We start from the raw sequence: 55,622 nt of genomic DNA on the forward strand, positions 1-55,622 counted from the left end.
GTGCGGGTAAGAATGCGGTGTTACGCCAGGGAAAAGACCGGGGCACGGCAGTGGCCGACCCCGGGAGTGTACAGCGGACTCAGCGGTCGATCTGGCTGGTTTCGTCGAAGTTGCGTACGGCGTCCACAATGGCTTTGCGCGCCTCATCGGAGGTGCCCCAGCCGTCAATTTTCACCCATTTGCCCTGTTCCAGATCTTTGTAGTGTTCGAAGAAATGCTGGATTTGCTGGATCAGCAGCGGCGGCAGGTCGGTGGCTTCCTTGACGTCCTTGTAGGCCTTGCTCAGTTTGTCGGTCGGCACGGCGATCAGCTTGGCGTCGCCGCCGGCTTCATCCGACATGTGCAGGATACCCACTGGGCGGCAGGGTATGACGCAGCCGCTGATGACTGTGTGCGGCGTGTGCACCAGCACGTCCAGCGGGTCGCCGTCGTCGGCCAGCGTGTTGGGAATGTAGCCGTAGTTGCAGGGGTAGAACATCGCCGCCGTCATGAAGCGGTCGACCATGATCGCGCCGCTGTCGTGATCGACCTCGTACTTGACCGGGTCTGAGTGTGCGGGAACTTCGATAATGACATTGATTTCATCGGGAATGTTCTTCCCGGCGGGCACGAGGTGCAGGCTCATGGGCGTTCCTGTTGTGAGTGGTTGCTAAATGGGCAGCGGAGTATAACAGGCTGTGGCTAAACCTTGAACGCTGTCTTCAGTTTGCGCGGTACCGGGGTCAGGCGCAGGCGCACGTAGCGCGGCAGCCCCTTGCGATACTCGGGGTAGGCTTCGCCGGTAATCAGCGGTTCCAGATAGGCCCGCGCGTCATCGGTAATGCCGAAACCGTCGCGGCTGATATAGCTGCGGGGCATTTTCTTTTCCTGGTTGGCGACCGCCTCGAGTGGCGCCTCGCCGATGTGCCAGCTGTACTTCTTGCCCTTGCCGCGGACGATGGCGGGCATGATGGCGTTGCGGCCCTGCAGGGCAAATTCAACGGCAGCCCGGCCCACGGCGTAGGCCTGCTCGAGGTCGGTTTGCGAGGCAATGTGGCGCGCGGAGCGCTGCAGGTAGTCGGCAACGGCCCAGTGGTACTTGTAGCCGAATTCCTGCTTGATCATGTCTGCCAGCGTGGGGGCCAGGCCGCCCAGCTGACTGTGGCCAAAGGCGTCCGTGAGGCCCGACTCGGCCAGGAAGCGCCCCTCGCGGTCCTGCGTGCCCTCCGAGGCAACGATGACGCAGTGACCCCAGCGCTTCACTGTGCGCTTCACCCGGGCCAGGAACTTCTTGCGGTCAAACGCCACTTCCGGAAACAGGATGATATGGGGGGCATCGCCCTCCTGTTCCGCTGCGAGCCCGGCAGCGGCGGCGATCCAGCCCGCGTGGCGGCCCATGACCTCAAGAATGAAAACCTTGGTGGAGGTTTCGCACATCGAGGCCACGTCCAGCGCCGCCTCCCGCGTGGAAACGGCCACATATTTCGCGACCGAACCAAAGCCCGGGCAGGTATCCGTCAGGGGCAGGTCATTGTCGATGGTCTTGGGAATGTGAATTGCCTGCAGCGGGTAGCCCATGGCCTGGCTGAGCTGGGAAACCTTCAGGCAGGTGTCCGCCGAGTCGCCGCCACCGTTATAGAAGAAGTAGCCAATGTTGTGGGCGCGAAACACCTCGATGAGGCGTTCGTATTCGGCGCGGTTTTCCTCCAGGCTTTTCAGCTTGTGCCGACAGGAGCCGAAGGCGCCCGCGGGCGTGCTCAGCAGGCCGCGAATTGCCGCGGGCGTTTCCTTGCTGGTGTCGATCAGATCCTCGCGCAGGGCGCCGATAATGCCGTTGCGGCCCGCGTACACTTTGCCGATCTGTTTGCGGTTTTCCCGTGCGGTTTCAATAACACCGCAAGCCGAGGCATTGATGACGGCGGTGACGCCGCCCGACTGGGCATAGAAGGCATTCTTTACAGGCATAGTCAGTCCGTAGTGGGCCGGGCCTTGCGGCTCCGGGGAGATCATCTTTTAGTCAGGCCGCGATGATACGGGAAACTGAGGCGCTTGTAGACCGTGGGCGGGCCGGTTGTTGTGGATTGCTGCTGTGGTTGCCTGCTGCGTGCTAGACTGCGCGGCTTCACTGGAGGGCGCGGCGCTTGAGCGGACACATTCATATTCTGGGTATCTGCGGTACATTTATGGGCGGAGTTGCGTTGTTGGCGCGCGAACTCGGCTACCGCGTGACCGGCTCCGATGCCAACGTCTATCCCCCCATGAGTACGCAGCTGCAAGCCGCGGGCATTGAGTTGATGGAGGGCTACGCGCCGGAGCATTTGCAGCCAGCGCCGGATACCGTGGTGGTGGGCAACGCGATGCGCCGCGGCAATCCCGCGGTCGAGTACCTGTTGAACGCGGGCCTGCCCTACACCTCCGGGCCGCAATGGCTCGCCGAACACGTGCTGCAGGACAAATGGGTGCTGGCGGTATCGGGTACGCACGGCAAAACCACGACCAGCAGCCTGCTGGCCTGGATTCTGGAGTATGCCGGGCTGGCACCGGGTTTCCTGATTGGCGGTGTACCGGCAAACTTCGGCCAGTCCGCACGCGGCACCAGTGGCAACTTCTTTGTGGTGGAAGCCGACGAATACGACACGGCCTTTTTTGACAAGCGCTCGAAGTTTGTTCACTACCGGCCGCGCACGGTCACCATCAACAATCTTGAGTTTGACCACGCGGATATCTTCCCGGACCTCGCGGCCATTCAGCGGCAGTTTCACCATCTCGTGCGCTGCGTGCCGGGGGAAGGGTTGGTGATCCATCCGCAGGGACAGGCAGCGGTTGATGACGTGCTGGCCATGGGGTGCTGGACGCCGGCACAGTCGTTCACTCTGGACGGCGAGGCCGACTGGAGTGCCACCCTGCTGGCCCCGGATGCGTCGCGTTTTGCCGTGCGCGACCCCGCAGGGTCCACGGCAGAAGTGGCCTGGGGGTTCCTGGGGCGCCACAATGTGGAGAACGCACTGGCTGCGCTGGCAGCGGCGCGGCATGTGGGTGTGCCGTTGCAGCAGGGTGTGGCAGCGCTGGCCGGGTTCCGTGGGGTCAAACGCCGGCTGGAATTGTTGGGTGAGGTGGGAGGTGTAACCGTCTATGACGACTTTGCGCATCACCCCACTGCCATTGCGACAACCCTGCAGGGTTTGCGCGCCAGCGCCGCGGGCCGCGTGATTGCCGTAGTTGAACCGCGCTCCAACACTATGCGTATCGGTCAACATCGACGTGCGCTGCAGGATTGTACGCGCGACGCTGACGCTGTGTACTGGTTCCAGCCGCCGGGCATGGACTGGTCGCTCGATGCGGTAGCGGCGGCGAGTACTGTACCGGCCACTGTGGCCCACGACATCGACCAGTTGGCGCGGCGTGTGGCGCAAGAATCGCGACCCGGAGACCGGGTGGTCATAATGAGCAATGGCGGCTTTGGTGGCATTCACCAGCGTCTGCTGGATGAATTGAAGGCGGCAAATTCCTGATGCGTAACCACCCTCTGCTCCGCGCCTATGACACCCTGGTGCTGCGTCGCCCCTGGATCTCGCTGGCCCTCGTCGCCCTGGTGCTGGTACTCAGTGCCTCACAACTGGGCAAAATCAAGCTCGATGCGTCGGCTGACTCCCTGATGTTGCAGGGTGACCCCGCACTGGACTTCTTTCGCGACGTGTCCGCTGAATACGGGGCCGAGGATTTCCTGCTGCTGACCTGGCAGCCCGACGCGCCGCTGCTCAGTGACGCGTCGCTGGACCCGCTCAAGCGCATGGCAGACGAGCTGCGCACACTGCCGCGGGTATCCTCCGTGGTTACTGTGTGGGATGTGCCGCTGCTGGAGAGCCCGCCGGTCAGCCTGTCGGATATCACCTCCGGCGATCCGCTGCCCAGCCTGAACGACCCGCAGGTGGATCGCGCCATGGCGCTGGAAGAGTTCACCACCAGTCCCATTTATGCGGAATTGCTGGCCAGCCGCGAGGGCGATCTGACCGCCGTGCAGGTCAACCTGCAACGAGACACGCGCTACTTCGACCTGCTGCAGCAGCGTGATGCGCTGCGCGCCAAGGCGGAGGCGGGTGCCTTGAGCGCCGCGGAAGAGGCGGCCCTTGAGGCGGTCGAGGTGGCGTTCAAGGCGCACACGGCTCAAGCGCTGGAGCAGCAGAGTCAGCTGGTGCAGTCGGTGCGCACCATCGCCGATGGTTATCGCCAGCACGCGCGCATCTTTGTCGGCGGTGTGCCCATGATCACGGCGGATATGGTCAGTTTCGTGCGCAGCGATCTGGTGCTGTTTGGCACGGCGATACTCGGCGTCATGCTGGTCGTGCTCGCTCTCATTTTCCGCCGCGTGCGCTGGACGGTGATTCCCCTGGCCACGTGCATGGCCTCTGTGACGGTGATGCTGGGTCTGCTCGGCTGGCTGGACTGGCGCATGACCGTGATCTCGTCGAACTTTGTTGCAGTGTTGTTGATTATCAGCCTCGCCATTGCCATCCACCTGGTGGTGCGCTACCGGGAACTGCATGCCGAGGACCCGGAGGGCGACCTGCATGACCGTGTGTTGCAGACGGTGGCGTTGATGGCGGTGCCCTGCGTCTATACGGGCATTACCACCATCGTCGCGTTCATGTCACTGGTGGTGTCCGGCATCCAGCCGGTGATCGATTTCGGCTGGATGATGACGGTGGGTATCCTGGTGGCACTGGTGCTGGCGTTCATTATGGTGCCGTGCCTGATTGAGGTCTGGCCCAAAGGCCGCCCTTTCCGTTTCCGTCAGGAAGGCGAGCCGTTGACGCTGCATTTTGCGCGGGCGACTGAGCACTTTGGCAAAACCATCCTGGTGGCGACCGCGATTGTTGTGGGGCTCACGGTGCTGGGTATTTCGCGCCTGCAGGTGGAAAACCGCTTTATCGACTACTTCAAGGAGACCACGGAAATCTATCAGGGTATGGAGCTGCTGGATTCACGCCTCGGCGGCACCATTCCACTGGACATCATTTTCTCCGGCCCCGATGCCACAGCGCCGCTGCCCGGCCTGGAAGACATGCAACCGGCGGCGGACGCACCCGCGGAAGACGATCCGTTCCTCGACGGTGACACAGCGCAATTCGCCGCCGCCGATGAACCTGCTGCAGATGACTGGGGCGATGACTTCGATGGCGGATTTGACGAGTTCGGCGGCAGCGAAGACAGCTTTACTCCGAGCTATTGGTTCAGCCTGGAAGGCATGCGCCTGCTGGATGCGGCCCATGAGCACGTGGACAGTCAGGAAGAAACCGGCAAGGTGCTGTCGCTGTCGACCACTTTTTCGGTGGTGAAGGATCTGCTGGGCGACGACATCGGCAGCGTTGAGCTGGCGCTGGTGCAGAAGAGCCTCCCGGCGGACGTTGCCGAGCTGATGGTAGATCCCTATTTTTCCGAGGACAAAGAGCAGGCGCGCATTACCGTACGAGTGAAAGAAACCAGTGAGCAATTGCGCCGCGATGCATTCCTGTCCCGCCTGCACAATGAGCTTGTTGAGGTGACCGGGCTGGCGCCGGAGCGGATTCGTTTCACCGGCATGCTGGTGCTCTACAACAACGTGCTGCAAAGCCTGTTCCAGTCGCAGATTCTCACTCTGGGCGCTGTGTTCATCGCCATCATGCTGATGTTCCTGCTGCTGTTCCGCTCCCTGTCGCTTGCATTTATTGCGCTGGCGCCGAATATTGTGGCCGCCGGTTTGGTACTCGGCGTTATGGGTCTGGCGGGCATTCCGCTGGATATCATGACCATCACCATTGCCGCCATTGTGGTGGGCATCGGTGTGGATGACTGTATTCACTACGTACACCGGTTTCAGCGCGAGTTCCCGCGCGACCGCAATTACGTGGCGGCCATGTACCGCTGCCACGGGAGTATTGGCCGGGCCATGTACTACACGACAGTGACGGTAGTGATCGGCTTTTCGATGCTGACGCTGTCCAATTTCAATCCGAGTATTTATTTCGGCCTGCTCACGGTGCTGGCGATGGCCGTGGCAGTGATTGGTGCACTGCTGCTGTTGCCCAGATTGATTCTGCTGATGCGCCCCCTTGGCCCTGAGGCCGATGCGGCCTCCGAGGCGGAGGCGGGCTGATGGAGTGTCGCGCCGGGTGCGGTGCCTGCTGTGTGGCACCTTCCATCTCTACGCGCTTTTATGGCATGCCCGAGGGCAAGCCGGCGGGGGTGCGCTGTGTTCACCTGACGCCGGAGCGCCTCTGTGGCTTGTTTGGCGACCCCAGACGCCCCGCGGTGTGCAGTGCTTTTCAGGCGGATGTCGACGTGTGCGGTGACAACCGCAGGGCGGCATTGGCCAATCTGGAGCAGCTGGAAATTCTCAGCCGCCCCGACTGAACGGGAGTACCCGATGTCTACAACCGAATTACCCCTGTTTCCCCTGTCTGCGGTGCTCTTGCCCTACGGCAAGATGCCACTGCAGATTTTTGAACAGCGTTACCTGGACCTGGTGCGTGATTGCATGAAGAACGGCACCGACTTCGGTGTGGTCTGGATACGTCGCGGAGAGGAAGTGGCGGTGAAGGGCACGCGGCAACAACTTGGCGACATCGGAACGCGCGCACGCATTGTGGACTTTGACCAGTTGCCGAACGGTTTGCTGGGCGTGACCATTGAAGGCCGGGAACGGTTCCACCTCAGCGATACCCGGGTGGCCACGAATGGACTGGTATTGGGCAACGTTGCGTTCGAGCCCATGCCCGAGTCGGCCGCGCTCGACGATGCCTGGCTGTCGTTGCGGGAAATCCTCGAGAACCTGAAGCAGCATCCGCACGTCAGGCGCATGGGACTGGAGATCGACTTCGATGACGCCTGGCAGGTGGGTTACACGCTGGCGCAGTTGCTGCCGCTGGAGGAGTCACTGAAGTATGCGCTCCTCAACGCCGGTGACATTGAGGAGCTGATGGATCAACTGGACCTGATCCTGAGCGATATCAGTGGTGAGGGGTAGTTCCCGCCTGGAGCCAATAAGCTCGTCAGTTTGTTGAAAGCTTTGCCAGCAGTGCTTCGGCTTCGGCCTTGCGAGCCGCATCTGCGGCGTTGCGCCCGGGTCTAGGTGCCGCTCTCAGAACGCGTTCCAAGTGTTCTTTCGCTTTGTCCGTTTCGCCCTCACTCGCGAGAAACTCGGCAAGGAAAAAGTTGCTGTCGATACCCTCGGGGTTGGCCTGCAGGCCGGCTTCGAGATATTCGAGCGCTTTCTTGCTGTTTCCAAAGCCCACCGGCCAGCCTGGCACCCGCGCATACAGTGTGCCGAGGCTGACGAGGGCAGCGCCGTCGCTGACGGTTGGATCAATGGCCACTGCTCGCTCGAAATCGTCGCGAGCGGCTTTGGCGTAACCCAGCGCGTCAAGACCGCCGACAACACCCGCGAATGAGGAGCGGATGATGCCGCACCAGGTGAGTGCCTGGGCGTCATCCGGCTGCTTATCAAGCAGTTCGTCACAGCGCGCGAGCAGGCCGCCATAGGCCGCTTCCTGCTCCTGCGTGGGCAGCTCGAAGTTGACATGCTCCCACTGGGTGCGCAGTGCGCTCACCTCTGCGTTTACTGAAGCGAGTGCGGGTGTGATTGCGGCGAGGCCTGCAAGTACACCAAAAAGTGTGGAGCACAGTCGAGGGTAGGTTTGCATGGTGCGGTTTCTCCTGGAGCGTTCTCTGCACTATACGAAAAAAACCTTAAGGTGGCCTTATGCGCATCTCCGCCAGCATTCTAGCCTGCAACCTCGTAGCTCAGGCCCGAGTCGCTGTGACTCATCACCACGCTGCGAAGCATGCCGGTGTGGTAATCACGGCTGAGGATATTACTGACCTTGACAAAATCAGCCTGCAGTCGCGCCGGGGTGACCCGTACACGCAGGTAACCGTTGCTGATGCCGTCGGTCCAGAGCACCTCGGGGTTGCTGGATACCAGCCGCTCGTCCATCCTCCGCGCACCCTCAGTGCCGAACTCAAGGAAATCGCCGGGTGAGGTGATGCCGGTGGTACCCAGCTCTACCCCCATCGCACGGCCCCCGTTGTCGTACAGCGCATTCTGCCAGAAACTGTGGCTATCGCCGGTCAGCACCACGAGGTCGTTGACGTCGGCATTCTGGCAGCTCTGGTAGAACGCCTCCCGTGCCCTCGGGTAGCCGTCCCAAGGGTCGAGGTAGAGCGGAAGGCCCAGCTCACCGAGGCGCTGGAAGTACTGCGCGCGTTGCAGATTTTCACTACTCACCCGGCCCTTGAGGTAGTTCATGTCTGCAGCATCAAGCCGGGGGGCAGACATTCTCGCCATGGGTATCTGATTGCCCAGCATGCGCCAGGGCCGCGCAGCCGAAACCGATTCGGCCAGTGCGGCCGCCGCGAAGGCCTGCATATCCGCCGACAGCATTTCCCGCCCGGGTGCACCCACCACGTCTCGCAGGAACGTTTCGGCAGCGTCCGGTGTCATCTCCAGCAGCGCTGGTATGTCATAGTCAATTTGCTGTGCACGACCGGTATGACGTGTTTCCAGTGTCACCAGTGAGGCCAGGTCACCGAAGCGGAAATGGCGCCAGTAGGCCGCCGGGTCTTCGCCAATGTCCGGTTCACGCACCGGCATCCATTCATACCAGGCCTGCAGGGAAGCGCTGCGCCGCGTGCGCCAGCTGCCCTCCGTTGCGGGTTGGTGGTTCTCTGCGCCTTCCTGCCAGGGGTTGTTGGTAGATTCGTGATCGTCCCACAGGGGAATCAGCGGGTGAGCGGCATGCATTTCTCGCGATTGGGCGTCCGCTTTGTATTGGGCGTGTCGCAGCCGGCAGTCGGTGAGCGATACCATTTCCCGCGGTGGGTTGTGCTGCCGTCCCAGCTGCGCGCCAATACCGCCGCCATAACCATCGGGCCCGTACTCGTAGAGGTAGTCCCCCAGGTGCAATACGAATTCGACCGACTCATCCCGGGCAATGGCCTCGTAGGCATTGAAGTAACCAAAAGGAAAATTGGAGCACGACGCCACTGCCAGGCCGAGGTAATCCAGGGCTCCATTGGGGAGGGTGCGCGTACGGCCCACGGGCGATGTCTGCGCACCGGCACGAAAGCGGTAGTAGTAGGTGGCACCCGGTTTCAGGCCGTCGACCACAACCTTTACGGTGTGGTCGCGTTGTTGCCCGGTTGCGCTACGTCCGCGCTGCAGGGTGTGATCAAAGGTCGGGTTCTCAGCGATTTCCCACTCGCATTCGGCGACGCCGGCTGTGGTGGTCAACCGCGTCCACAGTACAACAGAGCTGTGATCCGGGTCGCCGCTTGCTACGCCGTGTTGGAAGACGCTATCCGGGTTCGCGGTAGCGCCCGGCACACGCAGCCCCACCGGTAGCAGCAGGCTGGCAGACAACCCGGACAGTATCTGACGGCGGGTAAGTGGAAGGCGTTTCATGTCATTTCCTCGCATAAAAAAGCCGGCCCGTGGGCCGGCAAGCACGCTTACAGGGTTCTAGAGATCTACTGTCAGTGAGGCGGAGACGGTGCGCGGTGCGCCGATCCAGGCGCCTTCCCCGGCGATACCCCCCAGATAATCTTCGTCGAAGGCGTTGTTCAGGAGCAGTGTGATGCTCCAGTTGCCAGCGCCGTTGGCCTCTCCACTACCGTTGAGCGTGATGTAGGCATCCACCGTGGTGTAGCTGTCCGCTACCCAGCTGTTGTCGAGCCGTATGGGGCGCTCACCGGTGTGTTTGCCGCTGATTCCGGCCGCCAGTCGGTCGCCGGTCCAATCCAGAGACAGAACCAGTTGCTGGTCGGGAATACCCACCACATCGTTGCCTGGTGCAATACCCAGGCCGGTGTCTACCGCGGGGTCCCCAGTGCCCACGTAGCTGGCGTCGTTCAGAGTGAATGCACCGTAGAGCGAGAGGTTGTCGCTGAGACGGTAGTCCGCTGTAAGCTCGACACCATCCGATTCGATGCCGCCGGCGTTGAAGTAGGTGCCGTTGGTGCCGATCAGATAATCGGGTCCCGCAGCACTTTCCGGGCTGAGGAAAATGATGCGGTTCTCAAAGTCGGTCTGGAAGGCGGTTGCGGTGAGGAACAGGTCGCCGTTGCGATAACGCAGGCCGGCCTCGAGGTTCTCGGCTGTTTCCGGCTCAAGAGCGTCCAGGTCTGACTCGGGGCGCTCCAGAATCTCGTCGTAGATGGCTTTGAAATTCTCCGCGTAGCCGGCGAAGAATTCGAGTCCTTCAAGCGGGGTCTCCCACAGGAGCCCACCGGAGAACAGAACGTCCGAGTCAGAATTGACTGTCACGTCGGTGGTCTCGGCAAAGTTGTCCTGGCGTTCAAGGTCCACCAGAAATTGCTTGATACCCAGCGTGAGCTGCACTGAAGCAAGCTGCAGGCTGTCTTCTGCGTACCATTTGAAAACTTCCTGCGGGTAGCTGCGATCGTACTGTGTCCAGTACGGTATGTTGTCGAACTCGATGCCCACGCGAGCATCGGTAAGCTTCTGCCAGGTGCGCGTCTCGTCGCGCTGCTGGTCTTCATACCATAGCCCGGCGCGCAGCGTGTTGGCCAGGCCGCCGAGGTCAGCGCTCCAATCGCCATCGACCATGAAGCCATAACGTTCTTTCTGGTAGTTGGTGTGGCGGTAGGACTGCACCGGTATCGCTCCGGGCGCGTAGCAGGCGGGGTCGTAGCTGGCACCGGCACCACCGTAGGGGAAGGTGATGGAGGAGGTGCAGCCTGCGCGTGGGCTCAGCGCATTACCGGCGCCATCGACGAAGTAGATTTGGCCCAGCGCACTGCCGCCGTTAACGCTGGCCGTGCCCAAAGCTTCCGACTGGGGGCCCGCGCCATCGTTCACCACGTCAACCAGGTAGGGCGGGATCCAGTCGCCGCGGCCTTCGTTGTCGTGATAGTAGCCACCCACGGTCAGGCGCAAATCACTGCTGAGCTCCATGCTGGCCTTCACGTACGCCAGCAGGTTTTCGCGCAGGGTAGACCAGCCGCGGCGATAAACCTGGTCCACATAGGGAATACCGGTCCAGATGTCTGTTAGCCTGTCCCACTCCGGGTTGCCGCGAAATTCCTCGGGGCTGAACAGGCGCTGGTAATTGTCCTCGTGTGTGTCGTCGTAGGAAGCGTACGCGGTGATTTCTGTATTGCCGATTTCAGAGATCATCTTGGCGGCCAGGTGGTCGCGTTCGTTTTCCGCTGCACCGTTAACCCAGTCGCTGGCACTCTGGTGTGAGGCTGAAAACCATGCGCGCGTGCCATTGGCAAGCCGACCTGTATCCACCCTCACGTAATAGCGTTCGGCATCGTACTCGCCGGCTGAGCCCTGAAAGCGGATGCGCGCTTCTTCCTCGGGGTCATCCGAGACGAAGTCGATGGTGCCGCCGAGCGCGTCGAGAGCCCGAGAGGCAATATCAGCCGTGCCCTGGGAGACCGTAACCGTGCGCAGGTTGGCGGTATCCAGGTAGCGGTTTGCCTTGGCACCGCCGCCGTAGCCGCTGCCGCCGTTGGGTATGCCGTCCAGTGTGGTGCCAATCTGTTGCTCATCGAGACTGTTCTGGAAGCCGCGCACCGCAATGGTCGTGGACCAGTCATCGAATCCGTAGGCATCGCCTTCCTGAATCGAAACACCGGGCAGGTTGTCGATCAGGGCATTCACACTGGTCATCGGCGACTGCTGCATTTTCATACTGTCGGTGACCACGTTGTTGCCATAGTGCTGACTGCGTGCCACCACGGTGATTTCTTCCAGTGCAGGGTCGCCATTCTGTGCACCCGCGGCAGCAGAAAGCGAGAGACCGCTGGCAATAGCCAGACGCACAAGGCGCGCGCACGGACGACGAGCGAAATTCGGTTGAAACATACCCTTCCCCATTCGAACAAAGCGTTGGTGTGAGGCTCGGCAACAGGTTGACGTGAATCGCAGCTGACCTGATTGCCGGCGAGCGCTACTTTAGGCAGCGCTTATGAACGCGCCATGAAGAAGGGATGATGATTTTGTGAAATTGAAGGCTAGTGCAGCAACTCAATGCCAGTATGTGCGAGCGCGGTGCTGACACAGACTTGCAGGACCCAGATGGCCGCAATCGCAGCCAGCAGGAATGGTAACTGTTGGGTGTTCTGGCCGCTCTCCCTGAGGGCCGCGATGCGCTGTTGCGCGCAGTCGCTGCTGGCCTGTGGGTCGATGTGCTGTGACGGGCTTGCCGCATTTCGGTCCAGGTGGGCAATAACGCTGGCCACCCGGTCGGCACTGCCAGTCGCTTTGAGGGCGGCCTGGTCGCAGGCTATCTCGGTGGCGGTCTTGAAGTCGCTGTGCAAATGTCGCCGGCGGGCGCGTGGCCAAAGACAGGTGACAACAGCCAACAGGGCCTTGCGCAGGTTATCCCGACGCCGAAGATGCGCATATTCGTGTTCCAGCACAATCTCCAGCTCGGCGGCAGGCAGGGTTTCAAGCATGCTGCGCGACACATACACCTCCGGGCGCAGCCAGCCAATACACCAGGCTGCCGGGGCTGCTCCTTCAACCACGTGGTAGTGATGGCTCCGGGTGCTGCGCGACAGCGCGAACAGCGTTCTGAGTTGCCCTTGCAGGCGCATGGCGAGCAGGATCATTGCGCCAAGCAACGCCAGGCCAATCCCACCGGCTGCTGCCGCCATGCCAATGCGCAGTGCTGCGTGGGCGTCCGAGACCGGCACATGCGGCGCACAGTTCAGCCCATGACAGTGGCCTGGAATAAGCGGGGCGGAAAGCGCCGGGGTCATCACCAGCAGTGTTGCCAGGCTTGCAGCAACAGGTGGAATGCCCCCCCACAGTAAGAGCAGGCTCGCTTTGTGTGCAGCACGGACACGGCCGCAACTGCGTTGCAGCAGCGGGTAGAGCAGCGCATGAAGCAGTGACGAGAACAGGAACACGGCACACCAGATCAGCACCGCGTCCGCGGCCTTCGATAACAGCTCAGTGTTCATCCGGAGCCTGAGAGCTTGCGCCGAGAAGTGCTTCAATCGCAGCGGCTGTTGCCTCGTCGTCTTCGGCGACATAGCGCGCAAAGCCGGAAATCACGGGGAGCAGGTCGCCGTCGGCGATGTCCCGTGTGATGTCGCGCAGCAGTGTCTTGATGAGCTCTTCCCGCGGCACGCGGTGGCGGTAGACGAAAGCTCGCGCCTCCTTTTCACGGCTTGCCATACCTTTGCGGTAAAGCCTTTCCAGGGTGCTCTGTACCGTGCTCAGCCGAATTCCTGCGGTTGGCATGGCTTCCAGCACCTGCACGGCGGACTGGGGCTGCCCACGCCACAATATGCTCATCACCGCGAGCTCGCGCTCGCCAAGCCGGGGCGCCCGGCGTGTGCGCAGGCCGAGCCGGTGCAGCAGGCTGCGTGTCTGTTCGGGCATAAAACCGACCTGTTATCGGTGTTGGCGGGTCGTGATACAACATCGTGATTGAACACAAGGAGTGTAGCGTGATCGGAGACGGGACGGAAACGGTAGTGCCAAAGGCGGCAGCAACTCCATGCGGGTTCCAGGGCCAGCGCATCTCTTGCCAGGTGGTGGCCGGGGTACTTCTGGGCGCGAGCCTCGCTGTACAGGGCCAAACCCTGGAAACGGTAGCTGTGGAAGGACGCCGCGTCAGCCTGCTGGGTGATGCGATAACGGCCTCGGAGGGTATTATCGGGCAGCAGGAGATCGCCCTCAGACCGTTGCTGCGCAGCGGCGAGGTGCTGGAGCTGGTGCCGGGCATGGTGGTGACACAGCACAGTGGCACAGGCAAGGCCAATCAGTATTTTCTGCGCGGCTTCAACCTGGACCACGGTACGGATTTCGCCACCTTTATAGACGGTATGCCGCTGAACATGCGTACCCACGGCCACGGCCAGGGCTATACCGACCTGAATCCCGTCATTCCCGAAACACTTGCCAACATCGCCTACAAAAAGGGACCGTATTACGCGGATGTGGGCGACTTCAGCGGCGCCGGCAGCGCGGAAATGCGCACCGTGGACCGGGTGGATGAGGGCCTGGCCGAGATCACCTGGGGTGAAGATGGTTACCAGCGCCTGGTTGTGGTTGATAGCCAGAATGCCGCCGGCGGTGACTGGCTCTATGCGCTGGAGGGCAATCGCTACGACGGGCCCTGGCGCGGTATCGAAGAAGATCTGTCGCGCATCAACCTGTTGCTGAAGCACACCCGCGACGTGGCCGCGGGCAGTCTCAGCCTGACCGCGATGGCCTACGACAACAGCTGGAACAGCGCCGACCAGATACCGGCCCGAGCCGTAACCCAGGGCATCATCGACGACCTGGGTGTGATCGACGACACCGTGGGGGGCGAGTCCAGCCGCTACAGCCTGAGCGCCGCGTGGCGCGGCGGTGCGTGGGAGGTGGATGCATGGCTGGCGCGCTATGACCTGAACCTGTGGTCCAATTTCACGTATTTCCTCGATGATCCCGAGGGCGGCGACCAGTTCGAGCAGGTAGACGAGAGGTTCCTCTATGGCGGGCGATTGCGCTACATCCATACCGGCACCCTGGCCGGCCTGCCGATGACGCAGGCCTTCGGCGCCGAACTGCGAGTCGATGATATCGAGGAAGTGGGCCTGTATCGCAGCCGTGCGCGGCAACGCACTGGTCCGGTACGCAGCGATGCGGTGGATGAGTCCAGTATTGGCCTGTTCTGGGAGCAGAAGCTGCAGTGGTCGCTACGGTTGCGCTCGGTGTTGGGTGTGCGTTATGACTATTTCGACTTCGATGTCGACAGTGCCATTGAGCGCAATATCAACGGCATCGACCTCGCGCCCAATGGTGGCACGGCTGATGATGACTTGTGGTCCCTCAAGGGCAGCCTGGTTTACACCCTGGGCAGCGACTGGGAAGCCTATGCATCCGCAGGGCAGGGGTATCATTCCAACGATGCCCGCGGCACAACCACTCGCATCGACCCTGCCGATGGCACCGCCATTGATGCGGTAGATCCACTGGTGCGCTCGCTGGGCTACGAGGCCGGTGTGCGTGGTTACTGGCGCGAGCGCCTGAATACCTCGCTCGCGGTCTGGTATCTGGAGCTGGATAGCGAACTGCTGTTTGTGGGTGACGCCGGCAACACCGAAGCGAGCGGTCGCTCTGAACGCGAAGGTGTCGAACTTACCGCCTATTACTCGCTTACGGAGGCGTGGACGCTGGACCTGGAATACTCATGGACTGACGCACGCTTCAGTGACGCGCCTGCGGGGGAACGCGAGATTCCCGGAGCCGTTGAGCATGTGGTGCAGGCGGGCATCAGCCTGGATGACGGGCAGGACTGGTTTGGCAGCCTGCGCCTGCGCTACTTCGGCGAGCGTCCGCTGGTCGAGGATGCCAGCGTGAAGTCAGACGCCACGTTCTCGGTCAATCTGGGTCTGGGTCGCCGACTGGGCCCCTGGACGCTGCGCGCAGATATCCTGAATTTGCTCGATAGCGATGACCACGACATCGATTACTTCTATGCGTCGCGCCTGCCCGGCGAAGCGGCGGCCGGTGTCGAGGACCTGCACTATCACGTACTTGAGCCACGTACCGTGCGCCTGACGGCGGGTTATCGCTTCTAACGGTGACGGTTCGACGGTTCGACGGTTCGACGGTTCGACGGTTCGACGGTTCGACGCTTCGACGCTTAGTCTTTGGATATAGACGGGTCGCTCGCGAGTGCCAGGCGCAGCGGCTCCAGCCACTGTGCATAGTGCTTCCAGCGCGCCTGTGCCGTGCGAAACAGGGGTTGCCGCACCTGTTCCGAACTGGGTGTCCGCACCGCGCGTTCGGTGTCGTAGTAGTGCAGGCAGCCGGCCTCGAACGGCAGGCCCAGGAAGTCGAGCATGCGCCGCACCTGTCCTTCGAGGTCGTCGAGCACGTCTTCGTGTTGTACGCGCAGGACTTTCCCGGGCAGTACGCGGTCCCAGTGGCCCATAAGCTCGACGTAATCCCGGTAGTAACGCCCCAGATCGGCGAGGTCGTAGGTGAATTCCTGGCCGGAGGCAAAGAGCTGGCGGTAGTTGCCGAAACAGCAGTCCATGGCGTCGCGCCGGGCGTCGATGATGCGTGCGTTGGGCAGGATCAGGTGAATGAGGCCGATGTGGCGAAAATTGTTCGGCATCTTGTCGATGAAAAAGGGTGCGCCCTGCCGGTGAACACGGGTGGCTTCGAGGAATTGTTCGCCGTAGGCGCGCAAAGTGTCCGCATCCAGCGTGGCAAGGCGCTCCGGGTAGCCATCCCCTTCCGCTCGTGTGCCGTGCCCGTCGAGGCGCTGGGCCAGTGCCGGGATATGGTTCAGTTCCATGGTGCCGTCAATCGCCGAGTGCGATGACAGTATCTGCTCCAGTAGCGTGGAGCCGGCACGCGGCATACCGACAATGAAAATGGGGTCGGCGGCGGGGTGGCCGGTGTTTGCGTGGCTGCCGAATAGCCCGGGAGTGAAAAACGACTGCTGACGTTGCAGGCGTCGGCTCATGCGTTGTGGCTGGTAGCCGAGGGTGCTGTGCCGCAGGCGGTTGCCGCGCTCGTAATAGTCCCAGGAGGCGCTGTAGTCGCTGTTGTCCTCGCAGGCTTTGCCGAGTGCAAAACAAAGGTGGATGCGGTCCTCCAGCGCCGTGTTCTCCGCCGCTTCCTGCGTCACCATGGTGGCAATATCCGTCGCATCGAAACGGAAGGTCTTCAGGTTTGCGAGGCTCCACCAGGCGTCGCCGAAATCGAGCCTCGCACGGTTTGCCGTGCGGTAGGCGGTCACCGCCTGCTCAGTATCGCCAATGGTTTTGAGCGCATGGCCCAGGGTCAGTTGCAGTGATGGTTGCTCCGGGTTTGCTTCCAGCAGGCCCCGCAACAGCGCGATGCCCTCTTCAAACCGGCCCACAGCAATGTACTGGTTGGCCAGAGTGGCTTCTATCGACAGATTTCCCGGAAGCTCCTGCTGCAGTGCTTCTGCCGTGGCGAGGGCCTCGGTGAACCGTTGTTGCCGGTACAGCACATTCACGTGGTCCAACCGCACCAGCAGGTTGTCGGGACTGAACTCTGTGGCGCTCTCCAGCAGAAAACCGGCTTCTTCCAGCTGGCCGTGCTGCACGGCGATGGCGGCGAGCAGGCGCATGCCTTCGATATGCTGCGGGTTGTGGCGCAGGTAGTGACGACACAGCGCCTCAGCACGCTCCAGTCGACCCTCGTGCAACATGCTCTGGCCGCTGAGGATCTCTGCCGGCAGTTTGGCAAGTGCCTGCGCCTGAATCACCGCCTCGCGCGCCAGCTCCCGCCAAGCCGGGTTATCAGCGGTCAGCTGTGCGATGGCCTTCCAGCTGGCCAGCAGGGCTGGGTTGCGCGCTACCGCATTGCGATAGGCCGACAGGGCCGGCGCAGGTTGCTGCAGCGCGAGTAAGTTGTGGCCGCGTTCCTGATACAGACGAGCATGGCTGGCATCAAGGCGCTCGAGTTCCTCGAGAGTAGCCAGTGCCTGCGCATATTTGCTGAGATAGCGGCGCGCCGTGGCCAGCAGGTACAGCGCCTCACTTGCGGTACCGGTGGCAAGCGCGGCGTTAGCCGCCTGCTCGGCAGCCTGGAAGTCGCCGCGTTGCAGGCAGGCTTTTGCCGCCTCGATGCTCACCCTCAGAACAGGTCGTAGGTGAAGCGCAAGCCGAATTCCAGCGGACGATTGGTCAGAATCTTGCGCGACCCGTCTTGGGTGTTGATGTGCAGTTGCGCGCGCTCATCGGTCAGGTTGTTGACGAACAGCTCGGCCGTCCAGGTGTCCTGCCGGTAGCCCAGCGTAGCATCGGTGATGACGTAGGAGTCCTGCAGCTCGCGGCGCTGCGGTACATCGATGATTGAGCTGTAGGCCTCGTCCGAATAGCGTGACGCCAGCTGCGCATGCGCGGTGCCTTCGAATACATCCCACTCATAACGGCCGCGCAGGCTGAACTGGAACTCCGGTGCCAACGGCAGCTGGGAGCCCACGTCGGTCACCGCAAAGGCGAAGGCCGGGTTCAGGCCGACGATCTCCGTGTCGTTCCAGGAAAACGCACCGAACAGGCTGAGGTTGGCGGTGGCGAGCCAGGATAAATCACCCTCGATACCGCGGATCTCCGCGTCGCCGGCGTTATCGACGATGGTGAGGAAGTCGATATTCTGCGAGTCGATATGGCCCACTTGCATGCCGTCCCACTCGATGTAGTAAGCGGCGCCATTGAAGCGCAGGCGACGGTCCATGAACTCGCCCTTCCAGCCGAGCTCGTAGTTCACCAGTTCATCCGACTCGTAGATGAGGGGAATGCAGTATTCGGGTGTGCGCGAGACCTTGCAGGGTGCGCTGCCATCCGGCTGGGCTGTGACCTCACTGCCGGCCACGGCGCGGTTGAAGCCCTGTGGACGGAAACCCTCGGACCATGTGGCATAGAACATCAGGTCGTCCGACTGGCGCCAGCTCAGGGTCAGACGATGAATCGTATCGTCCACCGATGCCGGCTGGAAGTCGCCAATATTGACGACGTAGTCGCGCCCGCCGGTCACATCGGGCTGTGTTACCACATCCGGGTTGTTGGCCGCATTGCCATTGGCGAGATTGGGCACCGGACGGTTGCCGTATTTGAGAATGGAAAAGCCCTCAAATCCCGCTTCCAGGTCGTAGTAGCGGAAGCCGTAAGCGAAGGTGAAATCCTGCAGGAAGTCGAAGGCCAGCTCGCCGAACACGGCTATCTGCTCTTCCGGGCGCGTGATGTCGTTGGAAAACTGGGTTGTTGCACCGCGCTCGTTCGGATCATTTGCGACCAGTGGCCCGCTGCCACCGTTCAGCTGGCCGGGGTCGGGGGCGTTCCAGTCCGGATCGCCGTAGTTGAAGTCGCCCACGTGTTGCAAGTCGACATCTTCGTAAAAAACACCACCCTGAAAACGTATCCAGCGCGCGGGGTCGGTGTTGAAGCGCAGTTCATGGGTGGTGCGCTCCATTTCGTTGCTGATGGCGGCAAAACCCGCGCCGCTGTTGGAGCATTCGATGACGTCCGGGTCACCGGAGAGGGTGGGATCGAAGGTATAACCCACACCGCCACCGCCATGGTAGCCCGGTGTGTTGTACTCACACATGTAGCCGGCGATGTAGAAGCCCGTGTTGGCGTAGTTGGAGTAATCAATGATCTGGTCTGTTTCCCGCTTGAGGTAGGCGCCGGTATAGAGCAGTTCCAGCTCGCCCAAGCGGCCCTGCAGGGTCCAGGCGGTTTGCGAGAAGTCCTCGGTGAGGCGGTCAGGATGGTAGCGCTCCACTTCAAGGTCGCCCACTTCGGGGTCGTAGTCGAACACGCCATCGGCATCCAGTTGTTGCTGGTGGTGGGTCAGTAACAGGTCCCAGTCGTCGTTGATCAGGTATTTGACGCCGGCGCGGAAGCCCTGGTAGGTGGCATCGTTGAAGTCTTCCTCTGCCAGCGCATCGTTGTTGCGCGACTCGTATTGCACGCCGTAGGCGCGCCCGGGTTCGGCGTAGCTGCCATCAGCGAACTGGTGTCCCGTCGGGTCGCCACCGCTGGGGGTGAACACCACGCCATCAGCCGAGGGCAGGGCGGGGTTGCGTGAGGGGTCGGGTGTGAATGTGCCGCGTACATTATCGATATAGCCACCCTGGCGATCATTGAAGATCAGCACGCGGGCCGCCAGGCGGTTTTCTATCAACGGGAAGTTGAAGACGGCGCTGGCATTCGTACTGGGGTCGCCCTCCGGCATGAACGAAGTGCCAGCTTTGAACGAGGCCGAAAACTCGTCGATGACCGGCTTGTTGGTGATCAGGCGCACGGTGCCCGCCTGTGAGCTGGAGCCGAAGACCGTGCCCTGCGGTCCGGGCAATACCTCAATACGCTCCATGTCGGCGATGTACACATCCAGGTTGCGGCCACCAGCGGTAACGGGTTGCTCATCGAGATACAGGGCGACGTTGGGCGCGCTGCCATTGGCTTCCTGAATCGTGGTGTTCATCGCCTGAATAGCGGCGCCACGAATATAGATTTCGTTCTGGCCTGGCCCGCGGCCACCGGCCGTGACGTTGGGCAGGGAGGCGATGTAATCGGCAAAGTCGGTAATTCCTTGCTCGGTCATGGATTGTTCGGTGATCGCGGATACCGCAACGGGCACGTCCTGCATGCTGGCGGTACGCTTGGTGGCGGTGACCACGACTTCCTCGAGTTGCTGCGCCTGTGCTGTGCTTACCGCCAGCGCGCTGCCGGCTACGGCGGTCATGACGGCACGCGCGAGAATGCGCAGAGGTGTGCCGGGTGATGTTTTGGCGTTGAGCTGTTGAGGCTTGCTGTTCTTCATTGCGACGAGGTTCCCCATGAACGTGATGTGAAAGGTATTGTTTAGATAACGAAACATAATAACCGGTTTCGCGGTAGGGTTTGAAGTAGGCATTGTTCACATTCAGGGTGGAAGTCGCTAGAATTGTGAAGTCTATCCCGCGTTAAATGCGATAATCTCGAATCTCGTTGTTATTCAGATACGTGCATTCCCCCCCACCGGAAAGGTGCTAAATAATTACAATGCAAAACAAAAAGACGATTCGTGGGCGCGTGCTGGAGGTAGATGCCGGGGTTTTCTGGCCGTCCATGTGCCTCCTTGCAGCCCTCGTCGGTGTAGCCGCGTTCCTGCCCCAGGCGAGCAGCGCACTCTTTCAGCACCTGCAGGACGCCATCATCCGCTATGCAAGTTGGTACTACGTGCTGGTCGTTGCGATTATTCTAATCAGCATCGTGGTATTGAGTGTCACACGGCTGGGCGATATCAAGCTCGGCCCCGACCATTCCGTGCCGGACTACTCTCTTATCTCCTGGTTTGCGATGCTGTTCGCGGCGGGCATGGGAATTGGCCTCATGTTCTTCGGTGTTGCCGAGCCGGTGATGCACTTCCTGCAACCGCCGCTGGCTGAGGGCGGCACGGTGGAGGCGGCACGGCAGGCCATGCAGCTGACCTTCTTTCACTGGGGACTGCATGCGTGGGGTATCTATGCCATCGTGGCCCTTGTGCTGGCCTACTTTGCATTCCGTCATTCTCTGCCATTGACCTTGCGCTCGGCGTTTTATCCCCTCGTGGGTGAGCGTATACACGGGCCTTTTGGGGCGGCAGTTGATGTGTTCGCGATTGTCTGCACCAGCTGCGGCATCGCCACCAGCCTTGGCTATGGCGTCCTGCAGATCAATGGCGGGCTCGCCTACCTCGTGGGCGTTGAGGTCAGCAGCGGCGTTCAGGTGAGCTTGATTTGCGGCATCATGGTGTTGGCCGGTGTTTCGGTCGCGTTGGGGCTGGATGCGGGGATTCGCAGGCTTTCTGAGTTGAACCTGCTGCTGGCGCTGGTGTTATTGGGCGGTGTGTTGTTTGCCGGCCCGACCGTCACCCTGTTGCAGTCTACAATCCAGAGCCTCGGTGTGTATGCCGGCGACCTGGTCGCCAAGACTTTCAACCTCTATGCCTACGAACCCACTGATTGGCTGGGCGGGTGGACTATTTTTTATTGGGGCTGGTGGCTGAGCTGGTCACCCTTTGTGGGTCTGTTCATTGCGCGTATTTCCCGGGGGCGCACCATTCGAGAGTTCATACTGGGTGCGATGATTGTGCCTTGCGGGTTTACCCTGTTGTGGATGGGTGTTTTCGGCAACAGTGCCATTGAGCTGATCCTGCACGAGGGGCAGGCGGCGCTGGGGGCGAGCGTGCTGGAGAGCCAGGCGCAGGCACTATTCCAGTTTCTGGAATACCTGCCCGGTTCTATGTTCTTGTCCATCACGTCGCTGTTGATGGTTGTGGTCTTCTTCGTGACGTCTGCAGACAGCGGCGCCATGGTGCTGAATATGCTCAGTGCCCACGGCCGCGACGATACGCCGGTTCTGCAGCGGCTGATCTGGGCCGCCGTCATTGGCACCATTGCCATTGTGCTGTTGCTGGCTGGCGGCCTGGCAGCGTTGCAAACGGCGGCTATCGCCAGTGCACTGCCGTTTTCACTCGCTTTGTTGGGAGCTATCTGGGGGCTGGCCCGGGCGCTGCGGCTGGATGTGGCGCAGCGCGATATGCAATGCGTAGTGCCGGTGGTACAGGGTCCCGACAGCTGGCGCGAACGCCTTAATACGCTGTTGGCGCAGCCCGGCGAATTGGAGGTGGGGCGTTTTCAGCGCGAGGTTGTGGCTCCGGCTCTTCAGCAGTTTGCCGAAGCCCTGCGAGAGCGGGGGGTGAGTGCGCAAGTTGAGGTCGCAACGCAGGAGCCGAATGGCCTGGGTATTACGGTTGCGGTCGAGGGTGAGCCTGAGTTCCGCTACGAGGTGGTATGCCGCCAGCATGCGGTTATGACGACGGGCGCCGAGCACGCCACGGAAGAATTGGATACCGTCTTCCACCGCGCCGAGGTGCATCTGCACCAGGGCGGGCAGGGCTATGATGTCATGGGCTGGTCTCGCGAGCAGATCATCCACGATGTGCTGGGCCATTTCGAACGCCACCAGCAGTTCCATCGGGCGCTGCATTGAGGCGAAAGAAGCGCTCCAGCAGCAGCCGTGCTCAGGCATAATAGGCAGCTGATCTACAGCCGACAGAGAATTTTGCTGCATTATGCCCGCGCCTACGATTCCCCTGATTGATCTCGCCGCACCGCGCGCCGATGTTGTCGGCCGTCTCGCAGAAGCTGCCGCCGCGCCCGGTTTCTTCCAGGTGGTCAACAGCGGACTTGATGTCACCCTGGCAGATGGCACGCTGGCCTCGGCCCGTGCGTTTTTTGCCTGTGATGCGCAGGCCAAGCGCGCGGTCAGCCGCACGCTGGAAAACCCGTTCGGCTACTATGATCGAGAGCTCACCAGGAACCTGCGTGACCGCAAGGAGATCTTCGACTTCGCGCCCGGTGAGGACACGCCGTGGCCTGCGGCCATGCCGGCTTTGCGCCCGGCGCTGGAATCCTTTGCCGCGGCGTGTCACGCACTCGCGCTGCGGCTCACGGCGCTGCTTTGCGAGGGCCTGGGGCAGGCGCCCGACAGTCTCCTGCCGCAGCTTTCGCCACACCACAGCAGCTTCCTGCGGCTGAACCACTACCCGTTGCACGATGTGTTGGCGGGGCAGGCGCCTGCGCCGGGGCCGCTTGGCATCAGCCCGCACACGGATGCTGGCGTACTGACTGTGTTGCTGCAGGACACAGTCTCGGGGCTGCAGGTGCAGGAGCAGGGCAGTTGGGTAGACGTTCCGCCGACGCCAGGTGCGCTGACCATCAACATCGGCGACATGCTGCAGGTGGCCGCCAATGATCGATTCACGGCGCCTCTGCATCGCGTGCGAGCCAGCGATGGGCAGGCGCGATTGAGTATCGCGTACTTTCTGAACCCCGGTTACCAGGCCGTAATCGAGCCACTCCCCGGGCTTCTGTCTGCCGAGCCAGCGCACTATCGTGCCCTGTCGTGGAAGGAGTTTCGCGGGTTGCGTGCGCTTGGGGATTACGGTGATTATGGTCAGGAGGTACAGATCAGCGATTATCGTGCGGCAGCAATAGCGCCGACATCCAACCCGGGGGAAGACTGATGGACCGATTTACACGTCGTTATCTGGTATTGCTCGGTGCCCTGCTGGCCGTGGCGTTGATCATCTGGGTGGCGAGTCGTGACGGGCGGGTAGCCGAGCTCAACGCCCTGTTGACCGCCGATGACGAGCTGGCAGCCTATCCGTTTCAGTTCAGCGTCAGGGAGATCAATAACGGTGTCGCCTTTGTGACCAGCCCGCGCTCGGCGCAGGTGCCGGTGATGCAGTTTCTACATACGGCTTTCCCTGCGCTACGCGACAAGGATGTGCAGCATCCCGAGATGATGGCAGCACAGGATCGACTGGTGGCTGTGCAGTCACATGCCGCGGAGCTGGTGCAGGCGCATCCGGAGGTCAATGCGGTACGCTGGGTGCTGGACGAGCGCTGGTTTGCCGAGCGCGGCGTTATGCTGGCGCCGTAATTGCGGCGTTCAATCTTCAATGCCTGATAGCGGCTTTACTGTACGCGCCGGCGAGCACAATAAGGCGCTTGACTCAAACAAGGGCAACAATTTGGCGCGGCGGTAGCACTTTGGCTCCACGGATGGCCTGCTATACAAGCACGACCTTGCGCTGTGTCGAATGCCGGGCATGGGGCCGGTGTTAGGGGTGCTGGAAAAGGTGATTACCCTGCCGGACGCGCACCACGGTCTGGGCAAGCCCGCTCAATCGTAGCTGGGCATCCAGCCGCCGGATTCTTTCCAGCGGTTGACGATGTCGCAGAACAGGTCGGCAGTGCGTTCTGCGTCGTAGGCCGCAGAGTGTGCTTCGGCGTTATCGAAAGCGATGCCGGCTTCCTTGCAGGCCTTGGCCAGTACCGTCTGGCCGTAGGCGAGCCCGGCCAGTGTGGCGGTGTCGAAAAACGAGAACGGGTGGAACGGGTTGCGTTTGATGCTGCAGCGCTCTACCGCCGCGTTGACGAAACCGGCATCGAAGTGCGCGTTGTGCCCAACCAGTATCGCCCGGTTGCAGCCCTGGTCACGAATTTCCTTGCGCACAATACGGAACAGCTCGCTGAACGCATCTTCTTCGCTCATGGCCTCGCGAAACGGGTGCCAGGGGTCGATGCCGGTAAAGTCCAGCGCGGCCTGCTCGATATTCGCGCCTTCGAACGGCTTGACGTTGAAGCTCCAGGTGCGGTGCACCGCCAGGTTGCCGTCTTCATCCATGCGCACGATGGTCGCGGCAATCTCCAGCACTGCGTCGGTCGCGGCGACAAAGCCCCCGGTCTCCACATCAATAACGACCGGCAGGAAGCCGCGGAAGCGGTCGCAGATGCGTTGTTCGCTGCCTTCTGTCAACTGCTCGCGGCCTCGCTGCCCACCTGCCAGGCGACAGCTTCGCCGGCGCGCAGCGGGGTCATGTGGGTGTCGGCGATCGGCAGTTGCGCCGGCACTGTCCAGCTCGTTTTACGCAGGATAATGCGATCGCGGTTGCGCGGCAGCCGGTAGAAGTCGGCGCCGAAATGGCTGGCAAACGCTTCCAGCCGGTCCAGCGCGCCGGCGGCCTCGAAGGCTTCCGCATACAGTTCCAGCGCAGCGTGTGCGGTGTAGCAACCGGCACAGCCGCAGGCGGTTTCCTTGCGCCCGGTGGCGTGAGGTGCGGAATCGGTACCGAGGAAGAAACGCGGGCTGCCGGAGGTTGCGGCGCGCAGCAGGGCCGCCTGGTGCGTATTGCGCTTCAGCACCGGCAGACAGTAGTAGTGCGGGCGAATGCCGCCCACCAGCATGTCGTTGCGGTTGAGCAGCAGGTGATGGGCGGTGATGGTCGCGGCCACATTGCCTGGCGCAGTGCTGACAAAGTCGACGGCGTCGGCGGTGGTGATGTGCTCCAGCACCACCCTGAGCCCGGGAAAGCGCGCCACGATCGGTGCCAGGTGACGGTCAATGAAGACTTTTTCCCGGTCGAAGATATCCACCGCGTGGTCGGTGACTTCGCCGTGAATAAGCAGTGGCAGATCGACCTCCTGCATGGCCTCCAGCGTGGGGTATAGCCCCTCGAGTTCCGCCACGCCTGCGTCCGAGTTGGTGGTCGCCCCGGCAGGATACAGCTTCACCGCATGCACAAAGTCGCTGTCGGCGGCGCGGCGAATTTCATCGGCACTGGTGGTGTCGGTCAGGTAGAGTGTCATCAGCGGTTCGAAACGCCGCTCCAGCCCGTCCATGGCGTCCAGAATGCGCTCGCGATAGGCCGCTGCGGCCGCCACGGTGGTCACCGGCGGTGTCAGGTTGGGCATGACAATGGCGCGGCCAAAATAACGTGCCATATCGGCACAGGTCTGCGTTAACGCAGCGTCGTCACGCAGGTGAACGTGCCAGTCATCGGGGCGAAGGAGGGAGAGTTCAGTCACAGCAAGCCACGGCAGGAAATGTCAGCGAGGATGGTAACGTAAAGGGCCGCCCACGGGAATACGGGCTGGGAATCCCGCCGGTGGGCGCGTAAAATACACGGTTTTGCGCCTTCCCTACGGAGCGAGTTATGTCAGATGTGAAAAAAGTGGTTCTGGCCTATTCAGGCGGTCTCGATACTTCGGTCATTGTGCGCTGGCTGCAGGATCACTACGGATGTGAGGTCGTCACCTTCACGGCCGACATTGGTCAGGGTGAAGAGGTGGCGCCAGCGCGCGCCAAAGCGGAGGCGCTGGGTGTCAAGGAAATCTACATTGATGACCTGCGCGAGGAGTTTGTGCGCGACTTCGTGTTCCCCATGTTCCGCGCGAATACTGTTTATGAGGGTGAGTACCTGCTCGGTACGTCCATTGCCCGCCCGCTGATCGCCAAGCGGCTGATCGAGATTGCCAATGAAACCGGCGCGGATGCCATTTCCCATGGCGCTACCGGCAAGGGTAACGACCAGGTGCGTTTCGAACTCGGTGCCTATGCGCTGAAGCCGGGCATCAAGGTCATCGCCCCGTGGCGGGAATGGGACCTCACGTCGCGTGAGACGCTCATGGCCTATTGTGAAGAGCGCAACATTCCGGTCGATTACAGCAAGAGCAAGAAGAAGTCACCCTACTCGATGGATGCCAACCTGCTGCACATCTCCTACGAAGGTGGCATTCTGGAAGACCCGTGGTCCGAAGCGGAAGAGGACATGTGGCGTTGGAGTGTCAGCCCCGAGGCCGCGCCGGACACCCCCACTTACATAGAGCTGGATTTTGAAGGCGGCGACATCGTTGCGATTGATGGCGAGCGCCTGAGCCCGGCAACGGTGCTGGAACGTTTGAATGTCGTCGGCGGTGCGAACGGAATTGGCCGCCTGGACCTGGTGGAAAACCGCTATGTGGGCATGAAGTCCCGCGGCTGCTACGAAACGCCCGGTGGCACCATCATTCTCAAGGCACACCGTGCGATCGAATCCCTCACTCTGGACCGCGAGGTGGCGCACCTGAAGGACGACCTGATGCCGCGCTACGCCGAGATGATCTACAACGGTTACTGGTGGTCGCCTGAGCGACGCATGCTGCAGTCGGCAATTGACCAGACCCAGGCCGTGGTGAATGGCAAGGTGCGTTTGAAGTTGTACAAAGGCAACGTCATTCTTGCCGGGCGCCAGTCTGCCGACAGCCTCTTCGACGCGAGCATCGCCACGTTTGAAGATGATGCAGGGGCCTACGACCAGAAAGATGCGGAAGGCTTCATCAAACTGAATGCCCTGCGCATGCGCATTGCCGCGAACAAGGGTCGCCACCCCGCATGAGGCAGCCGCCGGGGCCGCTTCGGCGCCCCGGCAACCTGTTCGCCTTGCAAGCCCTGCGTTGCTAGACCGCCGCACGCCCACATTGCGAGGGCGCCGGAGAAAGGGTGACGCGTTATCGGGGAAAGGCGCTGACAAAGCGCTCGCGCCCGTCCTTCATTCAGGTCAGTGTGTAGCGCACCGGCATGGACTTGAGCCCGCCGACGAAAATGGCCTTGATCCACTCCGGGTCACCGTTGAACTGCATGTCTTTCAAGCGCGGCAGCAGTTCGCGGAAGAAGCATCCCACCTCCATTGCTGCGAGGTGCTGGCCCAGGCACATGTGCGAACCGTAGCCGAATGCCAGCTGCTGCTTCGGGTCGCGCAGCAGGTCGAGCCGGTTCGGGTGGTCGAAGGCTTGCGGATCGCGGTTGGCGGCCGGGTACCAGAGCGCAATGTTGTCGCCCGCCTGGATCTGCTTGCCGTGCAATTCCAGCGACTCCGTTGCGGTGCGCACCATGTGTCGCACGGGAGAGACCCAGCGAATCACTTCCTTGGCGGCGCCCACATCGAGGTCCGGGCGCCCGCGCCAGAGGGCCAGCTGGTCAGGGTGTTCCAGCAACGCCTTCATGCCGCCGCCGATGGCTGCGGATGTGGTGTCGTGCCCGGCGCTCGCAGTAATGATGAAGTAGCTGGCCTGGTCGAGCACGTTCATCGGCTCGCCATCCACCTCGGCGTTGGCCAGTACCGTGGCCAGGTCGTCCTTCGGGTTCTTCTTGCGGTCTTCAATCACCTCGCTGAAATAGGCGCCGAAATCGTTCAGGACTTCCAGGCCGGCGGTTTCGCTGTCGGCGCGTTGCAGCGCCGGGTCCTGGCTGCCGAACATTTCCTGGGTCAGCTTGAGCATGGTGCCTTCAGCTTCCCGCGGCAGGCCCAGAATGGAGAGAATAATACGCAGTGGGAAAAGCAGGGCGATGTCGCGCACGAAGTCGCACTCGCTGCCCATCTCCTGCATTTTGTCCACAAACTCTTTTGACAGCGCTTCTACTTCGGCGCGCAGCGACTCGATGCTGCGGGGCAGAAACCACTCCCGGGTCACCTTGCGCAGCTTCAGGTGTTTGGGCCGGTCCATGTGAATCAGGGTTTCCAGCCCGTTGCGCGTACCGAAGCGCTCCAGCAGTGCCTCTTCAAAGGCCGTGGGAATAAGCACGGTGCGTGGGGCGCTCAGAAAGCGGTCGTTCTCGCTGCCAATGCGCTTGATATCGTCATAGCGCGACAGTGACCAGAAAGGGCGGTAGTCCGGGTGCTCGACCAAGGCCACCGGGTCGTTGGCGCGCAGGTAGTCGAACAGCGCATACATGCTGCGTTCGTCACCCATGATATGGGCGTTGAGCACGTCGGCGGGCTTGAAGGGGGGTGTTTGCTGCTGGCTGGCACCGGTCACGGCAGGCTCCTGTTATTAGCGCAGTTGGTTTTTGTAAACGTGGCCAGCTTTCATCACAAAGCCCACATCCAGCAGGCTTGCGACGTCATCCAGCGGTGAGGTTTCGAGCGCGATGATGTCGGCATGCTTGCCCGGCTCCAGCGTGCCCAGCGTGCTGGACATGTCGATCAGGTCGGCCGCACTCACGGTGGCGCTGACCAGGATTTCCATCGGGGTCATGCCGGCTTCCTGCATGAGCACCGCTTCCTGCGCGTTATCACCGTGGCGGGAGACGCCGGTGTCAGTACCAAAGGCAACCTTCACCCCGGCCTTGTGGGCCTTGGCAAAGTTGGACTGCATGTCGTTGCCCACGCGAATGGCTTTCTCGCGGATGGCGGGGCTCATGAAGTCGGACTCGGTGGCCATAATCTTTACCGTGTGGCCCGCCAGCAGTGTGGGCACCAGGTAGGCGCCGGTGGACTTGAACAGTTTGATCGACTTCGGCCCTACATAGGTGCCGTGCTCAATGCTCGCCACACCCGCTTCCAGCGCGGCGATAATGCCATCCTCCTGGTGGGCGTGGCTGATCACCTTGCGCCCCATGCGCTGGGCGGCCTGCACCACCTCGCGCAGCTCGTCCATTTCCATCTGCTGCCCGGTGCCGGTGGCGCGGTCCGTGAGTACGCCACCGGTAGAGGTGATCTTGATCAGGTCGGCGCCGTACTTGATGGCGTCGCGGGTGGCACGGCGGCAGTCATAGGGGCCGTCACAAACGGTGGGGCGGGTATAGAACTCCATCAGTTCCGGTTTCATACCGCTGACGTCGTTGTGCCCCCCGGTTACGCCCACGCCACCGGCGGCGATGATCCGCGGGCCGTCAATCCAGCCTTGGTTGATGGCATCGCGCAGGGCGTACATTTCCTGCGGGCTGGAGCCGGCGTCCCGCAGTGTGGTGAAACCGGCCTGCAGTGTGCGCTGGGCGTACATCAGCGAGCGCATTTGCATGAGCTGGCTGGATTCCTTGAGTGTCTGACGGTCATCGTCCGGGCCCAGTTCACCCTGCAGGTGAACGTGCATATCCATCAGGCCGGGCATGACGAAGGCCTGCTTCAGGTCGACGACAGTGGCGCTGGCATCAATGCTGCCCGGGTCACGGTACCCCGCCAGTACGTCGCTTACTCTGCCATCGCGAATTACCACGGTCTGTTCCTGCAGGGGGCTTTCTCCGGGCACGGCAAGCAGAGTCCCCGCGTGAATCACCGTGGTGGCGGCCTGGGTCGCGGCGGCTCCGCCAAGCAAGGCGGACAGTGTGAGCGCTCGAGTAAGGTTCTGCAGCAGGCAGCGCATGCGGGTTCTCCTGTGGAGTTCAGTGATTTTCCAATGCGCTGCAGTATGCCAAAACCCGGCGGGTTCGAAAGGGTCATTTTTGGCCACAATACGCTTTGTCGGCCAAATGTGCCGTTCACACTGCGCTGCCATGACAGCAGTGGGCACGCTTGCCACAATGTCGAAGTGTAAGACGGCACAGAACTGAGGTGGCAGGCAATGGCAGCACACCGGCGGATGGTAGCGCCGCACAGAGATGCGGCCAGCGCGCTGGAACGGCGCGTAGCGCGGGTTCTATGCTGACACGCCTGTTCATTTCCCATGGCGGTGGGCCGCTGCCCTTATTGGGTGACCCCGGGCATGCCGAACTGGTGGCGGCGCTGCAACGCATCGCCGCCGAGCTGCCGCGCCCTCGCGCCATTATTGTGGCCAGTGCGCACTGGGAGGCGGCCCAGCCGACGGTCACCACTGGCGCTGCCCCTGAACTGTTCTACGACTACTACGGTTTTCCCCCGGAATCCTACGCCATTCCGTACCCTGCGCCGGGGCACCCGGCACTGGCACGGGAGGTGTTGTCCGCTCTGGAGGGTGCCGGGCTTGTGGCGGCGGGTGACGCCAGCCGCGGTTTCGACCACGGGCTGTTCGTGCCGCTGAAAATCCTCTACCCGGAAGCCGACATTCCCTGCATCCAGCTTTCCCTATTGGCGTCGATGGACGCCGAGGCACACCTGGGCATGGGGCGTGCACTCGCCGCCCTGGACGGTGAGGGCCTGTTATTGATTGGCTCCGGTTCGTCCTTCCATAACGTGCAGGCGTTTTTTGGCCAACGTGAACCCTCTCTGTACACACGCAACCGCGCCTTTGAAGACTGGCTGGTCGACACACTCGCCGAAGCCCCGCTGGACGACGCGGAGCGCGAAGCGCGGCTACTGCAGTGGGAGCGGGCGCCCCATGCGCGGTTCTGCCACCCGCGGGAGGAGCACCTGCTGCCACTGCTGGTGTGTGCCGGTGTTGCGCCGGGCCCGGCAACGCGGGTGTGGCGGTTCGGCAGCATGGGTATGCAGGGCAGCTGTTTTGCGTGGTAGGGTGAAGTGATCCTGTAGGCGACGTAGTGGAGCAGGAGATGGTGCAGCCTGAAGATATTCTCAGGTTCTGGTTTGACGAGCTGAAACCGGCGCAGTGGTGGACCGTGGATGCCGCGCTGGATGCCCAATTGCGCGAGCGATTTCTCGCCACTCTGGAGCAGGCGGCGCGCTGTGAGCTGGCGCTCTGGCGCAGCACGGCGCGTGGGCGCCTGGCCGAGGTGATCGTGCTGGACCAGTTTTCCCGCAACATCTTTCGTGACACCCCCGGCGCTTTCGCGCAGGATCCCCTCGCGCTGGGCCTGGCGCAGGAAGCGGTGGCCGGCGGCGCGCTGCAGGCGCTCGAGCCCAGCCAGCGCAGTTTCCTGCTGATGCCGTACATGCACAGCGAGTCGCGTTGGGTGCACGAGGTGGCCGAACCCTTGTTCAAAGAATGGGCGGCGGCCAACAATCACCGTTTTGAACTGCGGCACAAGGAAATTATCGACCGCTTTGGTCGTTATCCCCACCGCAATGCGATTCTCGGGCGCGAGTCCACGGCGGAGGAGCGCGAGTTTCTCACCCAGCCCGGTTCCAGTTTCTAGCGCGCCCAGCCTCCAACAGGGGGCGCATATTGTGGCGACAACGCCGCGGGCGCATCAATGAAAGTCCCGCGATTGCACGGGCAGCGACGCCAGCGCGCTGCTGTAGTCTTCCAGCGCGCCGGCAATGATGTGGGTGACGCCGTCCCTGTGCTCCAGCGTGCCCTTCACCACCAGTAACCTGCCATTCATCAGCGCCGCCCGAAAGTGCTCCTGGGTGCGCGGCCACACCACCACATTGCTATTGCCGGTTTCATCTTCCAGGGTCAGGAACAGCACGCCAGAGGCGGTGCCCGGCCGCTGGCGACAGGTGACGACGCCGGCAATGCGCACAAAGCCCCGGTGGTTGATGCCGCCCAGATCTGCATAACGGCTACAGCGGTTGAAAGGAGGCAGGTGCCGCAGCAGGGCCAGTGGGTGGGCGCGCAGGGTGAGGCCGGTGGCGCGGTAATCCGCCAGCACCTCCTCGGCCACCCCCGGTGCCGGCAGTTGTACGCCGTCATTGAAATGGCTGCCGGGTTGCCGCTGTTCTTCCTGCAACAGCGGGCGCGGTTGCTCCAGCGCCATGATCTGCCACTGCGACTGGTGGCGGTTGCCGCTGAGCGAGGCCAGTGCATCGGCGTCCGCCAGAGCTTCCATGTCGCGACGCGCCAGCCCGGCCCGCTGGCGCAGCTGGCTTACCTGTTGAAATGGCGCCTGCCGGCGCGCTTCCATCACGCGCTGTGCCCCTTCACGGCTCAGGCCCTTCACCAGTCGCAGGCCCAGGCGCACCGGTGGCTGGCTGCTGCCGTCGCTTTCCAGCAGGCGGTGGTCCCAGCTGCTGTGATTCACATCGGCAGGCAATACCGTCACCCCGTGGCGGCGCGCGTCCTGCACCAGCTGGGAAGGGGAATAGAAACCCATGGGCTGGCTGTTCAACAGGCCCACATAGAATGCCGCAGGATGGTGGCATTTGAGCCAGGCCGATACCCAGGCCAGCAGGGCAAAGCTCGCCGAATGCGATTCCGGAAAGCCGTAGCCGCCAAAGCCCTTGATTTGCTCAAACAGGCGGTGGGCGAAATCCTTCTCGTAGCCGCGCTCGATCATGCCCTGTACCAGCTTGCCTTCAAACGTCAGCAACTGGCTGTTCTTGCCCCAGTTGGTGATGGCGCGGCGCAGCTGGTCGGCTTCGCCGCCGGAGAAGCCGGCCGCCACCATCGCCAGCCGAATGACCTGCTCCTGAAAGATGGGCACCCCCAGTGTGCGGTCCAGCACTGATCGAATGTCTTCACTGGGGTAAGTGACCGCTTCCAAACCCTGCCGCCTGCGTAAATAAGGATGGACCATGTCGCCCTGGATGGGGCCGGGGCGCACAATGGCTATTTGGATCACGAGGTCGTAAAAGCTCGCCGGCTTGAGCCGCGGCAACATGGTCATCTGGGCGCGGGATTCAATCTGGAACACGCCGATGGAGTCTGCCTGCTGCAACATGCGCCAGGTGGCCGCGTCGTCACGCGGGATATCGGCGACCCCGCGTAGGTGCGGATGATTGCGCGCGACCAGCCCCAGGCTCTTGCGAATGGCCGAAAGCATGCCGAGGGCGAGGATGTCCACCTTCAGCAGCCCGAGGGATTCGATGTCCTCCTTGTCCCACTGGATGACCGTGCGCTCCGCCATGCTGGCGTTCTCCACCGGCACCAGCTGGGAGATGGGCCCCCGGCTGATCACAAAGCCGCCCACATGCTGCGACAGGTGCCTCGGAAAGCCGAGGATCTGCTGCACCAGCGACTGGAACAGCTCCGCCACCGCGCTGTGCCCGGCGACACCCTGCTCCTCGAAGCGCTTGTGCAGGTCTGCACTGCGGTCCCACCAGGCGAGGGACTTCGCCAGGTCCTCCACGAAGACTGCATCCAGCCCCAGCGCCTTGCCCACGTCGCGCACGGCACTGCGCGCGCGGTAGGTGATGACGGTGGCGGCGAGGGCCGCGCGGCGGCGACCGTACTTGCTGTAGATGTACTGAATAACCTCCTCGCGGCGCTCGTGCTCGAAATCCACGTCAATATCCGGCGGCTCATCCCGTTCGCGGGAGATAAACCGCTCAAACAGCAGCGACACCGCTTCCGGCGACACCTCGGTAATGAACAGGCAGTAACACACCACCGAGTTGGCCGCCGAGCCGCGCCCCTGGCACAGAATGTCGCGCTCCCGGGCAAAGCGCACTATGTCGTATACCGTGAGGAAGTAGTATTGGTAAGACAGCTCATCAATGAGCTGCAGTTCATACTCAATGCGTTGCCGTATGTCGGCGGGCACACCGGCGGGCCAGCGCACCGCGCAACCGTCCTCCACCAGCTGGCGCAGGTAACCGCCGGCGCTTTGCCCGGGGGGCACCACTTCCTCCGGGTATTCGTAGCGCAGCTCGTCCAGGCTGAACTGGCAGCGGGCGGCGATATCCAGCGTGGCCGCAAGCAGTGCAGGCGGGTATAACTGCGCCAGCTGCTGCGGACGCCGCAGGTGCTGCTGGCTGTTGGCCAGCCGCCGCCGTCCCAGCTGCGCTACGCTGGTGTTATGGTCCAGCGCCGTGAACACATCGTGCAGCGGCTTGCGTGAAGCCACGTGCATCTGCACCGCGCCACAGGCCACCATGGGCAGGTTCAGCGTTTGTGCCAGGGCATGCAGCCGGGTATAGCGGGCGACTTCATCATTGCCCAGCAGGTGGGTCACCCCGAGCCAGATGCGCCCCCGGCACAGGCGTGCCAACTGCTGGCCGTAGCCGAGCTCGGCGCTGCACGGTGTGGCGCTTTCATCACCCGGGGGCGCCGTGCCGTTCGCCCCGCTCGGCTTCCAGATAATCAGGCAGCGTTTCAGGTGGAAGATCACATCTCGCAATGCCACCTGGTACGCACCCTTCGGGCTGCGCCGCCGCGCCAGGCTGATCAGCCCCGAAAGCTCGCTGTAGGCGGCACGGGTCGGCGCCAGCGCAATAAGCTGTTGGCCCTCAACCAGGTTCAATTCACTGCCGATAATGAGCTGGATACCGGCCTGCCTGGCAGCGACGTGAGCCTTCACTACGCCTGCGAGCGAGCATTCGTCAGTGATCGCGATGGCGCGGTAGCCTAAATCCGCCGCACGGGTGACCAGTTCGTGCGGGTGCGATGCGCCGCGCAGGAAGCTGTAGCAGGTGAGGGTGTGGAGTTCGGCGTAGGGCATGGGCTACGGACCATCCAGCGGGCTGACCACGCCCATGGCGCCCCGCCGAATCACATGGGTGTAGATCTCGGTGGNACTGTGACCCAGCAACTTCTGGATGGTGCGCAAGTCGTAGCCTTGCTGGAGCAGGCGTGTGGCGAAACTGTGCCGGAACGTGTGGCACTTGATGGGGAGCAGGATATAGCGCCTGATCCAGTGGATATACGTCTTCTCGGTCTTCCACGCATAACCGGCATCCCGCATGTGACGGCGGACCTGGTCGAGTAGTCTGGGAGGGCTGGCAGAGATGGCGGGTCTGATGTCATCCATGATGGCTGCGGCCAATAAACTGTATATATATACAGTAGTATGGTGAGGGAGGAATGCAAGGGGCTTTTCATCGGAGGGGCGTGAGGTGGAAGCGCTAAATATCTATAACTAGCTGAATATAAGGGAATATTTGTTGTTCTCCATGGGCGGATTTGATGTTTCGCTAATTTCCGGGTGGTCCGGTTAACAGGCAAGTTCGGTGGGTCTGATATGCCAGGTTGTTGATTTTGTCAGGGAGGAGACTGCCGGGGTCGCAAGGCGTGTTGGAGTTAACACGCCGGCTGTTATACGGTCCGGTCTTTTTAATAAGCTGTTATGCGTCGCGACAGAGAGAATTGTTAAATGTCTAAGTCAGTCTTTAAGGCAATATTGGTTGTCGCTGCTCTTTTCTTCACGGGCTTTTTTGCTTCGACTGTCGTGCCTGCGCTTATTGAGAATCCCGATGTATGGGGCGCATTTGCAGCAGGATTTGTGAACCCGTATTCCAGCGGTTATTCGACGGATGTCCTGGTTTGCTGGGTTATCCTTGCGGCCTGGGTGGTCTACGAAGCCAAGACATACTCGGTTCGGAAGGGGTGGGTTTGTCTGCTACTTGGCATTGTCCCGGGAGTAGCAGTGGGGCTTGCTCTGTATTTGCTGCTTCGCGAAAAGCAAATCAGAGAGGTCAGACGTGATGCATAACAAGTGCAGTCAAGGGACGCTCCTATTGTCGCTCACCTGCCGCCGGCGTTATGAATTTGACCGTGAGTGCCAGTATCCCGGGCGGCGGGCATGATGAGCCAGAGCAACCAGAATGATTGCATCGTATGCTTCCATAGTGACAATTGAGAATGGAAACTTGGGGAGGATGAGCTTTTTTGCTTACAACTGTGCTGCCTGTCCGAGACCGGGAGTCAGTAGGGCGTTGGGCTCTGACAAGAGCAGCAACGTATGGTCAACGGTTTCGATTCATCGACTTCCAAGTCCTGGTCGCTCGTTCTCATACCATACCGCTGCTTCTTCCAGTTCACGCGCGGCCTCGGCGTGTATTTTTACCTTTGGCATCAAGTGCGTTGTATTCTCGCTTGCGCTCTCGCCAACACCTCATCAGCGTCTAGCAAAGTGGCTGTTCCGTTGCTTATCTCATTGATTCTACGGCAAATCTCCCTGTCCCATGCTACGGCTACGTCAGCATCCGCTGGCCCATCAAGGCTGGCTACCACGTCGCTGGCTAACTGCGCGCGTTCTACTTCGGTAAGCTCTAGCGCAGCTGTACGCAAGCTTTCAAGTTCAGCAGTATTCAAGTCCGTTCTACCGTCTGTCTTCAACCCACAAATGTGGCACCAGTATTCCATCCGTAAAAAGGCCAAGCACTTAGGCCCCGGCAAGCTGGGGCCGGACCTTCTTTCGGGCGCTTCGCGCCTCCACTTCGGCCCGAGTTGGCAGCGTTATGAGTACTCTATATGAGCATCATTTTTCGACCATTAAACAAGTATGATGTTCACTATTCTGTAGTCATCGATCTTTATAAAGAGGCGTTTCCGGGAGCCCAACGCATACCGAAATTTCTGCTTCGTCACATGCTGAGGAATGGTAAAGAGGGTTTCATTGTGATTTATGAAAATGATGATTGGCTTGGCCTCATCTATTCCATCGAGTATAGGGACATTGCTTTCGTGCAATTTTTGGCAATCTCAGAATCATCTCGTTCAAAGGGATATGGAAGCAAGGTAATGGAATCACTTCGGTGTGTGAATTCGGGAAAGAGAATAGTACTAAATATTGAAGAGCTCGATGAGCAAGCAGAAAATTGCCAACAGAGGGTAAAGCGTAGAGCGTTTTATGAAAAAAATGGTTTCACTTCTTCTGGTTACATTGTGAAAGAGCCTGATGAGCGGCATGAGATGTTGATACGCGGAGGGTGTATCAGCAAAGAGGAAATAGAATCGATGTATAAGGAAATTTTGGGTCGTATTCTCGGGTTCTTTGTTCGACCAAAAGTAATAAAGATTTGAGTCAATATATCCCCTCCAGCGCTCATGGCAAGCGCATGTTTCGGAAAAATTTTCGCTGTGCTTAAATTTGCGGTAAATGCGGGCGTTATGTGTCAATTAACGAATAAGAGGATATACGAATGAGCAAGAATTTTATTTACGTCCTTTTGGTCATGAAAGTAGGGCTGCTGGTCTGGGGGGTGCTCGGATTCATCGAATATTTTGTGCCTACAGCAGCGCTTGGCTTGCAAGATTCAAATTTCCCTGCAGGAGTGCAATTCCTTCATTGGTTGTTAATTTCATCAACCGGACTAATATTTGTCTTTGGATATTTAACGCGCTGGACATACACTCCTTTCGTTACAATCGTGATGTATGCAACATTAGCCACAATTTGCTTTGTCGAGACGGTCGACTTCAATGCATTTGGCGGTGGCGATAGACGTTTCTTTATCATGGGTGTGGAATACGTTCTTTACATAATTCTTGCAGCGTACTTGCTTCGCTCTGAGCAAGTCAGGCTTCGATTTCAGAGTGATGAATAGCCATATAACAATCATTTTAACCTGACGTTTTTCGCCGCTCCTGCGTCGCTCTGAAAAACGCTGGTTAAATGGACGTTAGGCAGCTCTTGAAGTTCGACCCAGCGTAATTTTATAAAGGTAAACTTAGAATGAACAAACTGAGAATTATCCTGGTAGCCATTTTCATCGCAATCTCCGTGTACACGATCATCACCATCTTGGAACATGGCTGGAACCTGTTTCAGGTATTCTTCGGAGATATGGCAGCAATGGGATGGCCGGGGCAGTTCAATTTCGACTTTATGTGCTTTCTTGTTCTTTCTGGACTGTGGGTATCATGGCGCCATCACTTCTCTGTATTAGGGCTAATATTGGGTTTGTTTGCCTTTTTGGGCGGCGCACTGTTTCTTAGCGCTTATCTCTTCATACATAGCTATAAAGTTAACGGAAATTTGAATGCTCTGCTGCTTGGGGCCCAACGTGCAGACTAGCAAAAATCGGCTGTGCGCCTGATTAGAGCGCTATACGATGGCCATAGAGCGAAGTCCATGCATAACCGGCAAAGATCGGCTTTTTACGGCCTGTGGCCTTGACGGCGTCCGCGACTCTCCGGTCGTCCCAGGCGTTCACTGTGGTTCGATCGATAAAGTCATTGTCGGGCGAGGCCCGCACAGCCAGGTGTAAGGGGCGCATCGCGTCCATTTACGGTGGCGTTAGGCAGCGCAATGTGAAACAGAATTACTGTTCTCGGCGGGCATGCTGCAACGTGCTGGGTTTTCGATCGGAGCATCTCTTGACGATACTTGTGCCAATGCGCGATGAGGAATTTGACTCATTCCTGGCTTCCTCGGCGGCGGTCTATGCGGACGACAAAATGAGATCCGCAGTTGGTTAGAGGAGGGTGCACATGATCGAGCACCGGTGGATTTGAAGAATCCTCTGCCGCAGGGTGTCGACACGCCAAGCAACTATTTGTTCCAAATCCTGGCGTGGACTGATTCAGGTCTTGAGCGTTTTGTGCAGAGGGCGCCCCATTGACCGCCATCGCTTTTGGGTCGGGTGAAAAAAAACTTCTTGCAGTGGAAGGAGCTCCTCTAAGCGCAGGGAATTCTGGCCAGGTGCACGGATCACGATCTAGCCTGGTCTCTGTACTTCCACGACCCATACGAACACCTGTATGAGATCACCACATACGATTATGCTGCCGTGGCAAAGGCCCTGAGTGGCTGAATTCGGAGCGAAGGTTCGGCAGCCGCTCAACCGGTCGCTGTAGCAAACGTTTGACCCGCCGCGCATTTTTGCTACCGTAAATGCCGCTGACATTAGTCGTTGAATGCCGCTATGGAGGGCGGTATGAGCAAAGAAAGCTCTACTAGGAAAGTTATCGGTAGAGAAAAGGCTATTGGAGTAGGTGTAAGTATCGGTGTTGTCGTTGGCGCACTTATCGGGCAATTGTCCGGAGATATCGGGCTTTGGATTTCTATCTGTATTGCAATTGGCGCTGGTACCGGCGCGACAACTAGCGACCGGCAATCCGCTAAGGCGGATGATGCTGGCTCTGATTAGTGCCGCATCTGACAAGTGCTGCACACGGAAAAATAACTTGCTGCGCTCCAATTTTACGGTGAGCGATGCATTATGGGCTTTAGGGATGATGATCGATATCCATGCTTTTGTGGAGACACCGAACGGCAAAAGTAGTCGACTTCTCGCTTGCTCGGGAAAAGATGATATGGCTGCCTGTGGCGCCAGGTGACCGGTAGTGGCCCCGGAACTATTCTACCAACTGGCTGCGGACGTACTCCTCGTTCTCCACGCGCTGTTTGTTGCCTTTCTTGTGTTGGGCGTTGTGGCGATCTATCTCGGCGTGTGGCTATCATGGGGATGGGTGCGAAATTTCTGGCTCCGCTTGTTCCATCTGGCAGGCATTGCGATCGTGGTGTTTCAGGCGTGGGCGGGTATGATATGTCCGCTGACAGTCTGGGAAATGGAATTGCGCAAACTTTCGGGGGCTTCGGGGCTAGAGAGATACGACGGCTCCTTTATTCAGCATTGGGTGCAAACTCTTCTCTATTACGAAGCGCCGGGATGGGTGTTCGTTGTTGTTTACACGCTATTTGGTGGTTTAATTGTCGCAAGTTGGTTCATCGTGCGCCCAAGGCGGCATGAGTAAGGAGTCATACGTGAATCAAGAAACACTCACCGGCAGCTGTTTGTGTGGTCAATGCAAATACTCAATTACCGCTGAGCTATCCCACTTTTTCCTATGCCATTGTATTCAGTGCCAGAAAACGACGGCATCAACGTTTGCCTCGAATATCATCGCGGTTCCGACGGATATCGACTGGATTTCCGGTGGAGATTGCACGAAGCGATTTGACTACCCAGGTAGAGGGTTTGCGCAGGTCTTTTGTGATACCTGTGGCTCCGGGTTGCCATTTCTGGATGCAAGCGGCGAGAATCTTTTTATTCCTACCGGGACTCTGGACATGGTTCCCGACTTAAAGCCTGAAGCCAACATATTCTGGGGTGAAAGAGCTGCCTGGTGTGAGCATGGCACGGCTGCCCCAAGACGCGAACGATTTGATGCGCCATGATGCGTAAAGCAAGCTCATGCGCTCGGCGCTGGACGCATAGCTGGGACGGTTGCGAGAAATCCATGCTGACTGAAGCTGGGCGGCGGTGATGGTTCCGAAGGTGAAGCTATACTCAGAGTGAGATCTACTGGAGAGTGACCTGCGAGAGCGAATCGTACCGCATCTGGAACTGGCAGCGAACGGGGAAAACGATCTTGAGTTTTGCGTGCCCGACTTCAATCCCTTTCCGGAATTTTGCTCGAAAACGGACTCTGAAACAGAGGCGTTGGTTTTGCTGGGCCGGCGTGGGTGCAGCGCTCATCGCCGTTTTTGGCAGTCTGTATTTTAAGGAGCCGTTATCGGCCTTGAAGGTATTCAGTGTCATTCTAGTAATTGCGGGTGTCATTGGCTTCAATCTCAGCGGCGCGCAACATTGGTGTTCAACGGCGGGGCTATCGACGAGTTGGTTTTGGCCTCGAAGCTCTGAGTGAGGGGTGCTATTTGTGAAAATGAACTATTTTGTCTTTGGCACGCGGTCCATGCCCGATGCGGTGGGCTTCTACGATGCGTTTTTTGCCGGCAGCGACATCAGCCAGATTCATGCAGAGGACCGGATTACCGTCTGGTCGAATGGCGATTTCATGTTCGGTGTGGCTGAGCCATTCGACGGCGAGCAAGCAACCCACGGCAATGGCACAATGCTGGGCCTGAATCTGCCCTCGGATGCCGAGGTCAGGCGGCTGTATAACAAGGCGTTGGAGCTGGGTGGCGTGAGTGAAGGCGATCCCGGCATTCGGTCCGGCCGGTTTGCGGCCTATGTGAGAGACCTGGATCACAACAAGATCTGTCTGTTTGTGTGAACATGCACGACGTGAGCCGCCAATCTGATCGGTCAGCCGATAGTCGGGGTGTCACGTTTTCGAGGCGGCGATGACAGATATTGCGCAAACACCTGAACCACCTTACTACGCTGTAATCTTCAGCAGTCTTCGTACGGCGGATGACAATGGATACGAAGCAATGGCGGCCCGCATGCTTGAGCTTGCTTCCGAGCAGCCGGGTTTCCTGGGCATCGAATCCGCGCGTGACGGGCTCGGTATCACTGTATCGTATTGGCAAAGCCTCGATGCGGTGCAGGCTTGGAAGCGCAATGTGGAGCACAGAGAGGCGCAAAGGCTGGGGCATGCAAGTTGGTATGCGGCGTTCAGGGTCAGGATCGCCAAAGTCGAGCGCGAGTATGGCCTGTAGCCTGGCGTCCGAATTAATACGGTTTGGTAGCATTACCTGGAGGTGAGCATGGCTCAACGCGCACTACGAATATGGCCGCTACTTACGGGTACGCACCGCTATGAAAAGGTCGTCTCGACCCGGAACAGGGGCCACGGCCAATACATCACCGCGCCGATTCTCGCCTATCTGATTGAAACACCGAATGGCCGTATTCTGTATGACGTTGGGTGTGACTATCGCAAGATTGCTGACCCCGCTTTACGCTCCAGGTATTACGGCCCCATGCAGGACCTGTTCGACCCCCCGGAAATGGATGAGAGCCAGCGTATTCCCAGTTATCTGAACAAACTGGGTCTGAGCGCCAGTGATGTAGACGTCGTCTTTCTCGGTCACCTGCACTTTGACCACGCCGGAGGGCTGTGTGACCTCCCGGGCTGCGAGGTGCATGTGCATGCCGAAGAAGTCAGCGCCGCGGCAACCCGGCTGGATGCGGGAATATTCGAAGACGAGGTTGCCAGCGCGAACACGTGGCGTTTGCAAAACTCCGAGTACGATGTGGCAACTGGCGTCAGCGCACTGTTCACGCCGGGGCACACGGCGGGCCACATGTCACTGTTCATTGAGTTGCCGAAGGGGCGCCCGGTCATTCTCTGCGGAGATGCGGCGGATTTAACTGAGAACCTCACGGATGAAGTTGCGCCGGGCTATTGTTGGCAGGACAATGACACGCTCGCAATCGATAGCATTCGACGATTGAAAGCCATTGGGGCGGCCGAGAATGCCGAGTTGTGGCCGAATCATGATTTCGAGTTCTTTAATTCGCTACCGGCGTTTCCTGGGTGGCGAGATTGAGAGCTGCTCACATATAACCCTTTCGCTATCCTCAATAGCGCGCCGCCCGGAACCTGAATTCTATGGATTGGAAAATCTTTTTCACAATTTTCGCATCGGTTTTTGTTGCCGAACTCGGCGACAAAACCCAATTGGCGACGATGCTCTTCTCCGCCGATAAGGCAGTGAGCAAATATACGGTATTCCTTGCCGCGTCGGCCGCGCTTGTTGTCGCTTCGGGGCTGGGCGTTTTGGCTGGTAGCGCGATATCGGGGTATATCGACGAGAAAATCCTGCATTACGTTGCGGGCACTGGCTTTATCCTTATCGGCATGGTGACGCTGTATAACGCTTGAGTCGATAACGGGTGTTGGCGGCTCAACTCATCTGGCTCTGGTAAACACTGCTACACTGTTTGATGGAGGTGGCGGGGACACTTTCGCTGCTAACGCTGACCGGAGTAGCTCGGCTTGTGCGCTTGATCTGGCGCTGGTTGTGGGGGGTGGCATGGTGGGGTATATCGGCAAGGTTTTTCTGGTGGTGTGTTTGTACATTGTTGCCAGTGCGGCGGTGGCACAGGACGTTGAAGGAGTTATCGAACACCCGATGATCGAACGCTACCCCGGGCAGGTCATCGCCTGGCAGCACATCGAAAACTACCAACCGTATAAAGTGGCGATAGGTCCTGTCGCCGGCTACCGGTCCATTGCCGACTGGATAGAAACGGAAGGCCGGGTCACGCGAACCTTCTACAAATACGAAGGTGAAGACCGCACCTTCTCCGAGATCTACAAGAATTACCTGGATGCGCTCAAGCAGCAGGGTTTCGAGATTATCGGCGAGGGCATGTCAGCCGATCGCAAGGGTGTTGCAGTGGGTTCCCGTCAGTGGATGGAAGTCACCTTTCGCGCCAATCCAGCAGCCAAGCCGGGCGCAGTGGGCACAATGTTTGCCGGTACCTCGTCTTCCGGCGGCGCGGGTGCCATTGTTGCCAGTAAAGAGCGTGCTGCCGGGCTGGCTTATGTCGTGGTGTATGTAGAGCAGCATTCGAACAATTATGTGGGTACGTTGATCGATATTGTCGAGGTTGAGGCAGCAGAAACCGGCCTGGTGGTGGTTGACGCCGAGGCGATAGGCTCGGATATTGAAGAATACGGGCGCGTGGTGCTGGACGGCATCGTATTTGATTTTGACAAGGCGACGCTCCGGGCCGAGTCGAACGCGGCGCTTGAGGCGATAGTGAGCTATTTGCGGGCCAACCCGGAGAAGCAATTTTATGTGGTCGGTCACACCGACTCAAAGGGTACGTTCGACTACAATCGAACGCTGTCTGCAGACCGCGCTCGCGCCGTGGTGGAGGCGCTGAAAAACGACTACGATATCGCGTCAGGCCGGTTGCAGCCGCATGGTGTGGGGCCACTGGTTCCGGTTTTCTCCAACGGCAGTGATGCTGGGCGGGAGAGAAACCGCCGGGTCGAGCTGGTCGAGAGATAAGACGCGAGCTTTAACAGGCAGCGTTTTCTGGTCACAATTGGCCGGAATATAACGTGTACTTCGGATAACTTAGAGGGAATACCGCAATGCTTAGCCATGTCATGATCGGCTCCAGCAACATCGAGCAGTCGAAACGGTTCTACAACGCTGTTCTCGGCGTGCTCGGGGCTGGAGCGCCCATGGAGCACAAGAACGATACCGGGCAAACGCGCTTGTTTTACATCCACGGTGGTTCCAACTTCAGTGTGAGTGAACCCATTAATGGCAAACCGGTAACCACCGCCAATGGCTCCACCATCGGCTTCGCCTGCAACTCCCCTGAGCAGGTCAAGCAGCTGCACGATGTTGCCGTAGCCAACGGCGGCACCAGTGTTGAAGATCCGCCAGGTCCCCGTGATAGCACCATGGGCGTAATGCACCTGTGCTATTTTCTGGACCCGGATGGCCACAAGATCTGTGGTATTCACCGCGCGAGCTGAGTAGTTCGCCGGGCATGCGCGGCACACTAACCCACCGAGGAGGAAAAGATGACAGAAGCCTGTAGCCCAAGCGTTTTGGCGTCTTCCCTGGCGCAGCTCAACGAGCACGCAAGCGGTGCATGGAGTATTGAGGACGGCAAGCTGCACCGCGAGTTCAGCTTTCCGGACTTTGTTGCCGCCTTCGCCTTCATGGCGAAGGTGGCTTTGCTTGCCGAACGCGCCAATCATCACCCTGAATGGTTCAACGTTTACAACAAAGTAGTTGTTGACCTGACAACACACGATGCAGGCGGTATATCCAGCAAGGATTTCGACCTCGCCCGGGAGATGTCACAGTAGGACCATGCTGCGCGAAGACGAAGAATCACGCATTATCGAAATGGCATGGGAAGACCGCACGCCGTTTGAAGCCATTGAGGTGCAATTCGGCCTGCAGGAATCCGATGTCATCAAACTCATGCGCCGTAACCTCAAGGCAGGCAGCTTTCGGCTGTGGCGGTCACGAGTGAGTGGCCGCGCGACGAAACATGTGCAGCTCCGGTCCGCGGGGGTATCCCGGGGATACTGTCCGACACAGTACAAGCAGCGGTAGTTGCTTCAGGTTCAGTGGTGAAACCACAGTTGGTTGATTGTCAGCATGAGTAAAGAACAACCCAATAACCCCCTGCATGGCATTACCATCGAAGTGGCATTAACCCGGTTGGTTGATCGTTATGGTTGGGAGGGCCTGGCGCAGCGAATTGATATCAATTGCTTCAAGACGGACCCCTCCATCAAGTCTTCGCTGAAGTTTCTGCGCAAAACCCAGTGGGCCAGAGGCAAGGTTGAGCGCCTGTACCTTTCCACATTTGATCGACCGTCACCGTGGGGGCGTTCGGGTTAGTGCCCTGTTGGCGGCCTATTCGATAGGTTTTTGGGTGATCCTGATGCGGTTTGCTTGGCTCGGCCCCACACATTACGCGAGGAAGCGATGCAATGCTCAAAGGTTCATGCCACTGCGGCAACCTCAGTTGGCGCCTGGACGGTGAGCCGAGCTCTGCCACTGCCTGTAACTGCACCGTCTGCCGGCGCTATGGCACGCTGTGGGCCTATGGTCACGAGGACGAGGACGTGCAGGCCTTCGGTGCCACCCAGGCGTATGCCTGGGGTGACCAGTCACTGGGTTTCCACTTCTGCCCACGTTGCGGCTGTGTCGCGTTCTGGCGCGCGACCGTCGCCGCTGCAGACGGACGCAGGCGCATGGCGGTGAACCTGCGCCTCGCGGAACCGGATGACGTTGCTCGCATCCCGGTGAACAGGTTCGACGGGCTGCACTCGTTTACGAGCGGGGGGCAGGATGGCCGCTGTGTGGGCGACCTGTTGTTTTGACATCAAGCCGGTTATGCGTCAAGTCACCGAGGGTCTGCTGATGAAATACATTGTTGTTGGCGCATTGCTGGCCTCAGTGGCAGCCTGTAGTCACGAGCAGGTTTACTCGGCCGTACAGCAAAACCGGCAATTCGAGTGCAGCAAATTGCCGCAGCCTGAGTACGAAGAGTGCATGCGGGAGACCGGCATGTCGTATGACGAGTATGAACGCAGGCGGCAGGAGTTGCTCAAGGAAGAGTAGCACGCGGCGAGCCCGTATAACGGATCTGTTACCACCATGTTGCACATTGCCCTGCACTTCCTTGTTCCGCTGCTGGTGGCGGCCGTGTTTTTTCGTCGCCGCTGGCAGTACGCCACGGTGGTGATGACCGCCACCATGCTGGTGGATCTCGATCACCTGTTGGCAATCCCCCTGTATGACCCCGGTCGGTGCAGTATCGGTTTTCACCCTCTGCACCAGCCGTGGTTGCTGAGTGTGTATCTGCTGCTTTGTGTTTTTCCGGCAAGCCGGCTGGTGGGGCTGGGTCTGTGCCTACACATGTTTCTGGATGCCGTCGACTGCCAGCTCACCAGCGGGGTCTGGATCAACCCGGTGTCAAACACCCTGGCGGGCTTCGTTGTTCAGGGCGGCCTGTCTAGTCTATCCTCCGTGTAAAACTTGCTTGAGATCGCTTGCAGCAGCGCGGCGGTGGCGACACAGTGCCCGACAGCTTCACTCACGGCACATCCGTGATACCTTCGCGGCCGGGGTGTGAATGCTCGCGGCGCCAGAACCCGTAGATGACGCACGCGCCTTGCCAGTGGCCAGCAGTAATTGAGGAGGAAAAATGTCGGCCCTACACCAGCAGCACGTGGACTGCCCCTACTGCGGTGAGTCCATTGAAGTATTGATCGATGAAAGTGAAGCCGGGCAGCAGTATATCGAAGACTGCCAGGTCTGCTGTCGCCCCATTCTGTTCCATGTGGCCGTGAGTATGGATGGTGAGCTGTCGGTTACCGTGCACGATGAAAATGAAACGTTCTGATTGTTAGGGGTTGGCGATGTTTGAAATACTGTTATCTGAAGATATAGCGGCTCCACCGGAAGTGGTCTGGGAGGTAATTACGAACACCGAGGACTACCCGCTGTGGAATACCTTCGTTGTATCCTGTGATTCCACCTTTCGCGTGGGTGATCCCATCCATATGAAGGTAAGGGTGTTGCCGTTCATGACGCAGCCGCAGACGGAAACGATCTGGCGCAATGAGGAGGGCAAGCTGCTTGATTACGGCATCAAGGCACCGCTCGGTGCTCTGACCAGCACGCGGCAGCACTGTCTGAGTGCAACAGCGTCGGGTGGTACCCACTATGAATCCGTGTTTCGGTTGGAGGGGTGGTTTGCCCCGGTGGTGGGCTTGCTCTTTGGTGCCCAGTTGCGCAGGGGCTTTGGTGAAATGACGCGGGGAGTAGCGCGCCGCTCAGGCGAAAAAATAGCTATGCAGTAGTCGCCCCGGCATGGCGAGCGCCCCGATGGCCGCGCCTACGGTACCCAGGTAGGCACCGACGGCAAAGCCTCTGTGACGCCGGATATTTCCGCGTCGTACAGCGCCGACCGAGACCACCACGCAGATCATGACCCAGATGGACAGCAGGTGAATCGGGCCATAGCCGAGAAACCCATTGCCGGGGTTGGTCAGCCAGAATGAGGAGATGGCAGCGACAATCATTGCCGCCATCCAGGACCAGCCAACAAACCGATGGCGCGGTGTGCCCTTGGTAGCGGCGAGCTGCAAACCACCGATGGCCAGCACCCAGAGTGCCGCCGTGAGGTGAATGTAAACACTCATTGCGCGGTATGCCGAGCCATCATCGGACTGATGCGAGCCTGCATCGGCGGGTTTCCTGTTCAGGTGATAGCAGTGCGCATAGTAGAGTGCACACGCACTCGCGGCAATGGCGCGGCTTGCGGCCATTCCCCCGTTTCCCGCACAATGCTGGCATGATCCACCCTCTGAATTCTTCCGGTACTGCGTAACCGTGGCGATTGACGGCGTTGCCTACATTGTTGTGCTGACCTTTGCGGCCGGCGTGTGCATACCGCTGGGCGGTTGGATTGCCAGCTTCGAGCGTATTCAGCGGCAATGGCTGGAACAGGAGGTGCGGCACTTCCTGATTGCCCTGGGCGGTGGGCTGTTGTTGGGTGCGGTGTTCCAGGTGCTGTTGCCGGAGGGGCTGGCGCGTTTCGGCAGTTCGCTTGCAGCGGTATCGCTGTTCGTCGGTGGCGGCCTGGCGGTGTTCCTGCTGGAGCGGCTGTTGGCGGCGCGGCGGCGTGAGTCACCGCAATTGTTGGGGCTGCTGTTGGACTACGTGCCCGAATCCATTGCGTTGGGCGGCTTGATTGCCACCGATCCATCCCTGGCGCTGGTGCTGGCGATCGTCATCGGTTTGCAGAATTTGCCCGAGGGCTTCAATGCTTACCGTGAACTGGCGGCAGCGGGGCGCGATTCGTCTGTGAAGATACTGGGCGTGATGTCTGCGTTGACCTTGCTCGGACCGCTGGCCGGATTGTCCGCATACTTCTTCCTGGGCGAGCGGCCTGCGGTGCTCGGTGCCATCATGCTGGCCTCTGCCGGTGGCATTGTGTACCTGATGTTCCAGGATATCGCTCCGCAGGCGCGCTTGAACAAGCATTGGGCACCGCCGCTGGGCGCGGTGCTGGGTTTCGCTTTCACAATGGTCACGTCCATCTGGTTGGGGCACGGCTGACAGGAGAGTTCCATGTATCGATCGGCTGTTGTTTTGTCCCTGCTTGTGAGCGTGACAGCCTGTGCTGCTGTTGAGGGGCCCTCTGCCGGGGCGCCCTTGTGTGCGGCGGGGTGGGCGCAGGCCGTGGAAACCAACCTGGGCACCGGAGATGGCAGCGGCCATGGGCCGGATGCGGGTTCGGATGAATGGCAGTCCGTGGTCGAGTTCCGGCTGGGTGTTCGGGGGCTGACGGGGCTGCCGGCGCGTGGTTCGGCGGCCTGGTGCGCATACATTGAGGCTCTGGCAGCCGATACGGCCCCGGTGCAGTACGTGTGCGAGGACGCCGAGGCTGCTGCGACCCTGAATGTACATTTTCTGGCAACTGAGCCGCGTATCATGATCGCCCGGCGCGGTGATGTGCTCTCCCTGCTGACCTTGCAACGCAGTGCCAGCGGTGCGCGCTATCGGGGAGATGACATGAGTTTCTGGGAGCACCACGGCGAAGCACGGGTGACATGGGGGGCTGACGCGGCTGACGTGCGCTGTCAGGCGCTGCCATGAAGCGCGTCTCCGTGGCCGGCTGGCGCACACGGATTCGCGACCTTCTGTATAGAGGGGGTGGTGTTGCACTGCTCGCCCTGCTGGCAGCCTGCAGCAATTATCCGGTGGGTAATCCGCAGGCCGAGGTGTCCTTTGATGGCAGCGGGAGCGCGCTGAGCCTGTCACCGGTGCCCTTGTTTCCCGTGGTGGAGGCCAGCGTCAATGGCGTGCCCGGTTTCCGTTTCATTGTTGACACCGGTGCAACCCCTACCGCCATCTTTCTGCATGAGAAAACCCGGAAACTGGCCCTCAAGGGCTCGGAAACCATCGGTGTGGGCGGCGCGGGCGATGATGAAGCGAGACCCGAGGCGTTCCTCGCCACCGATGTCGATCTCGACTTCGGCCCTGTCGCGCTGCAGGGCATGACCGTGGCGGTACTGCCTGCCGCGACCCTGCCGCCGCTGGGAACCGATGCCGACTTCGCGGTAGATGGCGTGATTGGTTACGACCTGTTCTCGCGCTTTGCCATTGAGGTCGATACGGCCTCTGGCAGCCTGCGTTTCCTGGCTCCGGATACGGTGACGGTGCCGGAAAATGCGTTTGTGCTGCCGCTTGAGGTGCGCGCCTTTGATGCCTATGTGCAGCTGCCCCTGCTGTTGGCGGGCCAACAGCAGGAGGTGCTGGCCGATCTGCACGTGGATACCGGCATGACCGGGTGGCTATCGCTGATACCCGGTAGTGCACCCGGCATCGAGCGTCCGGAATTCGCCTGGGTGACTACCGGTCGGGGGGTGCAGGGCAACATTGAGAACCTGCAACAGTTTGGCAATGCGGTTCGTCTGGGCGACAACGCGCTCGGTCCATTCATGACCCAATATTCCGATGATGGCACCAGCATGGGGCGTCAGGGCCGGCTCGGTTCGCGCCTGTTGTCGCGTTTCACCTACACGGTGGACTACCCGGGCAAGCGCTTGATCGCCGTACCCCGTGCCGACAGTTTTCGCGCGCCCGAACGCGGGTATCTCGGCCTCTGGGGCGTGCCCCACCAGGGTGGCATGCGCGTGTGGATGGTGCAGCCGGGCTCTCCGGCTGATCTTGCCGGTATGCAGCCGGGCCACTACCTCACGCTGGATGGCGAACCCATTTCCAGTATGAGTTGGCCGGCGCTGCATGACGCGCTGAATGGACCGCCGAACAAGGCGGTGGAGCTCTGCCGCGCAACGGATGCGAAACCGGACTGTCGGATCGCGGTGTTAGCCGATGCCGCGGCTCCTCCGGCGCGGTTGCCTGCGCAGACCCCGGTGGTGGTGCGCGATGTATCGGTACTGAGCTTTACCGGAGAAGGTGCCGTAGTGCAGCCCGGGCAGGCAGTGCTGATTGCCGAAGGCAAGGTTCAGCAGGTGGGGGCAACGGACAGGGTGGCTGCCCCTCGGGGTGCGCGTGAGATTGACGCCAAGGGGCAGGTACTGATGCCCGGTCTGGTCGATATGCATGTGCATGTGTGGGATGAAGCAGAACTGCCAGCCTATCTGGCTTACGGCGTGACCACCGTGCGCAATGCCTCTGGCATGCCGTTCTTGCTGGATCTTGCGGCGGCGGTGACGGCAGGCCACCTGGCGGGGCCGGATATCATCACCACCGGCCCTATTCTCAACGGCGCAGGCCCCAATGCGCAGCCCAATCATGTCATTGTGAACACCGCCGCCGAGGCCCGCGCAGCGGTGTTGCAGCAGTATGCGCAGGGCTATCGGCATGTGAAGGTCTACTCCAACTTGAGGCCGGAAGCTTACGAGGCCATTCTTGCCGTTGCGGCCGAGCTGGACATGACCGTGATGGGCCATACCCCCGAGGGGCCGCGCCATGCTGGCATACCGGCTGAGCGGCCTTTCGTCATACCCTTCGAAAGCGTGCTGGAGGACCGGCTCACCAGCATTGAGCACGTGGAAAGCATCGTCTGGCACGGGCTGGGTGAGCGCCTTGATGAAGCGGCGATGTGCCGGCTTGCGGTGGCCATTGCCACCACCGAAGTCCCTGTGACCCCAACGCTGGTGGCGCATCACAATCTGCTGCGGGTGGCGCGCAGTGATGGCGCCTATTTACAGCGGCCGGGCGTCGATACCCTGAACCCGTTTATCGCCCAGATGGAGCAGCCGCTCTACCGTTTCTGGAGCAGCCAGCCTGCGACCTACCGCGCACAGCACGAGGCGTTCTACCTCAAGGCCACGGATTGCCTGTATCGGGCGGGGGTGACGCTACTGGCCGGCTCCGATGCGGGCATTTTCATCAATGTCCCGGGCATGTCGCTGCTGGATGAACTGGCGTTGTTGCAGACAGCGGGGCTTCCCCCAGCTGCGGTGCTGCGGGCCGCCACGGTGAACCCGGCGCAGGTACTCGGCCGCGCCGACAGCAGCGGGCGGGTAGCCGCGGGTTTTGAGGCCGATCTGTTGTTGTTGCCCGGCGACCCGCTGCAGGATCTGTCTGTTTTGCGAGAGCCTGTGGCCATAGTCAGCGATGGTCGCTGGTTCGACCGCGATGCACGTGAACGCCTGCTGCAGCAGGCTACCGAGCGCTCCCTGCCACGCAGTGAGCAGCGCATACTCAGGGCCCTGGAAGTACAGGGCACCGATCTGGAGTTCTTGAATAATGAGTGATCTACCGGCCTGTCCCGAATGCCAGTCGCCCTACGCCTACGAGCAGGGCGCCTTTCTGGTGTGCCCTGAGTGCGGTCATGAGTGGAGCCCTGCCGAGGGCAACGAGCCGCTGGAGGACACTCCGTTGATCAGCGATGCCAACGGCAATCCGCTGGCTGATGGGGATACTGTCACCGTGATCAAGGACCTCAAGGTCAAGGGGTCTTCACTGGTGGTGAAGGTGGGCACACGGGTGAAGAACATCCGCCTGGTAGAAGGCGACCACGATATCGACTGCAAAATAGAGGGTATTGGGGCCATGAAGTTGAAATCCGAATTTGTGAAGAAAGCATGAGCTTCTCGGCAGAGGCAGAAGGTTTTATGCGTCGCGCCCTTGAGTTGGGGCGTCACGCGGCGGATTCCGGAGAGGGTGGTCCGTTTGGTGCGGTCATTGTGCGCGATGGTGCCATTGTCGGTGAAGGCTGGAACCGCGTTATTGCATCGAGCGACCCCACCGCGCACGGTGAAGTCATGGCCATTCGCGATGCCTGTGCGCAGGCGGGCCTTTTCAGCCTCGAGGGTTGCGACATCTACACCAGCGGTGAACCCTGCCCCATGTGCCTGGGCGCGATTTACTGGGCCCGTTTACGTCATGTGTACTTCGGCTTTTCCATTGCTGATGCGGAGCGTGTGGGCTTTGATGATCGCCGCTTTTATACGGAGCTGGCACTGCCGGCGGCGCAGCGTAAAGTTGGTCAGACGCAGGTTCTCGGCGAGGAGGCCCGCAACGTGTTGGACGCTTACCTGAACCAACCTGATTGCCCGACTTATTGAAAGGGAAGACGATGTCCGAACTCATCTTGCACCACTATGCGCTGTCACCTTTCAGCCAGAAAATTCGCAGTATGCTGGGTTACGCAGAGTTGACCTGGCAGTCCGCCCTGACTCGCGAGATGCCGCCAAGGCCCCACCTTGCGCGGTTGGTGGGTGGCTATCGCAGGATTCCCGTGGCGCAGCGGGGGGCCGATATTTTTTGCGACTCGCGCACAATAGCGGCCGAGATTGCAGCGCTTGCCGGTAAACCTGCGCTGGCGCTGGAGAACCTTGATGCCGAGGCCACTGCCTGGGCCGCGCGGGCGGACGGCGAGCTGTTCTTTCCCTGTGTTCTGACTGCCGGCACGCCGGCGCTGCGACACAAGGTGCGCGCGCAGATGTCGTGGCTGGATATCGGACGCTTCATGCTTGACCGTCTTGCCATGGGGCGCAAGGCCGCGGTGAATGTGCCCGGGCGCCGCGCGGCGAGAACCCTCGTCATCGAGCATCTTGCTGCCGTGGAAAGGCAGCTGCAAGCTGATTTCCTGTTTGGCGCGGAGCCAAACCATGCTGATTTTTCCACCTACCATGGCCTGTGGTTTCTGCATGACCTGGGCGAGTCGCCGCTGTTGCAGGAGTTTCCCGGTGTGCTCGAGTGGATGGCCCGCATACGGGCCTTTGGCGATGGCGCCACTACGGCAGTGCCTGTGCAGAACGCGCTGCAGCTGGCTGCAGATACGCGGCCACGTGCGATTCCGGCGCCTCTGCAGCGGGATGCGGGGGTGGGCGCGCGGGTGAGTATTGCACCGCAGGATTACGCCCAGGCGCCCACCGAGGGTGTGCTGGTGGGCGTGGCGCCACAGTGCTGGATTCTGGCGCGCGAGGAGCCTGGCCTGGGCACCCTGCACCTGCATTTTCCAAAGCAGGGGTACACCCTGACGCAGCTGTGACACGCGGCGGGAGCACAGAGTATGAGTGACGAAAGAGAGATGCCCCGCGCGAGCAATAGCCGGGCCTATGTCCGCGCCAGCCGTCGTGCGCGCGCACTGATTGAACAGCCCGGTGGCTTGTCGGCACTGGCGGCGTCCGCCGGCGAAAAGGCGGCGGCCCGCAGCGGTGCGCTGGCGGGAATAGGGAAGTCGGTGCAGGATGCACTGCGCCTGGTGCGCGCCTATGCCAGTGGCGCCTACCGTGAAATCCCCTGGCAATCCCTGCTGATGCTGGTTGCGGCAGTGGTGTATTTCGTCATGCCGGTGGATGCTGTCCCGGACATTTTGCTCGGCTTTGGCCTGCTGGATGACGCTGCGATCCTGGGCTGGACGCTGCGCAGCCTGGACGGTGACCTCAAGCGTTTTCGCGCCTGGGAGGCCACCCGCACGGCAGCTGACGCACCCGCGGATCCCGGTGCGGTTACGGATTTGTCGTCGGACTCATGAGGCACCCCCACTGCTGCCAATCTATTGAACCAGCCGCAGCTGATGCGCTGCCCTACGAGGTCATTGCCGGCACCGGCAGATACCATAACGGGTCACTATTTGACAGGAACCCACTATGACATTGGCCATGCTCCACCCAGTTCGCCTCGGGGCGATCGAACTGAAAAACCGTATCCTGATGGCGCCCATGACCCGCGCCCGCGCTCCCTCCCGTGTGCCTACTCCGTCCATGGCGGAGTATTACCGCCAGCGCGCGGGCGCAGGGTTGATCATCACCGAGGCCACGCAGATTTCGCAGCAGGGCACGGGCACTCTCGCCACACCGGGCATTCATACCGCCGAGCAGATTGCCGGTTGGCGTGCCGTTACCGAGGCTGTGCACGGCGCCGGCGGGCGTATTATCTGCCAGATATGGCACTGTGGGCGGGTCTCCCACACGGTGTTTCAGAAGGATGGTGAGGCGCCTGTGGCGCCATCGGCAGTGCGGGGCAGCATTCGCACCTTCACGACAGAGGGGTTCGTGCCGACCTCACAGCCTCGTGCGCTGGGGCTGGATGAGATTCCCGGGGTCGTGGATGATTTCCGGCAGGCGGCGCGCAATGCACTGGATGCCGGTTTTGATGGCGTGCAGATTCACGGTGCCAACGGCTACCTGATTGACCAGTTCCTGCGCGATGGCGTCAACCAGCGCAGCGATGCCTACGGCGGCAGCGTCGAAAATCGCTGTCGTTTCCTGCTTGAGGTCACGGACGCGGTGGTCGGCGAGGTGGGCGCAGAGCGCACCTCGGTGCGTCTGTCGCCTTTCTCAACGACCTGGGACTGCCACGACAGCCAGCCAGCGCCGCTCTATCAGCATGCCATTGCACAGCTCGACCAGCGCGGCCTGGCGTTTCTGGAAATTGTCGAAAGCGTTTACGAATCCTCGGTCAGCGGTAGTGCGCCGCAAAGGCAGGACGGTTTCGGTACCGATGACGTGCGCTCCGCATACCGCGGCCCACTGGTACTGAACGGAGGCTATGACCGCGAACGCAGTGAGGCGGTGCTGGCGGCGGGTGGGGCGGCGGCCGTCTCCATCGCGCGGCCCTACATGTTCACGCCGGACCTGGTCGAGCGCTTCGCGGTGGGTGCTCCACTCAACCCGCCGGGAGAAGACGCGGCGGTCTACGGTGGCGGCGATGCGGGATATATCGATTTCCCCACGATGCAAGGTTGATGCGCTGCGAGCACCGCTGCCCGCTGATGGCGAGTAACGCGCCTGCTGCAGCGGTGTTTTCGCGCGGTTAGCACAGGAAAGCTGCATGGCGGCCATCTTTGAAGTGTTCTGGCGTTTTCTGTTGCTGGGCTGTGTCAGCTTTGGGGGGCCGGCGGCCCATATTGGCTATTTTCAGCAGACCTTTGTGCAGCGCCTGCAATGGCTGACTGTTGCCGACTACGCCAGGCTGGTGGCGTTGAGCCAGTTTCTGCCCGGGCCGGGGTCGAGCCAGGTCGGGTTCGCCCTCGGCTATCGGCGAGCGGGTTTACCCGGCGCCCTGGCGGCATTTGTCGGGTTCACATTGCCGTCATTCCTGCTCATGTTGGGGCTGGCGCTGTTTGCGGCGCAGGCTGCCGATGCGGCTTGGCTAGACGGTCTGGTGCGGGGCCTGAAGCTGTTGGCGGCGGTGGTGGTGGCGGAGGCTGTGCGCAGCATGGCGCAGACTTTTTGCCGGCATTGGTTTGCGGCAGTCCTCGCGCTGGCCACCTGCCTGTTGCTGGTGTGGAGTGCATCCGCCTGGATGCAGTACGGGGTGCTGGTGTGCGCGGCGTTGCTGGGAGCGGTGGTGCTGCCGGCGAGGGCAAGTCAGCCCGCGCCGCCAGAGGGCGTGACAAGCGGTTTGCGCTGGCGCCCTCTGGTGATTTTCCTGCT

General features: G+C 60.6%; 60 protein-coding genes and 1 pseudogene (2 of these 61 running past the window's edge). 44 read left to right on the forward strand and 17 right to left on the reverse strand.

Annotated features, from left to right (window positions below; all coding sequences use genetic code 11):
* On the forward strand, positions 1–10 hold the final stretch of the coding sequence (locus EGJ68_RS04715; RefSeq protein ID WP_123033349.1) for a M15 family metallopeptidase. It extends 686 nt beyond the left edge of the window; only the last 10 of its 696 coding nucleotides appear in the window; the start codon falls outside the window, past its left edge; the stop codon is at positions 8–10.
* 69 nt (positions 11–79) lie between these two features.
* On the opposite strand, the gene ppa is transcribed toward EGJ68_RS04715, so the two are convergent.
* Both ppa and EGJ68_RS04725 read right to left on the reverse strand, forming a co-directional pair.
* Positions 80–625 (reverse strand): inorganic diphosphatase, encoded by a 546-nt coding sequence (ppa, locus tag EGJ68_RS04720; protein WP_123033350.1) that lies wholly within the window; start codon positions 623–625, stop codon positions 80–82.
* 56 nt (positions 626–681) lie between these two features.
* Positions 682–1,944, reverse strand: coding sequence for a 6-phosphofructokinase (locus tag EGJ68_RS04725; RefSeq protein WP_123033351.1), 1,263 nt, complete (start codon positions 1,942–1,944; stop codon positions 682–684).
* Positions 1,945–2,120: 176 nt separating this feature from the next.
* Between EGJ68_RS04725 and mpl the strand changes: the two genes are divergently transcribed.
* Genes mpl through EGJ68_RS04745 form a run of 4 tightly spaced genes read left to right on the forward strand, consistent with a single transcriptional unit; the run spans position 2,121 to position 6,982 of the window.
* On the forward strand, positions 2,121–3,491 hold the full coding sequence (gene mpl, locus EGJ68_RS04730; RefSeq protein ID WP_123033352.1) for a UDP-N-acetylmuramate:L-alanyl-gamma-D-glutamyl-meso-diaminopimelate ligase: 1,371 nt from the start codon (positions 2,121–2,123) through the stop codon (positions 3,489–3,491).
* Positions 3,491–6,112 carry an efflux RND transporter permease subunit gene (locus EGJ68_RS04735; RefSeq protein WP_123033353.1) on the forward strand — a complete coding sequence of 874 codons (2,622 nt, stop codon included), beginning with the start codon at positions 3,491–3,493 and terminating at the stop codon, positions 6,110–6,112. Before mpl ends, EGJ68_RS04735 begins: the two co-directional genes overlap by 1 nt.
* The gene (locus tag EGJ68_RS04740; RefSeq protein WP_123033354.1) at positions 6,112–6,369 is read left to right on the forward strand and encodes a YkgJ family cysteine cluster protein; all 258 of its coding nucleotides are present in this window, start codon (positions 6,112–6,114) and stop codon (positions 6,367–6,369) included. Before EGJ68_RS04735 ends, EGJ68_RS04740 begins: the two co-directional genes overlap by 1 nt.
* Before the next feature lie 13 nt (positions 6,370–6,382).
* On the forward strand, positions 6,383–6,982 hold the full coding sequence (locus tag EGJ68_RS04745) for an LON peptidase substrate-binding domain-containing protein (RefSeq protein WP_123033355.1): 600 nt from the start codon (positions 6,383–6,385) through the stop codon (positions 6,980–6,982).
* Positions 6,983–7,007: 25 nt separating this feature from the next.
* Here the strand turns inward: EGJ68_RS04745 and EGJ68_RS04750 are convergent, their stop codons facing one another.
* The 5 genes from EGJ68_RS04750 to EGJ68_RS04770 all read right to left on the reverse strand — a co-directional run bounded on the left by EGJ68_RS04750 (position 7,008) and on the right by EGJ68_RS04770 (position 13,375).
* The gene (locus EGJ68_RS04750) at positions 7,008–7,658 is read right to left on the reverse strand and encodes a tetratricopeptide repeat protein (protein ID WP_123033356.1); all 651 of its coding nucleotides are present in this window, start codon (positions 7,656–7,658) and stop codon (positions 7,008–7,010) included.
* Positions 7,659–7,738: 80 nt separating this feature from the next.
* Positions 7,739–9,418 carry an alkaline phosphatase D family protein gene (locus EGJ68_RS04755; protein WP_123033357.1) on the reverse strand — a complete coding sequence of 560 codons (1,680 nt, stop codon included), beginning with the start codon at positions 9,416–9,418 and terminating at the stop codon, positions 7,739–7,741.
* A 57-nt stretch (positions 9,419–9,475) separates the two neighbouring features.
* A complete protein-coding gene (locus EGJ68_RS04760; protein ID WP_123033358.1) occupies positions 9,476–11,848 on the reverse strand; it encodes a TonB-dependent receptor domain-containing protein in 2,373 nt (790 codons plus the stop codon).
* Positions 11,849–11,997: 149 nt separating this feature from the next.
* A complete protein-coding gene (locus tag EGJ68_RS04765; RefSeq protein WP_158283496.1) occupies positions 11,998–12,951 on the reverse strand; it encodes a M56 family metallopeptidase in 954 nt (317 codons plus the stop codon).
* Positions 12,941–13,375: a BlaI/MecI/CopY family transcriptional regulator gene (locus EGJ68_RS04770; protein WP_123033360.1), complete on the reverse strand. Its 435-nt coding sequence runs from the start codon at positions 13,373–13,375 to the stop codon at positions 12,941–12,943. The genes EGJ68_RS04765 and EGJ68_RS04770 overlap by 11 nt, the downstream gene beginning before the upstream one ends.
* Positions 13,376–13,593: 218 nt before the next feature.
* On the opposite strand from EGJ68_RS04770, the gene EGJ68_RS04775 reads away from it, so the two are divergent.
* Entirely contained in the window at positions 13,594–15,564 is a 1,971-nt protein-coding gene (locus EGJ68_RS04775) for a TonB-dependent receptor (protein ID WP_233248670.1), read from the forward strand.
* A gap of 65 nt (positions 15,565–15,629) precedes the next feature.
* Here the strand turns inward: EGJ68_RS04775 and EGJ68_RS04780 are convergent, their stop codons facing one another.
* Positions 15,630–17,600, reverse strand: a complete 1,971-nt coding sequence (locus tag EGJ68_RS04780; RefSeq protein ID WP_199227916.1) for a tetratricopeptide repeat-containing sulfotransferase family protein — start codon at positions 17,598–17,600, stop codon at positions 15,630–15,632.
* Positions 17,601–17,602: 2 nt separating this feature from the next.
* Positions 17,603–20,290 (reverse strand): TonB-dependent receptor, encoded by a 2,688-nt coding sequence (locus EGJ68_RS04785; RefSeq protein WP_123033363.1) that lies wholly within the window; start codon positions 20,288–20,290, stop codon positions 17,603–17,605.
* 221 nt (positions 20,291–20,511) lie between these two features.
* On the opposite strand from EGJ68_RS04785, the gene EGJ68_RS04790 reads away from it, so the two are divergent.
* From EGJ68_RS04790 to EGJ68_RS04800, 3 genes are all read left to right on the forward strand, one after another.
* Positions 20,512–22,482, forward strand: a complete 1,971-nt coding sequence (locus tag EGJ68_RS04790; protein ID WP_123033364.1) for a BCCT family transporter — start codon at positions 20,512–20,514, stop codon at positions 22,480–22,482.
* An 82-nt stretch (positions 22,483–22,564) separates the two neighbouring features.
* A complete protein-coding gene (locus EGJ68_RS04795; protein ID WP_123033365.1) occupies positions 22,565–23,518 on the forward strand; it encodes an isopenicillin N synthase family dioxygenase in 954 nt (317 codons plus the stop codon).
* Positions 23,518–23,937 carry a hypothetical protein gene (locus tag EGJ68_RS04800; RefSeq protein WP_123033366.1) on the forward strand — a complete coding sequence of 140 codons (420 nt, stop codon included), beginning with the start codon at positions 23,518–23,520 and terminating at the stop codon, positions 23,935–23,937. The genes EGJ68_RS04795 and EGJ68_RS04800 overlap by 1 nt, the downstream gene beginning before the upstream one ends.
* Before the next feature lie 243 nt (positions 23,938–24,180).
* Here EGJ68_RS04800 and rnt read toward each other — a convergent pair whose 3' ends face one another.
* Both rnt and pyrC read right to left on the reverse strand, forming a co-directional pair.
* Positions 24,181–24,816, reverse strand: a complete 636-nt coding sequence (gene rnt / locus EGJ68_RS04805; RefSeq protein WP_123033367.1) for a ribonuclease T — start codon at positions 24,814–24,816, stop codon at positions 24,181–24,183.
* On the reverse strand, positions 24,813–25,865 hold the full coding sequence (gene pyrC, locus EGJ68_RS04810; RefSeq protein WP_123033368.1) for a dihydroorotase: 1,053 nt from the start codon (positions 25,863–25,865) through the stop codon (positions 24,813–24,815). Before pyrC ends, rnt begins: the two co-directional genes overlap by 4 nt.
* 128 nt (positions 25,866–25,993) lie before the next feature.
* Between pyrC and EGJ68_RS04815 the strand changes: the two genes are divergently transcribed.
* Positions 25,994–27,214: an argininosuccinate synthase gene (locus EGJ68_RS04815; protein WP_123033369.1), complete on the forward strand. Its 1,221-nt coding sequence runs from the start codon at positions 25,994–25,996 to the stop codon at positions 27,212–27,214.
* A gap of 157 nt (positions 27,215–27,371) precedes the next feature.
* On the opposite strand, the gene EGJ68_RS04820 is transcribed toward EGJ68_RS04815, so the two are convergent.
* Positions 27,372–28,634 (reverse strand): cytochrome P450, encoded by a 1,263-nt coding sequence (locus EGJ68_RS04820; RefSeq protein WP_233248671.1) that lies wholly within the window; start codon positions 28,632–28,634, stop codon positions 27,372–27,374.
* 15 nt (positions 28,635–28,649) lie between these two features.
* Entirely contained in the window at positions 28,650–29,960 is a 1,311-nt protein-coding gene (locus EGJ68_RS04825) for an amidohydrolase family protein (RefSeq protein ID WP_123033370.1), read from the reverse strand.
* A 275-nt stretch (positions 29,961–30,235) separates the two neighbouring features.
* Between EGJ68_RS04825 and EGJ68_RS04830 the strand changes: the two genes are divergently transcribed.
* Positions 30,236–31,024, forward strand: a complete 789-nt coding sequence (locus EGJ68_RS04830; RefSeq protein ID WP_123033371.1) for a DODA-type extradiol aromatic ring-opening family dioxygenase — start codon at positions 30,236–30,238, stop codon at positions 31,022–31,024.
* A 38-nt stretch (positions 31,025–31,062) separates the two neighbouring features.
* The gene (locus EGJ68_RS04835) at positions 31,063–31,605 is read left to right on the forward strand and encodes a DUF924 family protein (protein ID WP_123033372.1); all 543 of its coding nucleotides are present in this window, start codon (positions 31,063–31,065) and stop codon (positions 31,603–31,605) included.
* Between the two features lie 54 nt (positions 31,606–31,659).
* Here EGJ68_RS04835 and EGJ68_RS04840 read toward each other — a convergent pair whose 3' ends face one another.
* Positions 31,660–34,791 (reverse strand): error-prone DNA polymerase, encoded by a 3,132-nt coding sequence (locus EGJ68_RS04840; protein WP_123033373.1) that lies wholly within the window; start codon positions 34,789–34,791, stop codon positions 31,660–31,662.
* A 3-nt stretch (positions 34,792–34,794) separates the two neighbouring features.
* A complete protein-coding gene (locus EGJ68_RS04845) occupies positions 34,795–35,100 on the reverse strand; it encodes a tyrosine-type recombinase/integrase (RefSeq protein ID WP_123033374.1) in 306 nt (101 codons plus the stop codon).
* Positions 35,101–35,442: 342 nt separating this feature from the next.
* Between EGJ68_RS04845 and EGJ68_RS04850 the strand changes: the two genes are divergently transcribed.
* Positions 35,443–35,781: a DUF2834 domain-containing protein gene (locus EGJ68_RS04850; protein WP_123033375.1), complete on the forward strand. Its 339-nt coding sequence runs from the start codon at positions 35,443–35,445 to the stop codon at positions 35,779–35,781.
* A 362-nt stretch (positions 35,782–36,143) separates the two neighbouring features.
* On the opposite strand, the gene EGJ68_RS18465 is transcribed toward EGJ68_RS04850, so the two are convergent.
* On the reverse strand, positions 36,144–36,434 hold the full coding sequence (locus tag EGJ68_RS18465; RefSeq protein WP_123034045.1) for an addiction module protein: 291 nt from the start codon (positions 36,432–36,434) through the stop codon (positions 36,144–36,146).
* Positions 36,435–36,542: 108 nt separating this feature from the next.
* Here EGJ68_RS18465 and EGJ68_RS04860 point away from each other — a divergent pair, with 108 nt between their 5' ends.
* The 22 genes and pseudogenes from EGJ68_RS04860 to EGJ68_RS04965 all read left to right on the forward strand — a co-directional run bounded on the left by EGJ68_RS04860 (position 36,543) and on the right by EGJ68_RS04965 (position 47,060).
* Positions 36,543–37,094, forward strand: coding sequence for a GNAT family N-acetyltransferase (locus EGJ68_RS04860; protein WP_123033376.1), 552 nt, complete (start codon positions 36,543–36,545; stop codon positions 37,092–37,094).
* Positions 37,095–37,213: 119 nt separating this feature from the next.
* Positions 37,214–37,618, forward strand: coding sequence for a hypothetical protein (locus tag EGJ68_RS04865; protein ID WP_123033377.1), 405 nt, complete (start codon positions 37,214–37,216; stop codon positions 37,616–37,618).
* 128 nt (positions 37,619–37,746) lie between these two features.
* Positions 37,747–38,088: a hypothetical protein gene (locus EGJ68_RS04870; protein WP_123033378.1), complete on the forward strand. Its 342-nt coding sequence runs from the start codon at positions 37,747–37,749 to the stop codon at positions 38,086–38,088.
* Between the two features lie 862 nt (positions 38,089–38,950).
* Positions 38,951–39,163, forward strand: a complete 213-nt coding sequence (locus EGJ68_RS04880; protein WP_158283497.1) for a hypothetical protein — start codon at positions 38,951–38,953, stop codon at positions 39,161–39,163.
* Positions 39,164–39,359: 196 nt separating this feature from the next.
* Positions 39,360–39,770 (forward strand): DUF2784 domain-containing protein, encoded by a 411-nt coding sequence (locus tag EGJ68_RS04885; RefSeq protein ID WP_123033380.1) that lies wholly within the window; start codon positions 39,360–39,362, stop codon positions 39,768–39,770.
* Between the two features lie 10 nt (positions 39,771–39,780).
* The gene (locus EGJ68_RS04890; RefSeq protein WP_199227918.1) at positions 39,781–40,194 is read left to right on the forward strand and encodes a GFA family protein; all 414 of its coding nucleotides are present in this window, start codon (positions 39,781–39,783) and stop codon (positions 40,192–40,194) included.
* Between the two features lie 284 nt (positions 40,195–40,478).
* Positions 40,479–40,664, forward strand: coding sequence for a DMT family transporter (locus EGJ68_RS18470; RefSeq protein WP_408609902.1), 186 nt, complete (start codon positions 40,479–40,481; stop codon positions 40,662–40,664).
* A 12-nt stretch (positions 40,665–40,676) separates the two neighbouring features.
* Positions 40,677–41,033, forward strand: a complete 357-nt coding sequence (locus tag EGJ68_RS04900; protein WP_123034046.1) for a VOC family protein — start codon at positions 40,677–40,679, stop codon at positions 41,031–41,033.
* Positions 41,034–41,103: 70 nt separating this feature from the next.
* Entirely contained in the window at positions 41,104–41,421 is a 318-nt protein-coding gene (locus tag EGJ68_RS04905; RefSeq protein WP_123033383.1) for an antibiotic biosynthesis monooxygenase family protein, read from the forward strand.
* A 48-nt stretch (positions 41,422–41,469) separates the two neighbouring features.
* Positions 41,470–42,255 (forward strand): N-acyl homoserine lactonase family protein, encoded by a 786-nt coding sequence (locus tag EGJ68_RS04910; protein WP_123033384.1) that lies wholly within the window; start codon positions 41,470–41,472, stop codon positions 42,253–42,255.
* Between the two features lie 62 nt (positions 42,256–42,317).
* Complete coding sequence (locus tag EGJ68_RS04915) at positions 42,318–42,590, forward strand: TMEM165/GDT1 family protein (protein WP_123033385.1); 273 nt, start codon at positions 42,318–42,320, stop codon at positions 42,588–42,590.
* A 151-nt stretch (positions 42,591–42,741) separates the two neighbouring features.
* Positions 42,742–43,728 (forward strand): OmpA family protein, encoded by a 987-nt coding sequence (locus tag EGJ68_RS04920; protein WP_158283499.1) that lies wholly within the window; start codon positions 42,742–42,744, stop codon positions 43,726–43,728.
* Between the two features lie 86 nt (positions 43,729–43,814).
* Positions 43,815–44,207: a VOC family protein gene (locus EGJ68_RS04925; RefSeq protein WP_123033387.1), complete on the forward strand. Its 393-nt coding sequence runs from the start codon at positions 43,815–43,817 to the stop codon at positions 44,205–44,207.
* Between the two features lie 48 nt (positions 44,208–44,255).
* Positions 44,256–44,546, forward strand: a complete 291-nt coding sequence (locus tag EGJ68_RS04930) for a 4a-hydroxytetrahydrobiopterin dehydratase (protein WP_123033388.1) — start codon at positions 44,256–44,258, stop codon at positions 44,544–44,546.
* A 4-nt stretch (positions 44,547–44,550) separates the two neighbouring features.
* The gene (locus EGJ68_RS04935; RefSeq protein ID WP_123033389.1) at positions 44,551–44,799 is read left to right on the forward strand and encodes a TIGR03643 family protein; all 249 of its coding nucleotides are present in this window, start codon (positions 44,551–44,553) and stop codon (positions 44,797–44,799) included.
* A 45-nt stretch (positions 44,800–44,844) separates the two neighbouring features.
* Positions 44,845–45,090, forward strand: a complete 246-nt coding sequence (locus EGJ68_RS04940; RefSeq protein ID WP_123033390.1) for a VF530 family protein — start codon at positions 44,845–44,847, stop codon at positions 45,088–45,090.
* Between the two features lie 92 nt (positions 45,091–45,182).
* Positions 45,183–45,575, forward strand: a complete 393-nt coding sequence (locus EGJ68_RS04945) for a GFA family protein (protein ID WP_123033391.1) — start codon at positions 45,183–45,185, stop codon at positions 45,573–45,575.
* Between the two features lie 40 nt (positions 45,576–45,615).
* Positions 45,616–45,816, forward strand: a complete 201-nt coding sequence (locus EGJ68_RS04950) for a hypothetical protein (RefSeq protein ID WP_158283500.1) — start codon at positions 45,616–45,618, stop codon at positions 45,814–45,816.
* A 36-nt stretch (positions 45,817–45,852) separates the two neighbouring features.
* Entirely contained in the window at positions 45,853–46,230 is a 378-nt protein-coding gene (locus EGJ68_RS04955) for a DUF6122 family protein (RefSeq protein WP_233248672.1), read from the forward strand.
* 14 nt (positions 46,231–46,244) lie between these two features.
* Positions 46,245–46,355 (forward strand): annotated as a pseudogene (locus tag EGJ68_RS18475) (hypothetical protein); the annotation flags it as partial.
* A 47-nt stretch (positions 46,356–46,402) separates the two neighbouring features.
* The gene (locus tag EGJ68_RS04960) at positions 46,403–46,600 is read left to right on the forward strand and encodes a CPXCG motif-containing cysteine-rich protein (protein ID WP_123033393.1); all 198 of its coding nucleotides are present in this window, start codon (positions 46,403–46,405) and stop codon (positions 46,598–46,600) included.
* 16 nt (positions 46,601–46,616) lie between these two features.
* Positions 46,617–47,060, forward strand: a complete 444-nt coding sequence (locus tag EGJ68_RS04965; RefSeq protein WP_123033394.1) for an SRPBCC domain-containing protein — start codon at positions 46,617–46,619, stop codon at positions 47,058–47,060.
* Here EGJ68_RS04965 and EGJ68_RS04970 read toward each other — a convergent pair.
* The gene (locus EGJ68_RS04970) at positions 47,034–47,528 is read right to left on the reverse strand and encodes a DUF2306 domain-containing protein (RefSeq protein ID WP_199227920.1); all 495 of its coding nucleotides are present in this window, start codon (positions 47,526–47,528) and stop codon (positions 47,034–47,036) included. The two genes, EGJ68_RS04965 and EGJ68_RS04970, sit on opposite strands and share 27 nt — an antisense overlap.
* Before the next feature lie 64 nt (positions 47,529–47,592).
* On the opposite strand from EGJ68_RS04970, the gene EGJ68_RS04975 reads away from it, so the two are divergent.
* From EGJ68_RS04975 to chrA, 9 genes are all read left to right on the forward strand, one after another.
* Complete coding sequence (locus tag EGJ68_RS04975) at positions 47,593–48,321, forward strand: ZIP family metal transporter (RefSeq protein ID WP_233248673.1); 729 nt, start codon at positions 47,593–47,595, stop codon at positions 48,319–48,321.
* A gap of 12 nt (positions 48,322–48,333) precedes the next feature.
* Positions 48,334–48,861, forward strand: coding sequence for an MliC family protein (locus EGJ68_RS04980; RefSeq protein WP_123033395.1), 528 nt, complete (start codon positions 48,334–48,336; stop codon positions 48,859–48,861).
* Positions 48,858–51,491 (forward strand): amidohydrolase family protein, encoded by a 2,634-nt coding sequence (locus EGJ68_RS04985; protein WP_123033396.1) that lies wholly within the window; start codon positions 48,858–48,860, stop codon positions 51,489–51,491. Before EGJ68_RS04980 ends, EGJ68_RS04985 begins: the two co-directional genes overlap by 4 nt.
* On the forward strand, positions 51,484–51,825 hold the full coding sequence (locus tag EGJ68_RS04990; protein WP_123033397.1) for a zinc ribbon domain-containing protein YjdM: 342 nt from the start codon (positions 51,484–51,486) through the stop codon (positions 51,823–51,825). Before EGJ68_RS04985 ends, EGJ68_RS04990 begins: the two co-directional genes overlap by 8 nt.
* Positions 51,826–51,851: 26 nt before the next feature.
* Positions 51,852–52,304: a nucleoside deaminase gene (locus EGJ68_RS04995; protein ID WP_123034049.1), complete on the forward strand. Its 453-nt coding sequence runs from the start codon at positions 51,852–51,854 to the stop codon at positions 52,302–52,304.
* Between the two features lie 11 nt (positions 52,305–52,315).
* The gene (locus tag EGJ68_RS05000; protein ID WP_123033398.1) at positions 52,316–53,233 is read left to right on the forward strand and encodes a glutathione S-transferase family protein; all 918 of its coding nucleotides are present in this window, start codon (positions 52,316–52,318) and stop codon (positions 53,231–53,233) included.
* 21 nt (positions 53,234–53,254) lie between these two features.
* Positions 53,255–53,719, forward strand: a complete 465-nt coding sequence (locus EGJ68_RS05005; RefSeq protein WP_123033399.1) for a YkvA family protein — start codon at positions 53,255–53,257, stop codon at positions 53,717–53,719.
* A gap of 115 nt (positions 53,720–53,834) precedes the next feature.
* The gene (locus tag EGJ68_RS05010) at positions 53,835–54,932 is read left to right on the forward strand and encodes an alkene reductase (RefSeq protein ID WP_199227921.1); all 1,098 of its coding nucleotides are present in this window, start codon (positions 53,835–53,837) and stop codon (positions 54,930–54,932) included.
* An 85-nt stretch (positions 54,933–55,017) separates the two neighbouring features.
* Positions 55,018–55,622, forward strand: partial view of a chromate efflux transporter gene (gene chrA, locus EGJ68_RS05015; protein WP_123033400.1) — the 5' portion only. It continues 559 nt past the right edge of the window; the window shows 605 of its 1,164 coding nt (coding positions 1–605); it begins with the start codon at positions 55,018–55,020; its stop codon lies beyond the right edge, outside the window.

The organism is Haliea alexandrii, from assembly GCF_003719295.1.
Taxonomy (GTDB): Bacteria; Pseudomonadota; Gammaproteobacteria; order Pseudomonadales; family Halieaceae; genus Haliea; species Haliea alexandrii.

Coding starts and splice junctions, on each gene's coding strand:
- ppa (WP_123033350.1), bottom strand. CDS start 625: ATGAGCCTGCACCTCGTGCCCGCCGGGAAGAACATTCCCGATGAAATC.
- EGJ68_RS04725 (WP_123033351.1), bottom strand. CDS start 1,944: ATGCCTGTAAAGAATGCCTTCTATGCCCAGTCGGGCGGCGTCACCGCC.
- EGJ68_RS04735 (WP_123033353.1), top strand. CDS start 3,491: ATGCGTAACCACCCTCTGCTCCGCGCCTATGACACCCTGGTGCTGCGT.
- EGJ68_RS04740 (WP_123033354.1), top strand. CDS start 6,112: ATGGAGTGTCGCGCCGGGTGCGGTGCCTGCTGTGTGGCACCTTCCATC.
- EGJ68_RS04745 (WP_123033355.1), top strand. CDS start 6,383: ATGTCTACAACCGAATTACCCCTGTTTCCCCTGTCTGCGGTGCTCTTG.
- EGJ68_RS04750 (WP_123033356.1), bottom strand. CDS start 7,658: ATGCAAACCTACCCTCGACTGTGCTCCACACTTTTTGGTGTACTTGCA.
- EGJ68_RS04755 (WP_123033357.1), bottom strand. CDS start 9,418: ATGAAACGCCTTCCACTTACCCGCCGTCAGATACTGTCCGGGTTGTCT.
- EGJ68_RS04760 (WP_123033358.1), bottom strand. CDS start 11,848: ATGTTTCAACCGAATTTCGCTCGTCGTCCGTGCGCGCGCCTTGTGCGT.
- EGJ68_RS04765 (WP_158283496.1), bottom strand. CDS start 12,951: ATGAACACTGAGCTGTTATCGAAGGCCGCGGACGCGGTGCTGATCTGG.
- EGJ68_RS04770 (WP_123033360.1), bottom strand. CDS start 13,375: ATGCCCGAACAGACACGCAGCCTGCTGCACCGGCTCGGCCTGCGCACA.
- EGJ68_RS04785 (WP_123033363.1), bottom strand. CDS start 20,290: ATGAAGAACAGCAAGCCTCAACAGCTCAACGCCAAAACATCACCCGGC.
- EGJ68_RS04790 (WP_123033364.1), top strand. CDS start 20,512: ATGCAAAACAAAAAGACGATTCGTGGGCGCGTGCTGGAGGTAGATGCC.
- EGJ68_RS04795 (WP_123033365.1), top strand. CDS start 22,565: ATGCCCGCGCCTACGATTCCCCTGATTGATCTCGCCGCACCGCGCGCC.
- EGJ68_RS04800 (WP_123033366.1), top strand. CDS start 23,518: ATGGACCGATTTACACGTCGTTATCTGGTATTGCTCGGTGCCCTGCTG.
- EGJ68_RS04815 (WP_123033369.1), top strand. CDS start 25,994: ATGTCAGATGTGAAAAAAGTGGTTCTGGCCTATTCAGGCGGTCTCGAT.
- EGJ68_RS04825 (WP_123033370.1), bottom strand. CDS start 29,960: ATGCGCTGCCTGCTGCAGAACCTTACTCGAGCGCTCACACTGTCCGCC.
- EGJ68_RS04830 (WP_123033371.1), top strand. CDS start 30,236: ATGCTGACACGCCTGTTCATTTCCCATGGCGGTGGGCCGCTGCCCTTA.
- EGJ68_RS04835 (WP_123033372.1), top strand. CDS start 31,063: ATGGTGCAGCCTGAAGATATTCTCAGGTTCTGGTTTGACGAGCTGAAA.
- EGJ68_RS04840 (WP_123033373.1), bottom strand. CDS start 34,791: ATGCCCTACGCCGAACTCCACACCCTCACCTGCTACAGCTTCCTGCGC.
- EGJ68_RS04850 (WP_123033375.1), top strand. CDS start 35,443: ATGTCTAAGTCAGTCTTTAAGGCAATATTGGTTGTCGCTGCTCTTTTC.
- EGJ68_RS18465 (WP_123034045.1), bottom strand. CDS start 36,434: ATGGAATACTGGTGCCACATTTGTGGGTTGAAGACAGACGGTAGAACG.
- EGJ68_RS04860 (WP_123033376.1), top strand. CDS start 36,543: ATGAGCATCATTTTTCGACCATTAAACAAGTATGATGTTCACTATTCT.
- EGJ68_RS04865 (WP_123033377.1), top strand. CDS start 37,214: ATGAGCAAGAATTTTATTTACGTCCTTTTGGTCATGAAAGTAGGGCTG.
- EGJ68_RS04870 (WP_123033378.1), top strand. CDS start 37,747: ATGAACAAACTGAGAATTATCCTGGTAGCCATTTTCATCGCAATCTCC.
- EGJ68_RS04880 (WP_158283497.1), top strand. CDS start 38,951: ATGAGCAAAGAAAGCTCTACTAGGAAAGTTATCGGTAGAGAAAAGGCT.
- EGJ68_RS04905 (WP_123033383.1), top strand. CDS start 41,104: ATGACAGATATTGCGCAAACACCTGAACCACCTTACTACGCTGTAATC.
- EGJ68_RS04910 (WP_123033384.1), top strand. CDS start 41,470: ATGGCTCAACGCGCACTACGAATATGGCCGCTACTTACGGGTACGCAC.
- EGJ68_RS04915 (WP_123033385.1), top strand. CDS start 42,318: ATGGATTGGAAAATCTTTTTCACAATTTTCGCATCGGTTTTTGTTGCC.
- EGJ68_RS04920 (WP_158283499.1), top strand. CDS start 42,742: ATGGTGGGGTATATCGGCAAGGTTTTTCTGGTGGTGTGTTTGTACATT.
- EGJ68_RS04925 (WP_123033387.1), top strand. CDS start 43,815: ATGCTTAGCCATGTCATGATCGGCTCCAGCAACATCGAGCAGTCGAAA.
- EGJ68_RS04930 (WP_123033388.1), top strand. CDS start 44,256: ATGACAGAAGCCTGTAGCCCAAGCGTTTTGGCGTCTTCCCTGGCGCAG.
- EGJ68_RS04935 (WP_123033389.1), top strand. CDS start 44,551: ATGCTGCGCGAAGACGAAGAATCACGCATTATCGAAATGGCATGGGAA.
- EGJ68_RS04940 (WP_123033390.1), top strand. CDS start 44,845: ATGAGTAAAGAACAACCCAATAACCCCCTGCATGGCATTACCATCGAA.
- EGJ68_RS04945 (WP_123033391.1), top strand. CDS start 45,183: ATGCTCAAAGGTTCATGCCACTGCGGCAACCTCAGTTGGCGCCTGGAC.
- EGJ68_RS04950 (WP_158283500.1), top strand. CDS start 45,616: ATGAAATACATTGTTGTTGGCGCATTGCTGGCCTCAGTGGCAGCCTGT.
- EGJ68_RS04955 (WP_233248672.1), top strand. CDS start 45,853: ATGTTGCACATTGCCCTGCACTTCCTTGTTCCGCTGCTGGTGGCGGCC.
- EGJ68_RS04960 (WP_123033393.1), top strand. CDS start 46,403: ATGTCGGCCCTACACCAGCAGCACGTGGACTGCCCCTACTGCGGTGAG.
- EGJ68_RS04965 (WP_123033394.1), top strand. CDS start 46,617: ATGTTTGAAATACTGTTATCTGAAGATATAGCGGCTCCACCGGAAGTG.
- EGJ68_RS04970 (WP_199227920.1), bottom strand. CDS start 47,528: ATGGCCGCAAGCCGCGCCATTGCCGCGAGTGCGTGTGCACTCTACTAT.
- EGJ68_RS04980 (WP_123033395.1), top strand. CDS start 48,334: ATGTATCGATCGGCTGTTGTTTTGTCCCTGCTTGTGAGCGTGACAGCC.
- EGJ68_RS04985 (WP_123033396.1), top strand. CDS start 48,858: ATGAAGCGCGTCTCCGTGGCCGGCTGGCGCACACGGATTCGCGACCTT.
- EGJ68_RS04990 (WP_123033397.1), top strand. CDS start 51,484: ATGAGTGATCTACCGGCCTGTCCCGAATGCCAGTCGCCCTACGCCTAC.
- EGJ68_RS04995 (WP_123034049.1), top strand. CDS start 51,852: ATGCGTCGCGCCCTTGAGTTGGGGCGTCACGCGGCGGATTCCGGAGAG.
- EGJ68_RS05000 (WP_123033398.1), top strand. CDS start 52,316: ATGTCCGAACTCATCTTGCACCACTATGCGCTGTCACCTTTCAGCCAG.
- EGJ68_RS05005 (WP_123033399.1), top strand. CDS start 53,255: ATGAGTGACGAAAGAGAGATGCCCCGCGCGAGCAATAGCCGGGCCTAT.
- EGJ68_RS05010 (WP_199227921.1), top strand. CDS start 53,835: ATGACATTGGCCATGCTCCACCCAGTTCGCCTCGGGGCGATCGAACTG.